Origin of the sequence: Acidovorax sp. NCPPB 3576 (assembly GCF_028473605.1) — a bacterium.
Classification (GTDB): domain Bacteria; phylum Pseudomonadota; class Gammaproteobacteria; order Burkholderiales; family Burkholderiaceae_C; genus Paracidovorax.
Window position 1 is genome coordinate 1,357,258 of sequence record NZ_CP097267.1, and the last position, 54,842, is coordinate 1,412,099.

The window sequence follows — 54,842 nt, forward strand, 5'->3', positions numbered from 1 at the left end:
AGATCCGCATGGCGCCCTTCTTCCACGATCTGCCCCTGGTCCATCACCACGATGCGATCGGCGTTCTGTACCGTGGCCAGCCGGTGGGCGATGACGAGGGTGGTGCGCTGGCCGCTATGGCGCTGCATGGCGGCGTCCAGCGCGGCCTGCACCATGCGTTCGCTCTCTGCATCGAGCGCGCTCGTGGCCTCGTCCAGCAACAGCAGCGGGGGGTTCTTGAGCAGGGCGCGGGCGATCGCGATGCGCTGGCGCTGTCCGCCTGACAGGCGCACGCCACGCTCGCCCAGGAAGGTGCCATAGCCCTCGGGCAGTGCCATGATGAACTCGTGCGCGAAGGCGGCGCGCGCGGCCTCTTGCACTTCCTGCTCGGTGGCGTCCGGACGGCCGTAGCGGATGTTGTCCAGGGCCGAGGCGGAGAAGATCACGGCATCCTGCGGCACGATGCCCACATGGGCGCGCAGATCACCGAGTGCCAAGTGCCGGATGTCCACGCCGTTCAGCGCGATGCCGCCGCCTGCGGCATCCACGTCATAGAAGCGCTGCAGCAGCTGGAACACCGTGGTCTTTCCCGCGCCGCTGGCGCCCACCAGCGCGACGGTTTCGCCGGCGGACAGGTGCAGGTCGAAGCCGCGCAGCGCCGGCGCCTGCGGCCGCGAGGGGTAGTGGAACGCCACCCGGTCGAAATCCACGCGCAGCCCGCCGCCCGTGTCCGGCAGCGCCACGGGCTGTGCGGGGCTGGCGATCGGCGAGCGGCTGGCGAGCAGCTCCATGAGCCGTTCCGTGGCCCCGGCCGCGCGCAGCAGGTCGCCGTACACCTCGCCGAGCACCGCCACGGCGCCCGCGAGGAACATGACGTAGATGACCGTCTGGCCCAGGTGGCCGGCCGACATTTCACCCGCCAGCACGGCTTGGGTGCCCCGGTACAGGCCCCACAGCAGCAGCGCCGCATTCGCGATCACGATGAAGGCCACCAGCGCCGCGCGTGCCCGGCTGCGGCGCACGGCGGTCTGGAAGGCGTTCTCGGTGGACTCGTCGAATCGGCGGGCTTCGCGCGACTCGGCGGTGTAGCTTTGCACGGCGGGCACGGCATTGAGCACCTCGGCCGCGATGGCGCTGGAATCGGCCACCCGGTCCTGGCTGGCCCGGGAGAGGCGGCGCACCCAGCGGCCGATCCACAGCGTGGGCAGCACCACGACCACGATGGCCGCGAACACCACGGACATGATGTACGGGTTGGTCCACACCAGCATCGCCAGCGCCCCCACGCCCATCACCGCGTTGCGCAGGCCCATCGACAGCGACGAGCCGACCACGGTCTGCACGAGCGTGGTGTCCACGGTCAGGCGTGACAGCACTTCGCCGGTCTGCGTGGTTTCGTAGAACTGCGGGCTTTGCTGCAGCACATGCGCATAGACGGCGTTGCGCAGGTCGGCCGTCACGCGCTCGCCCAGCCAGCTCACGGTGTAGAAACGCGCAGCGGAAAACAGCCCCAGCGCCACGGCCACGGCGAACAGCAATCCGAAATGCTCGCGCAGCGCCATGGCTTGCTCGCCGCGCGAAGCGCCCACCAGCCCGCCGTCGATGAGTTCGCGCAGCGCCAGCGGAAACGCGAGCGTGGCCAGCGCCGCCAGCACCAGGAAGACCAGAGCGAGCGCAATGCGCCCGGCGTAAGGCCGAAGAAAAGGCAGCAGGCCGCCGAGCGATCGGGGAGCGCCGGCGGGGGGGGATGTGGTGGAGGAGGGCATGGGCGCCAGTGTAGGAGCCCACGCCCGGATCGGCATGCGCCTTGCCGGGAAGCCCGCCATCGGATGGTATTGCTATTGATTTGATAGCTGTCTTGGCAATGGAATCTAGGGCGTGAAGCGGATTTCATTCAAACCCATGATCGGAAAGGGATGCCTGCCCTGGCCCGTGGCGGTGCACCCCCGGAGGTGGCAGTGCGGGCCGCCGGCCGGGTAGGCGTTTATACATAGGCATTTGTCCCAGTATCTGCGCAGCGGGCGCGCGCCTTAGGATGCGGTGCAACCTAACGCAGGCCAGGGTGCCTCGCTCCCCCGGGCGAAGCGCCCCGCCCAGCACCACAGCACACCACGGAGCGGCCAAGGCGCAATGAGCGACGTCATTCTCGAAACCCACAGCCTGACCAAAGAGTTCAGAGGCTTCACCGCGGTCAGCGATGTCAATCTCGCGGTCCGCCGGGGCTCCATCCATGCGCTGATCGGCCCCAACGGCGCTGGCAAGACCACCTGCTTCAACCTGCTGACCAAGTTCCTGGAGCCGACCTCCGGCGTGATCCGGTTCAACGGCGAGGACATCACGCGCGAGCGGCCCGCGCTGATCGCCCGGCGCGGCGTGATCCGCTCGTTCCAGATCTCCGCCGTGTTCCCGCACCTCACGCTGCTGGAAAACGTGCGCATCGGCCTGCAGCGCAAGCTGGGCACGGCCTTTCACTTCTGGCGCAGCGAACGCAGCCTGCAGCAGCTCGACGGCCGCGCGATGGAACTGCTGGCCGAGGTGGGCCTGCAGGACCTGGCCGACGAGACCACCGTGAACCTGCCCTACGGCCGCAAGCGCGCGCTGGAGATCGCCACCACGCTGGCCATGGAGCCCGAGCTGATGCTGCTGGACGAGCCCACGCAGGGCATGGGCCACGAGGACGTGGACCGCGTCACGCAGCTCATCAAGAAGGTTTCGGCCGGCCGCACCATCCTCATGGTGGAGCACAACATGAAGGTGATCTCCACGATCGCCGACCGCATCACCGTGCTGCAGCGCGGCGCCGTGCTGGCCGAGGGGCCGTACGAGGAGGTCTCGCGCAACCCGCAGGTGATGGAGGCCTACATGGGCACCACCGATGGACAGCTGCAAGGAGCCCACGCATGAGCGCGCCGGCCCTCGAGATCAGCGGCCTGCAGGCCTGGTACGGCGAGTCGCACGTGCTGCATGGCGTGGACATCACGGTACAGCCCGGCGAGGTGGTGACCCTGCTGGGCCGCAACGGCGCGGGCCGCACGTCCACCATGCGCGCCGTGATGGGGCTGACCGGCGCCCGCAAGGGCTCCGTGCGCATCCATGGCAAGGAAACGATCCAGATGCCCACGCACCGCATCGCGCACCTGGGCGTGGGCTATTGCCCGGAAGAGCGTGGCATTTTCGCGAGCCTGTCGTGCGAAGAAAACCTGCTGCTGCCCCCGGTGCTCAAGACCGGCACGCAGGGCATGTCGGTCGATGAGATCTACGCCATGTTCCCCAACCTGGCCGAGCGCCGCCACAGCCAGGGCACGCGGCTGTCGGGCGGCGAGCAGCAGATGCTGGCGGTGGCGCGCATCCTGCGCACCGGGGCCAAGCTGCTGCTGCTCGACGAAATCTCCGAAGGCCTGGCGCCGGTGATCGTGCAGGCCCTGGCCCGCATGATCACCACGCTGCGCCAGAAGGGCTATACCGTGGTGATGGTGGAGCAGAACTTCCACTTCGCCGCGCCGCTGGCCGACCGCTTCTACGTGATGGAGCACGGCCGCATCGTGGAGCAGTTCGGCGCTGCCGAGCTGCAATCCAAGATGCCCGTGCTCAACGAACTGCTGGGCGTCTGAGCCGGCGCGGGCCTGCTTCGACCCGCGTTTTCTGCAGCGCACCCGATCCCCTTTCCATCGAAGACCCAAGGAGACAAAGACATGAAAAAGATGAACCTCAAGGCACTCGCCGTCCTGCTGGGGGCCGCGGGCCTCGCGACGTTCTCCGCGCAGGCGCAGGACAAGGTGAAGATCGGCTTCATCACCGACATGTCCAGCCTGTACGCCGACGTGGAAGGCAAGAACGGTGCGGTGGCGATCCAGATGGCCATCGACGACTTCGGCGGCAAGGTGCTGGGCCAGCCCATCGAGCTGCTGAGCGCGGACCACCAGAACAAGGCCGACATCGCCGCATCGAAGGCGCGCGAATGGATCGACACGCAGGGCCTGACCATGCTGTTCGGCGGCACCAACTCCGGCACGGGCCTGGCGATGGCCAAGGTGGCGCAGGAGAAGAAGCGCGTGTTCATCGTCAACGGTGCGGGCTCCTCGGCGCTCACCAACGAGCAGTGCAGTCCCTACACGGTGCACTACGCTTACGACACCGTGGCGCTGGCCAAGGGCACGGGCGGCGCGATCGTGGGGCAGGGCGGCAAGGACTGGTTCTTCCTCACGGCCGACTATGCGTTCGGCGCCGCGCTGGAGGCCGACACGGCCAAGGTGGTCAAGGAAAAGGGCGGCAAGGTGGTGGGCAGCGTTAAGCACCCGATCAACGCGTCGGACTTCTCGTCCTTCCTGCTGCAGGCGCAGAACTCCAAGGCGCAGATCCTCGGCCTGGCCAATGCCGGCGGCGACACCATCAACGCCATCAAGGCCGCGCGCGAGTTCGGCATCAACAAGACCATGAAGATGGCCGGCCTGCTGGTCTTCGTGACCGACATCCACAGCCTGGGCCTGAAGAACACCGAAGGCCTGCTGCTCACCACCAGCTGGGACTGGAACCTGGACGACAAGACCCGCACCTTCGGCCGCAAGTTCTTCGCCAAGACCAAGCGCATGCCGACCGACATCCAGGCCGCCGACTATTCGGCCACCATGAACTACCTGAAGGCGGTGGAAGCCGCCAAGACGCTCGATGCCGACAAGGTGATGGAAAAGCTCAAGTCCACGCCCATCGACGACTTCTACGCCAAGGGCGTGATCCGCCCTGACGGCCGCTTCGCGCACGACATGTATCTGGTGCAGGTGAAGGCCCCGGCCGAATCCAAGGAGCCCTGGGACTACTACAAGGTCGTGAGCAAACTGCCCGCCGACCAGGTGTGGACCACCAAGGCCGAGAGCAAATGCGCGCTGTGGAAATGAGCTGACGCGCACGATCGAAAAAAACACATCCGAGATCAGGAGACAAAGCCATGAAAAACAGACAACTCACCCGACTGGCCCTGGCGCTGGGCGCCCTGGGCCTGGCCGCATCGGCGGTGCAGGCGCAGGACAAGGTCAAGATCGGCTTCATCACCGACATGTCCAGCCTGTATGCCGACGTGGAAGGCAAGAACGGCGCGGTGGCGATCCAGATGGCCATCGACGACTTCGGCGGCAAGGTGCTGGGCATGCCCATCGAGCTGATGAGCGCCGATCACCAGAACAAGGCCGATATCGCCGCATCGAAGGCGCGCGAATGGATCGACACGCAGGGCCTGACCCTGGTGTTCGGCGGCACCAACTCGGGCACGGCATTGGCCATGGCCAAGGTGGCGCAGGAGAAAAAGCGCGTGTTCATCAACAACGGCGCGGCCACCTCGGCACTCACCAACGAGCAGTGCAGCCCCTACACGGTGCACTACGCCTACGACACCGTGGCGCTGGCCAAGGGCACCGGCGCCACCATCGTCGATGGCGGCGGCAAGAGCTGGTTCTTCCTCACGGCGGACTACGCGTTCGGCCATGCACTGGAGGCCGATGCGAGCACGGTGGTCAAGGCCAAGGGCGGCACGGTGGTGGGCAGCGTCAAGCACCCGCTCAACGCGTCGGATTTCTCGTCCTTCCTGCTGCAGGCGCAGAACTCCAAGGCCCAGGTGCTCGGCCTGGCCAACGCGGGCGGCGACACCATCAACGCCATCAAGGCCGCCAAGGAGTTCGGCATCGGCAAGAGCATGAAGCTCGCCGGCCTGCTGATCTTCTTCAGCGACATCCACAGCCTGGGCCTCAAGACCACCGAAGGCCTGCAGTTCACGACGAGCTGGTACTGGGACCTGAACGACGACACGCGCAAGTTCGCCGACAAGTTCATGGAAAAGACCAAGCGCCGTCCGACCGAGATCCAGGCAGCCGACTACTCGGCCACCATGAACTACCTGAAGGCCGTCGAAGCCGCCAAGAGCACGGATGCCGACAAGGTGATGCAGGCCTGGCGCGGCATGAAGATGAACGACTTCTTCGGCTCCGGCACGCTGCGCCCCGATGGCCGCTACGTGCACGACATGTACCTGATGCAGGTGAAGTCGCCGGCCGAGTCCAAGGGCACCTGGGACTACTACAAGCTCGTCAAGAAGCTGCCCGGCGAGGAAGTGTTCGCCACCCAGGCCGAGAGCAAGTGCGCGGCCTGGAAATGACGCCCATGGCGCGCCGCCCGTTACGCTGACCCTCTTTTTCACCGCTTCACTGCCACTCGCGCCCTCCCATGCAAATCTTCGGTGTCTCACTGCCGGGCCTGTTGAGCCAGCTTCTGCTGGGGCTGGTCAACGGGTCGTTCTACGCCATCCTCAGCCTGGGGCTGGCGGTGATCTTCGGCCTGCTCAACGTGATCAACTTCGCGCACGGCGCGCTGTTCATGCTGGGCGCGATGCTCACCTGGATGGGCATGACCTACCTGGGCATCAACTACTGGGTGATGCTGCTGGCCGCGCCGGTGGTGGTGGGCATCCTGGGGGTGCTGATCGAGCGGCTGCTGCTGCGCTGGATCTACAAGCTCGACCACCTCTACGGCCTGCTGCTGACCCTCGGGCTCACGCTGCTGATCGAGGGGGTGTTCCGCTCCATCTACGGCGTCTCGGGCCTGGGGTACGACACGCCGGAACTGCTGGAAGGCGCGACCAACCTCGGCTTCATGATCCTGCCCAACTACCGCGCCTGGGTGGTGGTGGCCTCGCTCGTGGTGTGCCTGGGCACCTGGTACGTGATCGAAAAGACCAAGCTCGGCGCCTACCTGCGCGCCGGCACCGAGAACCCGCGCCTGGTGGAGGCCTTCGGCGTGAACGTGCCGGTGATGATCACGCTCACCTACGCGTTCGGCGCGGCGCTCGCCGCCTTCGCCGGCGTGCTGGCCGCGCCGGTCTATCAGGTCACGCCGCTCATGGGGCAGAACCTCATCATCGTCGTGTTCGCCGTGGTGGTGATCGGCGGCATGGGCTCGATCATGGGCTCGATCCTCACCGGGCTGGGCCTGGGCGTGATCGAAGGGTTCACCAAGGTGTTCTATCCCGAGGCTTCTTCCACCGTGGTGTTCGTCATCATGGTGATCGTTCTCCTCATCCGCCCCGCCGGCCTGTTCGGCAAAGAGAGATAAGCAGGGGCCGCACGCATGAACTCCCAAAAACTCGCCCCCATCGGCTACGGCCTGCTGCTTGCCGCATTGCTGGCGGCGCCCTTCCTGGGCGCCTACCCGGTTTTCGTGATGAAGCTCATGTGCTTCGCGCTTTTCGCCTCGGCGTTCAACCTGCTGCTGGGCTACACCGGGCTGCTGTCGTTCGGCCATGCGGCCTTCCTGGGCGGCGCGGCCTACGTGGCCGGCCACGCCATCAAGGTCTGGGGCCTCACCCCCGAGCTGGGCCTGCTGGCCGGCACCGCCGGCGGCGCGCTGCTGGGGCTGCTGTTCGGCTGGCTGGCCATCCGGCGCCAGGGCATCTATTTTTCGATGATCACGCTGGCGCTGGCGCAGATGCTGTTCTTCGCCTGCCTGCAGGCGCCGTTCACGGGTGGGGAGGACGGCCTGCAGGGCGTGCCGCGCGGCAAGCTCTTCGGGCTCATCGACCTGTCCAGCGACCTCACCATGTACTACGTGGCGCTGGTGGTGGTGGTGCTGGCCTTCCTGCTCATCGTGCGCACCATCCACTCGCCGTTCGGCCAGGTGCTCAAGAGCATCAAGGAAAACGAGCCGCGCGCCATTTCGCTGGGCTACGACACGCACCGCTTCAAGCTGCTGGCCTTCGTGATCTCGGCCGCGCTCGCCGGGCTGGCCGGCTCGCTCAAGACGCTGGTGCTGGGCTTTGCCACGCTGTCCGACGTGCATTGGACGGCCTCGGGCCAGGTCATCCTGATGACGCTGGTGGGCGGCCTCGGCACGCTGTCGGGCCCGCTGGTCGGGTCGGCCGTGGTCGTGCTGCTGGAAAACAAGATCGGCGAGTTCGGGCACCTGGTCGCCTCGATCACGGGCGTGGAATGGTTCAACACGCTGGGCGAGTCGGTCACCATGGTCACCGGCCTCATCTTCGTGGTGTGCGTGCTGGCGTTTCGCCGCGGGATCATGGGCGAGATCATCGCGCGCCTGCCTCGGCGGGCCGGGCGCAAGGCCTGAGCCGAAGCGGGCGGCGAGATGCGGCCTGGGCCACGCGCCCTCGCTCCCGGCCCCTGCTAAAGCCGCAGCGGCCGGGCGTAGCCGGTCATCTCCAGGTAGCCGCGTCCTGCCACTTTGCCGGCCAGGTCCCGCAACTCGCTGAGTCCCTCCCAGTAGATGGCGCCGGTCGAGGCCTGGCTGTCCAGCTCCTGCGCATCCAGCAGTGCATGCACTTCGAACGATCCGGCCGGCGTATCCACGCGCCACTGCACCGGGTAGCGCGCCTGGCTGGCGGGGCTGGTCCAGTGGCGCTGCGGGGTGAACGCGACGGCCTGCGGCCCGAACACCTGCGTGGTGCCCCCGGCCGCGCGCAGCGAGCCGCCGGCCCAGAGCGCCGAGCCGTCGCCGCGCCGCATGCGAAACGCCGTGAGCGCGCTGCCGTCCTGCAGGTTCATGCCGATCCAGTCCCAGCCCACGGCATCGGGGTGCACCAGCGCATCGCTCCATTCGTGGTCCAGCCAGGCGCGGTTGTCCAGGCTGCCCGGGGCTGTGGCTTCCACAGCCATGCGCCGGCCTGCCAACTGCAGATGCCCGGTCACGGACATTTGCGGCTGGCTGTAGTAGTAGCTGGCCTGCGTGGCGTCCGGCCCCTTGCGCGACAGGCCCTGTGCGCCCTGCAGCAGGACGGGCTGGGTGGTGTCGAACTGCAGGTCCAGCGCGAAGTCGGCCGCTCGAACCTGGGCCGCATAGCGGCTCCCCGCACCGCGGGGAGTGCGAACCAGCGTCCAGTCGCCCAGGCGGATGTCGGTGTCGGCTTCACTGGCCCCGGCGATGCCGAAGCCGGCGCGCGCGATGCGCTGGTCATGGTGCAGCGCGGCGCGGCCCAGGTCGGTCAGCGCGGCATGCGCGAACACCAGTTGTTTGGCGGCGAACGCCGACTGCAGCGGCTGCGCGGCCTCGACCCGCGAGCGAAAGAACGTCACCTGAAACCCCCACAGCCGCCCCGCCGCGCGCGCCTGGCCGGTGATGTACCACCACTCGGTCCGCAGCGCCGGATGGCTGCCATGGTCCTGCGGGAACACCAGCGTGCGGGGGGGGAGGGCGTGGGCGGGTAGCCAGGGCGCGCCGCCAGCCAGGGCCGTGGCCGCCAACCAGGCGCGACGACTCCAGCCAGGCGGCGACAGGGCGAGGGGGGCGAGCGGTTTCATTCCGTCGGTCGAGCGAGGTTGTCCGCTGAAATGGTGCGGTCGCCTGCTGGCGGGGCGGTAAGGTCGGTCAGGCGCATCGGGCCATTGTCACCGCGCGGGGAGAGACGGGTAGCGCGTACCGATCCATGGCACGGGCATGGAGCCGCGTTGGAGGAGCCAAAGACCGAATGGCTGCCGGTTTGCCGCCATGCCGGCACACGTGTTCAGCCCGGCGTCACAGCCCGTAGAACGTGCGATTGGCCTGCATGCGCGCAGCCTCCGATGCGGGAAAGCGCTGGTCGCGCAGCAATTGGCGCAAGGCGTCCCGGCCCTGGTCCTGCGCGCCGGGGGCGTAGAAGGAACTGACGGCCAGTTCGTCCAGCGCGCGCCAGGCGTACACCGCGCCGTCCACGAAAAGGATGTCCGCCGGCTTCGGGATGCGTGCGGCCTGCTGGGCATACAGGTGTGCCAGCGCGAACTCCGAACGCAGGCGGTGGTAGCGTGCCAGCTCGCACAGCGGTTCGGCGCGCTGGGGCCGCTGTGCGTAGGCGGCGAGATAGGCGTCGCGCACCGCGCTGTCGGGCATCTGCAGGCGCTCGGTCAGCACCGCGACCTGGAACAGCGCGTACCACGATTCTTCTTCCCAGCCGCCCATGCCGGCGCGGCGGCGGTACCACTCCAGGCTGTCCTGCAGGCGGCCCGCGTCGCGGTAGCTTTGTGCCAGATAGAACACGTTGCGGGTGTTGTCCGGGTGCTCGCGCAGGTCCTGCTCCAGCACCGCGATGTCGCGCAGGTACGTGTCGGGATCGCGCCCGCGCGCGCCGTCGTGGGCCACCTCGATGACCGGACCCGCCAGCGTCTGCCATGGGCCGTGCGAGGGGGCCGTGAGGTATTCGTGCAGCACGCCTTCCCAGCGCCAGTCCACGCGCGTGGCCACCATGCTGTTGCGCTGGTATTCCCAGCCGTTCATGTCGCACAGGAAGAGGTAGCCGTCGGCATCCAGCGCCGGCCACTGGTAGTGCTCCGGCATGCGCAACTGCTCATCGGCGTCGATGAACAGCAGGTAGCCGGCATGCGGCCGTGCCAGCTCCAGGGCCTCGTTGCGGTTGTGCGCGAAGTTCTTCCACGGGCGTTCGTGCAGGGTTCCGGGAACGTCCTGCAGGAAGCGGCGAACGATGTCCTGCGTGCCGTCCGTGGAACCCGTGTCCACGATGACCCAATGGTCGATGAACGGCCGCACCGAATCGAGGCACCGGGTGATCACCGGTGCCTCGTTCTTCACGATCATGTTGAGGCAGACGCGGGGGCGGATCACTGCGGGTGCCGCGGCACCCGCAGGAACGGAAAGCCGAAGGCGTTCATATCCCGGGATGCCTCACGGAGGGGCGTTACTGGCAATATGCTTCAGCCACCACGTTGGCGACTTCGGTGCAGTTGAACTTGCAGGACCACTGCGTTGCGGACGAGCGATAGGACGATGCGATGACGTTGCGGAAATCGGTTGAATTGCACCCGCCGGACACGACGTTGCCCGCGCTGCAGGTCGCCGTCCGGGTGTCCTCGCCAGTACCGCCGTTGCAATTGGTGGCGGGAGACTGGGACGTGGTCAACGTGCCCACGCTGCCCGTGGCCCCCGTTGCGCCGGTAGCCCCCGTCGTGCCGGTCGGCCCCGTGGCGCCAGTGGTGCCCGTCGCGCCAGTGACTCCGGTGGTGCCCGTCACGCCCTGGATGCCTTGGATACCTTGGGGGCCCGTGGCTCCGGTCGTGCCTGTGGCGCCGGTCACACCCGTTGCTCCGGTGACTCCGGTGGCGCCTGTGGCGCCTGTGGCGCCAGTCACCCCGGTGGCGCCCGTGGCCCCAGTCACCCCCGTCGTACCCGTGGCGCCCGTCGCACCCGCCCCGGTGGCGCCCGTGGCCCCTGTGACGCCGGTCGGGCCCGTCGCGCCAGTGGGGCCCGCGGCTCCGGTCGCACCCGTGGCGCCGGTCGCACCCGTGCCCACGCCCGCCGCGCACTGCGTCAACTGGCCCGTGCCGGCGTCGTAGCAGGTCAGGTTGCTGTTGGTCGGCGAGGCGGACAGGCCAGGCACATAGACCTCGCCCGTGCCTTGCACGCGCAGGCGCTCCTGGCCGCCCTGGCCTTTGATCACGAAGCCGCCGCCTGCGGGCGGCGTCACGGTGATATCGGCAGCCATCACTCCGGCGGCGTGCAGGGCCAGGACGGAACTCAGTGCAGGAGCGACCCAGTAGCGGTGCAGGCGATTCTTGGACATGGCGAAACCCTCTCTTATCTAGCGGTAGTTTGAATTTTCAATGGCGCCTGGCCGGCGCGATGCATCAGCTGAGCCGGCGGGAGTGCGCCGCGAATTCGCGCCGCTTCCAGTACATGGCCATGCCGATCAGCAGCGATAGCAGGATCAGCCCGTACTCGCTGAGCGTCGGAATGGCTGCCACGGTGGTCACGGCGCCGATCTGGACGGTGCCGGTCACGCTGGCAAAGTTGCGCACCACGGTGGCGTTGGGGCCCAGGTTGACCACGGCCGTCGTGCCGCTGGACGACACGAGTTGCACGTTCTGCCCCGGCGCGCCTTGGACGGTGAGCGTGCCCAGCACCGTGATGTTGGTGCCTGCAGGCAGCACGAAGGTGCGGCCGGTGGTGCTGGAGATCGTGAGGTTCTGGAACACGAAATTGCCGCTGATCTGGCTGGTGTTGCCGGGATCGCAGCCATCGCGCAGCACCACGGTGTTGCTACCGGTGCTGACGTTGCCGGTGGAGATGAGATTGCCGCCCACCGAGATGACGCCGTTGCTGCCCGTGACGTTGGAGCCCGAGCCGAAGGTGGCATCGGTGTCCACGGTCACGGTGCCTCCATTGAGGTTCAGCGTGCCTTGCATGTCGAGCGCTGAGCAACCCAGATCCGTCTGGCCCCCCGCAGGCACATCGAGCGACGAGCCCGGCGGGAAGACCCATTGCGCGGCAGCAGGGCTGCACAGGACCACAGTGGCCGCGAACCCGACCAGGAGCCGCCCAAGTGCTTTTTTCATACTGATTTCCTTGATTGATAGGACATGCAAGACGGCCGGTTCACTCCTGTCCGGCCAGCCATGTCCTGGGTCCGCATTGCGGTTTTCTAATTAACTATCGCCGCCGCATCATCGCTAAATAAATACTGGCTTGCAAACAAAATTTAACGCCTGTGACGGCGGTGCATCAATCGGGTAAACGCCCATGGCCACCGGTGCGCTCTTTTTCCGGCCTGCATCGCAGGCCTACCAGTCTTCCTTGACGGCCAGCACCGCCTGCCGTCCCCCTGCCGCGCGCCCCGCCAGCCAGGCGGTCACCGTGCCGGTGGCCAGCACGGCCGCGCAAAGGGCCAGCAGCCGCCACCAGGGCACGCGCAGGTCCATGGTCCAGTGAAAGCTCTGCGGATTGACCACGTGCACCAGCACCACCGACACGGCCAGCCCCAGCAGCGTGCCCGCCACCGCCCCGATGGCCGTCCATGCGGCCCCTTCGCCCGCCACCACCGCCAGCACCTGCCGGCGCGTGAGGCCCAGGTGCGCGAGCAGTCCGAATTCCTTGCGCCGCGCCAGCACCTGGGCGCTGAAGCTGGCGGCCACGCCAAACAGGCCGATGCCGATCGCCACCGCCTGCAGCCAGTAGGTGACGGCAAAGCTGCGGTCGAAGATGCGCAGCGAGCGTTCGCGGATGCCCGCCGCCGACGCGAATTCCAGCGCCCCGCCATTCACCGTGCCCGCGCTGTCCATGGCCTCGCCGGACAGGGTTTTGGCCAGCCCCTCGATCGACTGGCGCAGCGCGGCCTCGTCAACGCCCGGTTGCGGCCACAGCGCCAGGTCGTTCGTGCGCGTGTCGCCGGTCAGGCGCACGAAGTCCGCACGGTCCAGCGTCACCGCACCGAACTGGCGCACATAGTCGCGCCACACGCCCGCTATGAAAAACGGAGCAACCTGCCGGGAGCTTTCTTGCGCCAGCGGCCGAAAAGACTGCGAAAGCGCCGGCCAGTCCATGCCGGGCCGCACGCCGTACAGGTCGAGCACGGCCTCGCTCACGTACACGCCGATGCGCCCCGGTGGTACGGGCAGCGGCGTGCCCACCAGCGGCAGCACCTGGGCCGGTTCGCCGTCCAGCGGCCGGGCCAGCACAGCGATGGCGGGGCGGGCAGGGTCCAGCAACAGGCTGCTGGTGCGCAGGGCCTGCACGCGCGCCACCCCGGGCAGCCGGGCCACCGCCGTGTCGAATCCGGGGGGAAAGGCTGCGATGTCGTCCGCCCCCGCTGAACCCGTCGCGCTGGCCAGGCGCAGGTAGAGCGGAGCGGGCAGCACCGCGTCCAGCCACTGCCCGACCGATCCGCGAAAGCTGCTCACCATCACCGTGAGCGCCACGGCCAGGCTCAGGCTGGCCACCACGCCGCCCACCGCCACGGCGGCGGTGCCGCGCGTGCGGCGTGCGCGCTCCAGGGCCAGCATCGGCAGCAGGTGCCGGCCGGCCAGCGGAGCCAGCCCGCGCAACAGCCCGCCCACGGCCCAGGGCAGCAGGGCGATGCCGCCCACCAGCAGCAGGCCCACCGAGACATAGGCGGCCAGCGGAATGCCGAATACGGGCGGTGCGCCCGCGAGCAGGGCGCCGGCCACGACCAGCAGCAGCGCCAGCCCGCCCTTTTGCGATCCGCCCAGCGCTGCACCCAGGCCCTTGAGTGTCTGCGCGGGCGGCAACTGCTGGGCCGCGCGGGCCGGCCACCAGCCGCCCACGAGCGCCGCGGCCAGGCCCAGCAGGCCATACAGCAGCGCGGCTGGCGCGCTCCATTGCAGTGCCGGCTGCACCCCCGCGAAATAGCCACCGCCCAGATCCCCGCCCAGCCAGCGCAGCGCCAGGGCCGCCAGCGCCGTGCCCAGCGCGATGCCGGCCGCACTGCCCGCCGCGCCCAGCGCCGCCGACTCGGCCAGCACCAGGGCCAAGCGCTGGCGGGGCGTGGCGCCCAGCACGGCCAGCAGGGCGAACTGCGGCGCCCGCTGGGCCACGCTCAGGGCCAGCACCGAGAACACGAGGAACGCGCCGGTGAACAGCGCCACCAGCGCCAGCACGGTCAGGTTGACGCGGTAGGCGCGGGACAGGTTGCTGGTGCGCGCGGTGGCGTCCCCGGGCTGCAGCACCGCCACGCCGGCCGATGCACCGGGCAGGGACTGCAGCGCCTGGCGGAAGGCGTCGGCACTGGCGCCCGGGCGCAGTTGCACGTCGATGCGGCTCAGTTGCCCGCCGCGCTGGAACAGGTCCTGCGCCGCGCCGATGTCCATCACGGCCAGCGGCGCACCGCCCGCGGCCACCGTGCCTGCCACGCGCACCGTGTGCACCTGCAGGCCCACCCGAAGCTGCAACGCCGGCACCACGGCATCGCCGCGCAGCCCGAGCGCCTGCAGGGCCGCGCCGTTCAGGAACACCGTGGCCGGTGCCAGCAGCGCCAACGGGTCGGCGCCTTCGAAGGCACGGGGCATCAAGGCCGGCGCCATCGTCGGCAGCAGCAGCGCATCGGCCCCCACCACGCGCAAGGCCACCGGGGCGGGATCGGGCGCGCCGGGCACGCTGGCCTGGGCGGACACCTCCAGCACCGGACCGGCCCGCGCCACCAGTGGGTGCGTGGCGACCGGGCCGTACAGCGCTTCCGGCAGGCTGCCTTGCGCCGCGCGCAGTTCCAGGTCGGGCTGGCCGTTGACGCTGCGCACGGCCTGCGCGAATTCCGACAGGGCCGACGCATTGATCACATGCACCGCGAAGGCCAGCGCCACGCCCAGCATGACGGCGGCCACTGCGGCTGCGGCGCGCCAGGGGTGGTGGCGCAGTTCCTGCCAGGAGAAGGTGCGCAGCAGGCGGAGCATGGGGGGCGTCCGGTGCCGTTCAGGTCGCAGGTGGTGCGACCGGGCCGGGCTGGCCCGCGGAAGGCGCCATGCCGCCGGCCGTGAGGCGCAGCCGCCGGTCCGCCCGGGCCGCTGCGGCGTCCGAATGGGTGACCAGCACCAGCGCGGCGCCGTGTTCGCGCGTTTGCGCCAGCAGCAGGTCCATCACGCGGGCGGCGGTGGAGGGGTCGAGATTGCCCGTGGGCTCGTCGGCCAGCAGCAGGGCGGGGCGGTGCACCAGCGCGCGGGCGATGGCCACGCGCTGCAGTTGCCCGCCGCTCAGTTGCTGGGGCAGGCGATCGCCCAATCCGTCGAGGCCCACGGCGGCCAGCATGTGCGCCACCCGCCCCGGATCGGTGCGGCCCAGCAGCATGAGCGGCAGGGCCACGTTCTGCGCCACGTCCAGGTGCGGCAGCACATGGAAAGCCTGGAACACGAAGCCCACGTGCGTGCGCCGCCAAAGGGCGCGCTGCGTGTCGTCCAGCGTGGACAGGTCGGTGCCGCCGTGCACGATGCGGCCCGTGTCCCAGGTATCGAGGCCCGCCAGGCAGTTGAGCAGCGTGGACTTGCCTACGCCCGATTCGCCCACGATGGCCACGAACTCGCCCGGGTGCACGGCCAGGTCCACCTGCGCGAACACGTCGGCCTCGCCGTAGCGCTTGCCCAGTCGTTCGACGCGCAGCATGGCGGTGCCGGGCGGTGCTTCGCTCATGCCGCAGCCTGGCCGGCCAGCCGCCGGTGCACGGCCTGCACCATCCGCTCGGTGGCGCCGGGCGCATCGCAGGGGATGGCGTGGCGTGCCGGCATGCTGCGCAGCCAGGTCACCTGGCGCTTGGCCAGTTGCCGGGTGGCGGCCATGCCACGCTCGCGCAGGCCGGCGAGGTCCAGCGTGCCGGTGGCGGCCTCGCCGTCGAGCACCTCCCACGCTTGGCGGTAGCCTACGCAGCGCATGGAAGGCAGGTCCGGATGCAGGTCGCCGCGCGCGCGCAGGCGCCGCACTTCATCGACGAAACCGGCGTCCAGCATGGCGTCGAAGCGCTGGGCGATGCGGCCATGCAGCCAGGCGCGGTCTTCGGGCTCCAGAGTGAAAAGGGCATCCACCGCAGTATTGGCGCCGTCCTCTGCTCCCTTTTTGATGGTGTGAAAGCTCGACAGCGGCTGCCCTGCGATGCGCCACACCTCCAGCGCGCGCTGGATGCGCTGGCTGTCCGCCGGTGCCAGGCGCGCGGCGGTGGCCGGGTCCACGCGGGCCAGCTCGGCGTGCATGCCGGGCCAGCCGATGGCGGCGGCGCGCGCTTCCAGTTCGGCACGCACGGCGGGGTCGGCGGGCGGCATGTCGTCGATGCCGTCCAGCAGCGCCTTGAAGTACAGCATGGTGCCGCCCACCAGCAGCGGCAGCGCGCCGCGGGCGCGGATCTGCGCGATGAGCCGGGTCGCGTCGGCCACGAATTCGGCCGCGCTGTAGGCGTGCAGCGGGTCGCGGATGTCGATCAGGTGGTGCGGCACCGCGGCCAGTTCGTCGGGCGTCGGCTTGGCCGTGCCGATGTCCATGCCGCGGTACACCAGCGCCGAATCGACGCTCACGATCTCCACCGGGCAATGCGGCGCCAGCGATGCGGCCAGCGCCAGGGCGCCCGCCGTCTTGCCCGAGGCCGTGGGGCCGGCCAGCGCGATGCAAGGCAGCGTTTCAGGCAGGCGCATGGGGCTCTCCGTGTCGTTGCACCAGCGTCCAGGCGGTCAGGGCCAGCGCGGCCGAGCAGGCCCACACGCCGTGCACCAGCGGCCACACGGTGCCGTCCAGCCGCGCGCCGACCCATCGGCCCACGGCGAAGGCCACCAGCATCATCATGAAACCATTCAGGGCCGAGGCCACGCCGGCCGCCTGCGGAAACGGCCCCACCGCACCGCTTTGCCCGCAGGGCTGGTGGATGCCATGCGCCACCATGAACAGGCACATCGGCAGCAGCAGCGCCAGCGGCGCATGCCAGCCGGCGTAGGCCGCCGCGGCCATCAGCGTGCCGCCGAGCAGGCTGACGGCGCCGGCCACCGCCACGGTGCGCCGCACGCCCAGGCGCGCGAGCAGTTGCCGGCACAGCACCGTGCCCACCAGGTACGCCAGCGCGGTGGACAGCAGCACGGCGCCGTATTGCGGGCGCGAAAGCCCCAGGGCCTCGATGAAGACGAACGACGACGCGGCAAGGAACGTGAACAGCCCGCCGTAGCTGGCCGTGGTCAGCAGCGAATAGGCCCAGAACGTGCGGTGCCGCAGCACCGTGGCCCAGGTGCGCGCCAGCGTGGCCGGCCGCAGGGCGTGCGGATTGCGCCGCGCCAGCGTCTCGGGCAGGCCCAGTGCGACCACGGCCAGCGTGGCCACGCCGTAGGCGGTGAGGGCCGAGAGCGCCGCGCGCCAGCCCAGCCACTCCGTCAGCAGCCCGCCCACCGGCGCGCACAGGCTGGCCGCGATGCCCAGCCCGGTGAGGGCCCGCGACATGGCCCGCGCGCCCAGCGCCGGCGTGTACAGGTCGCGCACGATGGCGCGGGCGCACATCACCACCGCGCCCATGGCCGCGCCCTGCGCCACGCGCCAGCCGATCAGCCATTCCATCGACGGGGCGAGCACGCTGGCGACCGAGGCCAGGGTGTAGGTGGAAAGACCGGCCAGCAGCACCGGCCGGCGGCCGAAGCGGTCCGACAGCGGCCCCCAGACGAGTTGCGAGCACCCGAAGGCCAGCAACAGCGCGCTGAGGGTGAGCTGGGCCGACGCCACGGGAGCGTCCAGGCTGCGCGTGAGCGACGGTAGCGCAGGCAGGTAGAGATCGGTGGTGACGGGCTGCAGGCTCAGCAGCAGCGCGAGCACGGTGATGGCCAGACCCGGCGCGACGGCCACGGCCGGCGGCTCCTGGCCCGCCGCGGCGAAAGGGGGGACGGACATGCGGGCGAGCCTACCAGATGGATGCGGCCGCAAGCACCGGGCAGCCGCCTCGGGCCCGACCGGCTCAATACACGTGGAACAGGTCCGCCAGCGCGGCGCGGTACTGCGGCTCGCCCACCGTGTTGGTGCTGTGGTGCGTGCCGCCTTCCACCAGCACGAAGCGCTTGGGTTCCTGCGCGGCCTCGTAGAGCTTGCGGCCGAGCGTCGGCGGGATCAGGCTGTCGTCGCTGCCGTGCACCACCAGCAGCGGCGAGCCGATGTGCGCCACCTTGCGCGCCGACTCGAAGCGCTGCGTGATGAGGGCCGACACCGGCAGCCAGCCCCATTTGAACGTGGCCACCACCTCGGGGATGTTGGTGAAGGTGCCTTCCACGATGGTGCCCTGCTCGTCGTTCACCATCGCGGCCAGGTCGATGGCGATGGCGCCGCCGAGCGAGTGGCCGAAGATGTAGCGCGGCTGCTGTGGGGCACGCTGCGCCAGCCAGTCCCACGCGGCGCGGGCGTCCTCCAGAGCCGTCGTCTCCGACGGCAGGGCCGCGCTGCTGCGCCCGAAGCCGCGGTAATCGACCGCCAGCACCGAGAACCCCATGCTCTGCATGCGCCGCATGCGGCCCGCGGATCCCGACACGTTCCAGCGCGCGCCGTGCAAGTAAAGCAGCACGGGTGCGTCGGCCCGCGCGGCCGGCAGCCACAGGCCGTGCAGCTTCTCGGCCTTGCCGGTGGCTTGCGAGTCGAATGCGATCCAGACGTCTTCCATGTCGTCCGTGGCCTGGGCACCGCCCCAGGCGCGGTCGCTGGGCTGGAAGATCCACTCGCGCTGCTTGGCGTCGAGGGTGGCGCAACCCGCCGTGATGGCCATGGCCAGGGCGATGGATGAAATGAGGAGCCAGCGTTTCATGGGTAGGACTGAGTGCCGCGGCGGCGGGAAAGTTCTGTGGCAGTGTTTCAGCGGGTATGCCGGCGTTTTGATTGCCTGGAGCGCTCACTTTTTAATAGCAAATCGGGAAATCCCCGGCTTTTCCGCCTTTTGCAAGAAACGCGCCCGCCGATGCGCTTTGTTACATCGGGATGGTGCTGGAGAGATGGCTTGATTTCGGCACCGCTGGCCAGGACAAAAGCCCGGGCAAGCGCCGATTGACGCTGCAGCGCAGCATCGATAGGCCGTGACGGCCGGATGGTGTGGCCCGTAGGATGCGCACTCCGGGTGGCAGGGTGGGGCAACAACGCACAACAACGGTGCAACCGGCGCAGCGATACCGATGCCGCGGCAAAGTTCCCCAAGTCACCGTCCTGTCATGTGGCGCCTCCACAGTGGCGCACTTCAACGATCAACGAGGTAGAGCAATGCACCTGTCTGGTTTCAAAGGGGCCGCGCTGGCCCTGGCCGCCGCTGCCGCCCTGGCCGCCTGTGGCGGCAACGACGATGATTTCCCCACGCTGAATGGCGCCAAGCCCCTGGTGATCGGCCATCGCGGTGCCGCCGGCTACCTGCCGGACCACACGCTGGAAGGCTACAAGAAGGGCATCGAGCTGGGCGCGGACTTCATCGAACCGGACCTCGTGGCCACCAAGGACGGCGTGCTGATCGCTCGGCACGAACCCAACATCACCGGCACCACCGACGTCTCGCAGCGCCCGGAGTTCGCCAGCCGCAAGACCAGGAAGATGGTCGATGGCGTGGAGGAAGAGGGCTGGTTCGCCTCCGACTTCACCCTGGCCGAGATCAAGACCCTGCGCGCCATCCAGCCCCTGGCCGAGCGCGACCAGTCGTTCAACGGCAAGTACCAGATCCCGACGCTGGCCGAAGTGCTGGACCTCGCCCGGTCCGAGGGCACGCGCGTGGGCCGCACCGTGGGCGTGTACATCGAAACCAAGCACCCCACCTACCACGCCAACCTGAACCTCAAGCTCGAAGACCGGCTGCTCGGCACGCTCTCGCAATACGGCTACACCACGGCGACGTCGCCCGTCATCCTGCAGTCGTTCGAGGTGTCCAACCTCAAGTACCTGCGCACCAAGACCCAGGTGCGCCTGGTGCAACTGGTGGATGCCAACGACATCAAGGCCGACGGCAGCATGGACCTGACCGCGCCCTACGACAAGCCGTACGACTTCGCCGTGGCCCGCGACCAGCGCACCTTCGCCAGCCTGCTGACGCCCGCGGGCTTGAAGGAGGTCAAGACCTATGCGGACGGCATCGGTCCCTGGAAGCCCTATCTGATCTCCTCGAAGCTGGTGGACGACAACAAGGACGGCCAGCCCGACGACCTGAACGGCGACGGCAAGATCGACGAGCGCGACCGCGTGATGATGCCCGCGACCTCCGTCGTGTCCGACGCGCATGCGGCCGGCCTGTTCGTGCATCCGTACACGTTCCGCAGCGAGGCGCGCCGCCTGGCGTCCGACTTCAAGGGCGACCCGAAGGCCGAATACCGCCTGTTCTATCGCCTGGGCGTGGACGGCGTGTTCGCGGACTTTCCCGACCACGCCAAGGCGGCGCGGGACGACTGATCGATCGCTCGATGGCCGGTGGACCACTCATCCGCCGGCTGGGCGGCCGAATGGATGCGCGCCTGCTGGTTCGCGATGCAGTGCAGGTGCGGCGGACCTGCGCGCCGGGGCGCTGTCGAGTGCGGTCTAGAAGCTGCGTTTGACTCCGATGCTCAGCAGGGTCTTGCCCTGCCGCCGGCCGATGACGCCATCCAGTTGCCAGCCCGGCGTCCATTCCCACAGCGCGCCGGTCTGGTACGTGGGCGACCCGCCGCGCTGTCCGAACGCTTCGACATGGGCGGTGACCGTGCCCCAGGTGGATTCGACCGCGGCACCCCAGGTGGGCAGCCAGCGGTGGTCGGGCGTGTGCAGCGTGCCTGCGTTGGCATGCACGGCCCCCCAGCTGGCAATGCAGGTGCCCAGCAGGTTGAGGGCCCGCGTGCTGCGGGGTTCGCGGTGGGTGTGCCACAGGCCCACGCTGCTGGCCGCATGGCAGCCTTGCTCGGGCGGCGGCGTCCATTGCCATTTGGCCACCACGCTTTGCACTGTTGCGTGGCCGTCCAGATCGCGCGCCAGCAAGGCGCCCAGCTCCAGGCCTGGCAGCGCCAGTGGCGCGTAGGCCGGTGCCACATAGAAAGCACCGCGATCATGGTGCACGCCCTCCCACCACAGTTCCACATGCCCTTCGCCCGGGGCGTTCACCCCTGCGTCGTCCACCGTCAGGGGCCGCCCCGCATGGGCCGGCAGCGTGATGGCGGCGATGGCCGCCAGGGCCGCCACGCCATAGCCCTGGCAGGCAGCACGAAGGTGGGACGGATTTCGGCGGCGCAGGGGCATGGTGGTTTACCTCGGTGGCCGGGGCCGCAAAATCTCAGCGCCCGCGCAGGAAGAGGGCGTCCAGCTCGCGCATGGACAGTTGCCGCCAGGTGGGGCGGCCGTGGTTGCACTGGTCGGATCGGTCGGTGACTTCCATCTGGCGCAGCAGGGCGTTCATTTCATCGAGGGTGAGGCGGCGGTTGGCACGCACCGCACCGTGGCAGGCCATCGTACCCAGGATTTCATTGCGTGCGCGCTGCACCACGGTGCTGGCGTCGTGCGCCGCCAACTCGGCGAGCACGCTGCGTGCCAGCTCCACGGCGTTGCCCTGCGCCAGCGAGGTGGGCACGGCGCGCACGGCCAGCGTCTTGGGGGAGAAAGGAACGATCTCCAGTCCCAGCATCGCCAGCGTGTCGGCCTGCGCCTCGGCGGTGGCCACCTCGTGCGGCGTGGCGGCGAAGGTCGCGGGGATCAGCAGCGGCTGGCTGGCGATGCGCTCGCTGCTGTCCACCTGCGCCTTGAGCCGCTCGTACACGATGCGTTCGTGCGCGGCATGCATGTCCACGATCACCAGGCCGTGCGCGTTCTCCGCAAGGATGTACACGCCCTGGATCTGCGCCACTGCACGGCCCAGGGGCCAGGCGGGGGCGTCTTCGCCGTGCGCAGTCGGGGCTGTGCTTGCCGGTGGCGAAGGCTGCAGGTTCTGAGGCGATGGGGGCGGGGCCCATGCGCCAGGGCGGGCCGTCGCGGGGCCGGCCGCGCTGGGGTGGCCCCAGCCGGCCTGCGGCTCCTGCACACCGGCCACGGAATAAACGCCTTGCCCTGCATCGCCGGGTGCCTTGGGCGATCCCCACAATGCCTGCAGGTCGGTCACCCGATGGCCGGCCACGGGCTCATCGAACCGAATGGCTGCTTGCGCCTTCCATCCGGACCCCATCATCGGCGAGGGGGCCGAGGCGGCCCCGACGGCCTCGATTGCCCCGTCGGTGGCCGGAGTTTCGGCAGCGCCGCTCGCGGCGAGCGCCTGGGCGCGGGGCACGGCCAATGCGTTTTCCACCGCATGGCGCACGGCCTGGTGGACCTCGCGGCTGTCGCGAAAGCGCACCTCGATCTTGGTGGGGTGCACGTTCACATCCACCCGCAACGGGTCGATGGACACATACAGCGCATACACGGGCTGCTTTTGCCCGTGCAGCACGTCCTCGTAGGCGGCGCGCGCGGCGTGCGTGAGCACCTTGTCGCGCACGAAGCGGCCGTTCACGTAGCAAAACTGCTGGTCGGCGCGCGAGCGGGCCGCATCCGGCAGGCCCGCGCGGCCGGTTACCGTGATGGCGCCATGGCGGTGGCGCACAGCGACCGATTCCGCGAGGAAATCGTCTCCCAGCACATCGGCCAGCCGCCGGTCCAGCGCCTGTTGCAGCGCGCCATCGGAATCGTCGCCGGCGGCCAGGGTGGCGCGCCACTGCTCGACCAGCTTGCCTTCGTGCCAGATGGCAAAGCCCACATCGGGCCGGGCGAGCGCGTGGCGGCGCACGGCCTCGACACAGTGGGCCAGCTCGGTCGCATCGGTCTTGAGGAACTTGCGCCGCGCCGGCGTGGCGAAGAACAGCTCTTTCACCTCCACCGTCGTGCCCTGGCTGCGCGCGGCAGGCCGAAGCTCGCCGCTGCGCGCGTCCAGCAGGAAAGCGCTGGCCTGCTCCGCGGTGCGCGACAGCAAGGCCATTTCCGACACCGAGGCGATGGCGGCGAGCGCCTCGCCGCGAAAGCCCATGGTGGCCACGGATTCGAGGTCGTGCAGGTTGGTGATCTTGCTCGTGGCGTGGCGCCGAAGGGCGATCGGCAGTTCTTCCTGGGGGATGCCGCTGCCGTCGTCTTCTACCGAAATCAGGCGCACGCCGCCGGCCAGCAGGCGCACGGCGATATGGGTGGCGCCGGAGTCGAGCGCGTTGTCCACCAGTTCGCGCACGGCCGAGGCGGGCCGTTCGACCACCTCGCCGGCCGCGATCTGGCTGATGAGTTCGTCGGGCAGGTCGCGGATCGGTCGGCGCAGGGTGGGCTCTGTGGTCATTGCCCGGCATTCTAGGCAGTGCGGTTAGAGTACGCGCCGCATTGGCAATCCCGCCATCCCACTTTCCTCAGAAGGTCCGCCCTTGGAAATCATCCAGTTCCTGATCGACTTCATCCTGCACGTGGACAAGCACCTGGCGGCCTTCGTCAGCGCCTACGGCCCGTGGGTGTATGCGCTGCTGTTCCTCATCGTCTTCGTCGAGACGGGGGTGGTGGTGATGCCGTTCCTGCCCGGCGATTCGCTGCTGTTCATCGTCGGTGCGCTGTGCGGTGCGGGGCTCATGAACTTTCCGCTGGCCTGCGCCGTGCTGATCGCGGCGGCCATCCTCGGGGACCAGTGCAACTACACCATCGGGCGCTATTTCGGGCCCAAGGTGTTCCAGTGGCCCGATTCGCGCTGGTTCAACCGGCGCGCGTTCCAGCAGGCGCACGACTTCTACGAACGCTACGGCGGCGTCACCATCGTGCTGGCGCGCTTCATGCCTTTCATCCGCACTTTCGCGCCCTTCGTGGCCGGCGTGGCCGAAATGGGCCGGGCGAAGTTCACGGCGTTCAACGTGGGCGGTGCGCTGCTGTGGGTGCTGGGCATCTGCACAGCGGGCTACTTCTTCGGCAACTTCCCATGGGTGCAGGCCAATCTGGACAAGATCATCTGGGCGCTGATCCTGGTGCCGGGGCTGATCGCGCTCTACGGCGGCTGGCGCGCCGGCCGGCAGAAGCCGGCCTGAGCAGGGAGCCGGGGGCGCCGCGCCCCCGTCCCGTCATCAGGCGGGTCGAGCGAAAGCGCTGTCAGCGCATCGTGCGGTCCAGCCACTGCAGCAGCTGGCGGGTGACGAACTCCGGGTTGTCCAGGTTCGAGATGTGGCCGGCCTCGGGGATGACCACGGCATCGCAGCCGATCACCTCGGCCATGCCGTGCATCTCGTGCGGCGGGCGAGGAATGTCCTCATCGCCGCACATGAGCAGAGTGGCCTGCGGGCGGAGCGCGGCCAGCCGGTCCATCGCATCGGCGCGGCCGAAGATGATGCGGCCCAGCGGCACCACCGATTGGCGCAGTTGATCGGGCGCCATCGCCGCCAGGCTGCGGCCAAACGCGGCGGGGCGGGGGCTCGAGGGATCGGTGCCGGGCCGAAAGAAGATCGGCACGATGGCATCCACCAGCGGCTGGGTGATTTGCCCGCCGGCCTCGATCGCATCGAGCAGGCCGAAATAGCGCTGGCGCGTTGCCTCGGGCTCGGCTCCGAGGTAGGTATCCATCATCACCAGGCTGCGAACGCGCTCGGGCGCCTTGAGCGCAAGCTCCGCTCCCCACATGCCGCCCACCGAAAGGCCGACCACGGCGCATTCGCGAATGTGCAGGGCATCGAGCAATTCCAGCATCTGCGAGGCAAGTCCTTTCAGATCCTGGGTGTCGGCGGGCAGCGGCCCCGACGCGCCGTGGCCCCACAGGTCGGGCGCGATCACACGGTAGTGGCGCGACAACGCCTGGATCTGGGGCGCCCACATCGAAGAATCCCACAGGTAGCTGTGCCCGAGCAGCACGGCCGGGCCCCGGCCACGATCCTGGTAGTGCAGGTGGCAGCCTTGCGATGTGGTGAACCGTGTCTTGGCAGCAGCGCCCACCGCGTTCCCTGTGTTGCTCGCCAGGACGCTGCCCGACGCCATGGCGGCCGGTATGGCCATCAGTTGCAGGGCGGCACGGCGGCGGTTCAGCGCAGGCTCGAGTGGAGGATTTTCGGTGGCGGGTGCCAGGGACGATGGATGCATGAATTGCATTCTGCAGAGTGGAACAAGCGAAGAATGTTAGCCGCACTCATGCGCTTTAAATGTACTAAACCGTATCGGTTAGTGGGCGAGGCGCTTTTCTCGTTTTTTCATCACGCTCCCTGCCCATGCTCCGCTTGGCAGCAACGCAAAAACGCCTGCAAGGCACGGAGGCCCTGCAGGCGTTTTGTGATCGAAAGGATGGGGTTAAACCATCCCCGTCCGATCAGCGGCGGCGTTGGTCGCGGTCTTCGCCGAGTTCATGGCCGACCAGCGCACCGGCGCCGGCACCGATCACGGTCGCGGTCGTGCCACCGACGGCACTGCCCAACACGCCGCCGGCCACGGCGCCTACGCCGGTACCGATCTGTGCATTGGTGGGGTTGGAAGAGCAGCCGACGAGGCCGAGTGCGGCTGCGACAGCGGCGGCGGAAACGAGATGGCGGTAGTTCATGACTTGGCTCCTGGTATCTGTGAGGGCATGGGATCCGGACAGGACAGCGATCCGTTCAAACCGCTGCATTTGCCTGTCCCAACCCATGCCTGCACTATCGCCCCGGCGGCGCGCCTGCGGTGTAGGCAGGCGAGGCCGCCTGCTGTAGGAGGTGCCCCACCTGACCGCGGCTTGCGGATCAGCCCGGAGCCAGGCAGATGGTCACGAGAAGCGATGCGTCGCTCACCGCACGCAGCGAATGCGCGGCGCGGGGCTGCAGGTGCACGAAGTCGCCAGGGCGCAGCAGGCGCGCCCCGCTGGCGGTGTGGAACTCCGCCTCGCCCTCCAGGCATTGCACGGTGATCTCGCCCGGCGTGTCGTGCTGGCGCAAATCCTTGCCGGCCGGCAGCACGACGCGGATCACCTCCAGCTGGGCGGCCTTGATGATGGCCGTGGTGGCGGCGCCCGCCAACTTGTCGCCCAAGGGGCTCAGGCTGACGACCTCTCCGGAACGTGCGTGGTGCAGGGCCATGGGATTCTCCTCGTGGTTTTGGATCACGCTCTCAGGCCCGCTGCGCCGTCACACGGACCGGCTGCGCGCCAATGGCGGGTTTTTGGCAAAGTATCGCGTGATGCCGCGCATCAGCGCGTCGGCCAATTGCTGCTGGTAGGCGGCGGTGCGCAGCTTGGCTTCTTCCTCGGGGTTGCTGATGAAAGCGGTCTCCACCAGCACGCTCGGAATGTCCGGCGCCTTGAGCACGGCAAAGCCGGCCTGCTCCACGCGCGGCTTGTGCAGTTTGGCCATGCTGCCGATCTCGCCGAGCAGCACGCTGCCGAGCTTCAGGCTGTCGTTGATCTGCGCCGTGGTGCTCATGTCGAGCAAGGCGCTTTGTACGTGGCGGTCCTGCACGCGCACGTTGAGGCCGCCCACGAGGTCGGACTGGTTCTCCTTGTTGGCCAGCCAGCGGGCGGCCGAGCTGGAGGCTCCTCCCTGGCTCAGCGCGAACACGCTGGCCCCGCGCGCGGCAGGCGTGGTGAAGGCGTCGGCGTGGATGCTCACGAACAGGTCGGCCTGCACGCGGCGGGCCTTGTCCACGCGCACCCCCAGGGGCACGAAATAGTCGGCGTCGCGGGTGAGGAAGGCCCGCATGGGGTTGCCGCCGACCGTGGTGGCGTTGATGCGGTCGCGCAGCAGGTGCGCCACCTTCAGCACGACGTCTTTCTCGCGCGTGCCGCCGGGGCCGGTGGCGCCGGGGTCTTCGCCGCCGTGGCCCGGGTCCAGCGCCACGATGATGAGCCGGTCGGTCGCCTTCGCGATGGCGGGGGCGGCCGGTGCGGGCGACGGCGCATGCGGCGGTGTCGGGGCGGCGGCCGCCGCTGCCACCGCCGGTGGCGGTGCAGTGGGGGCGGCCGGGGCGGCCGGTGTGGGCAGGCCCGCCGGCGTGGGCGGGGCGCCGGGGCGCTGGATCTGCTGGGCGATCAAATCACCCAGCGGATCGCCCGCCGTGCCGGGCCTGCCTGCGGCGATGTTGGGCATGGGCGCGGTCGGCGGCGCTTCGCGCAGGCGCTCTGCGATGAGCGCCTCCAGCGGGTCTTCGGGCTCGGCCGGGTACAGGTCGAACACCAGCCGGTGCTGGTAGGCCGCGATCGGCGGCAGCGTGAACACCTGCGGCAGCGCGGGCCGTTTGAGGTCCAGCACCAGCCGCACCACGTTGGGCGCGTTCTGGCCCACGCGGATGCCGGCGATGTTGGGATCGTCCGCCTTCACCTTGGCGACCAGTTCTCGCAGTTCGGGGTTCAGGTCGATGCCTTCGATGTCTACCGCCAGGCGGGGCGGCGTGGTCACGAAGAATTGCTTGGCCACCAGTTGGCGGTCGGATTCGATGGTGACGCGGGAATAGTCCTGCGCGGGCCAGACGCGCACGGCCAGGATGCTGGCGCCGCGCGCGATCTGCTGCGTGCCCAGCAGCAGCACCAGCGTGCCTGCCTGCAGCAGCGAACGCCGATTGCGTTGATGGGGAGGTGGCGCTTCGCTCATGCCTTCGATCCTTGTGCAAGGGTGCGGCCCGGCGCGGTGCGGGCCTGCAGGGTGACGTGCCGCTCGCCATCATCCCCTGCTTCAATGTGTATAGCAAGGTCTTCAATGGGGATAAGCGCGGCGGCCTTTTCGGGCCACTCCGCGATCTTGAGTCCCGGCCCCGCGAAGATGTCGCGAAAGCCCGCATCCTCCCACTCGCGCGGGTCGTTGAAGCGATAGAAGTCGAAGTGCCAGATCGCCAGCCCCGGTGCCTCGTGCGGCTCCACCACGGCATAGGTCGGGCTCTTGATGCGGCCCTGCACGCCGAGCGCGCGCAGCAGGTGGCGCACCAGCGTCGTCTTGCCGGCGCCCAGGTCGCCGTGCAGGGTGATGAAGGCGTTGGCGATCGGTGCCTGTGCCGCCAGCCGGGCGGCGAAGGCGGCGGTGTCTTCCTCGCTATCCCAGCGCAGCGCGACGGGCGTGTCCGAGGGGGGGCTTTCTACAATCCGGGGGTGATGTTCAGCAGCAGTCAACTCGTTCCTCAAATGCAAGGCTGGGCCCGCGAATTGGGATTCTCCCAAATCGGCGTGGCCGGTGTGGATTTGTCGTCCGCAGAACCGGGGTTGATGCAGTGGCTGGCGCAAGGGTTCCATGGCGAGATGCATTACATGCAAACCCACGGCCTGCGCCGCGCCCGGCCTGCCGAACTGGTGCCCGGCACCGTGAGCGTGATCACCGCGCGCATGGACTACCTGCCCCGCGACACGCCCGTGCACGGCGCACCGGGCGCCGGGCCCGGCTGGCAGGCCGTGGAGTTCGCCCGGCTGGAGCGCCCGTCCGAAGGCATCGTGTCGGTGTATGCCCGGGGGCGCGACTACCACAAGGTGCTGCGCCAGCGGCTGCAGAAGCTGGCCGACCGCATCGGCGAGGCCGTGGGGCCGGTCGGGCACCGGGTGTTCACCGATTCGGCGCCCGTGCTGGAGGCGGAGCTGGCCAGCCGCAGCGGGCAGGGCTGGCGTGGCAAGCACACGCTGGTGCTCAACCGCGAGGCGGGCTCCATGTTCTTTCTGGGCGAAATCTATGTGGACATGCCGCTCGAGCCCAGCGAGCCCGTCACCGCGCATTGCGGCAGCTGCCAGGCCTGCATCGACGTGTGCCCCACGCAGGCCATCGTCGCGCCGCACCGGGTGGACGCCCGGCGTTGCATCTCTTACCTCACCATCGAACATGCGGGTCCCATTCCCGCCGAGCTGCGCCCCCTGATGGGCAACCGCATCTACGGCTGCGACGATTGCCAGCTCATCTGCCCCTGGAACAAGTTCGCCCAGGCCAGCGGGCTGCCCGACTTCGATGCGAGGCCCGGTCTGGCGGGGCAGCAGCTCGCGCACCTGTTTGCCTGGGACGAGCCCACCTTCCTGCGCATGACGGAAGGCGGCCCCATCCGCCGCATCGGCCATGAGCGGTGGCTGCGCAACGTGGCAGTGGCGCTGGGCAACGCGCTGCGTGCCACGGGCGATGCCGGCATCGAAGCGTCACTGCAGTCCCGTGCCGCCGACGCCAGTGCCCTGGTGCGGGAGCATGTCGCCTGGGGTTTAAGCCAAAAAGGCCTCCAGCGCAATAAAGACTAGGGCATTGTGCTATCAAATATGTAGCGTTCGAAATAGCGTTTGCCTGCGGCAAAACGCCCGATCGCGGGTGTGCTTCGGCTGGCCGACAATAACGGCCTGCCCATGATCCACGCCCTGTGCCTTCTCATCGCCTTCCAGTTGCTCGGGGAGGCCTCGGTGCGCCTGACGGGCTGGCCGATGCCCGGTGCCCTGGTCGGCATGCTCTGGCTGCTGGCCTGGCTCGCCTGGCGGCGGCGCGTGCCCGAGGCGCTGGCCACTACCGCATCCACCCTGCTGCAGCACATGATGCTGCTGTTCATCCCCACCGTCACCGGCGTGATGGTGCATTTCGGCCGGGTGGCGGACGAGTGGAAGCCTTTTCTCATCGCCTGCGTCGTGGGTGCGGCGGTGACGATGGCCGTGACGGCGCTCACCCTGCATTGGCTGCTGGCACGCGGCCGGCGCGCGGGCCCTGCGGCATGAAGGCGCCCGCATGACGGACGCCATCACCGGCTTGGCCGCCCTGGGCACGCTGGAGCGGTCCCCTCTGACCTGGCTGACCCTCACGCTGCTGGCCTACCTCGCCGCGCTGTGGCTGTACCGCCGCAGCGGCCACAACCCGTTCCTGCTGCCCGTGCTCACCGCCGTGATTGGCATCGTGTGCGTTCTGCTGGCGCTCGGCGTGCCGTATCCGGTGTACTTCGAGGGCGTGCAGCTGATCCATTTCTTCATCGGCCCGGCCACGGTGGCCTTGGCGGTGCCGCTGTACGGGCAACTGGGCAAGATCCGGCAGATCTGGCGGCCGGTGGCGGTCGCGCTGCTGGCCGGATCGGTGGCGGCCATCGGCTCGGCCGTGCTGGTGGCTTGGGCGCTGGGCGGGTCGATGCAGACGCTGATGTCGCTTGCGCCCAAGTCGGCCACCATTCCTATCGCGACGGCCGTGGCCGAGCGGCTGGGCGGCATCGCATCGCTGGCGGCGGTGGCCGTGGCGGTCACTGGCATCGCCGGCGCGGTGATGGCCGGCCCGCTGCTGCGCGTGCTGGGGCTCGATGGCGACCCGGTGGTTCGCGGCTTCGCCGTGGGGCTGACGGCGCATGCCATCGGCACGGCGCGCGAGTTGCAGACCAACGCCACCGCGGGCTCGTTCGCCGCGCTGGCCATGGCGCTCAATGGCATCGCCACGGCGCTGCTCATGCCGGTGATGGCGGCGTTCCTGCACTGGGCCGGCGTGTGGTGACCGGCCCGCAGGCCGCGCGGCTTTTCTAGCGCAGCACGGCGAGCGCGAAGGGCAGGCTGACCACCCCCAGCACGGTGGACAGCGTCACCAGACCGGCCACGTACGGACCGTTGTAGCCCATGCGGGCGGCCAGCACGTAGCAGGTGGACGCGGTCGGCAGGGCGGAGAACGCCATCAGCACCGTGGTCTGCACCGCGTCCAGCCGCAGCAGCCGCGCCATGCCGAAGGCGATGAGGGGCTGCACCAGATGCCGGATGGTCAGCACCGACGCCGACAGCAGCTTGCCGCGCGTGAGCAGCCCGAATTGCATGCCAGCACCCGCCGCCATGAGCCCGAGCGCGAGCGACGCCGCGCTGATTCGGCTCACCGTGGGCTCCATCCACACGGGGATGTGAAAGCCCAGCAGGTTGGCAGCAAGGCCCGACGCGGTGGCCACGATGAGCGGGTTGCGCAGCAGTTCCTTGAAAAACCCGTGCTGCCCCGTGCGCGCCATGGGCCACACGGCGGCCACGTTGAACAGCGGCACGCACACGCCGATCAGCACGGCGATGAGCAGCAGCCCCTGCGCGCCCGCCAGCCGCTCCGCCAGCGCCAGGCCCATGAAGGAGTTGAAGCGGAACGCCACCTGGGCGCTGGCGGCGTGGTCGCGCGGGTCGATGCGGCCACGCAGGCCGGGCAGCCGTGGCAGGCTGTAGGCCAGCGCGATGCCGGCGAAACCCGTCGCCACACCGGCCAGGATCAGCCCCGAGGCCTCGCCGATCTGGATGGGGCTTTTGACGATCGACTGGAACAGCAGGACGGGAAAGAGCAGGTAGTACACCAGGCTCTCCACCGGCTGCCACACGGCGCGGTTCAGCGCGGTGTAGCGGCAGACCAGGTAGCCGCACAGGATGAGGGCAAAGTCGGGAAGGAGGAGCTGCGCGTAATTCACGGCGTGCAGGATACCGCGCGGCCCGCCCCGGATTCAGTCCGGGACGAGCGCGGGTGGCGCCTCAGGGACTTGACCGCATCGCCGCCTTGCCGCCTTCCACGATGGCCTCGATCACCTTCTGCAGCCCCCGGTTCATGGGCTTGTCATGGCGGGTGATGAGGGCCTGGGTGCGAAACAGCGGCGGGTCCAGCGGCCGCAGGTCGAGGTCTTCGTGGCGGCGGCTGTGGCCCGACAAGGCCATGCGCGGCAGGATGCCGCAGCCCAGGCCCGCTGCCACCATCGCCTTGATGGCCTCCACGCTGTCGAACTCCATGACGGGGGCTGGCGTGGGCAGGCTGCCGCCGGCGCTCAGCCAGTCGTCCACGATGCCGCGCGTGCTGCTGCCGGTCTCGAACTTCACCAGGGGCTGCTGGCTCAGCATTTCCGCCGTGACCGCCCTCGGCCAATGGCCGGTGCCGCGGCGGCAGATGGCCATCAGCTCGTCATCCAGGATCGGCACGACGGCGACCGCGCGCGAGACGATGGGCAGCGTCACGATGGCCGCGTCGATCGAGTTGTCCTCGATGCGGCGCACGTAATCCTCCGTGTTGCCCGTGCTCACGATGATGCTCAGCGAAGGAAAGCGCTTGCGCAGGTCCTGCAGGATCGGCGGCAGCAGGTACAGGCACGAGGTCAGGCCGGTGCCCAGGCGCACGCGCCCCGTCACCCCGGCCGAATGGAAGGTGGCCGCGCTCACGGCGTTGGCCACCGCGGCCGTGACGTGCGGCACATGGGCGAGCAGATCCGCACCGGCGGAAGTGGGTCCCACCCGGCGGCCGACCCGCTCGATGAGGCGCACCGACAAGCGGCGCTCCAGATTTCTCACCTGCAGGCTCACCGCGGGCTGGGTGACGCCCAGCCGCTGCGCCGCAGCAGAAAAACTCCCCAGTTCCAGCACCAGCGCGAAGGTCCGTAATTGATCGAGATCCAAGGTACGTTCCATAGGCTTAGCTTATGTTTTGTATAAGACGGCAAATCTTCACTTATGGATTGAATGCCGTCAATATTCAACCCATGCAAAAAACTCCAGAGACTTGATAAAAGCCGGGAGGGGAGGAGCCAAGCTGCTATCGGTGCGCACTGGCGCACCGATAGCGCCTTGTGTTTGTGTATTTGTCAGCTGCAACGACTGATGGCGCATGGCCGCAAAAAACCTGATATCCATCGAAGATCTTTCGCGCAGCGAAATCGAAACGTTGTTTACCGACGTCGATAACATCCGGCGGTTTCCTGGGGAATTTGGAAATGCGCTGGCCGGGAAAATCGTTTTCACCCTGTTTTGCCAACCCAGCACGCGCACGCGGCTGAGCTTCGAATCCGCGGCCTACCGCCTCGGCGCGCGCGTGCTGAGCGTTTGCGACATGCACAGCACCCGCCAACCCCTGGGCGAGAGCCTGCTCGACACCACCCGCATGGCCGGCTACTACTCCGATGCGCTGGTCGCGCGGCACGCCGACCACGGCGTGATGGAGCAGATCAAAGGCACCCTCGACGTGCCGCTGATCAACGCCGGAGAAGGGCTCGCACGGCACCCCACCCAGACCCTGATCGACCTGTACACCGCCCGCGAGCATTTCGATACCCTCGACGGCCTGCGCGTGGGTTTCGTCGGCGGGCTGCGCTACTCGCGTGCCGTGAAATCGCTGATGGTGGGCCTGGGGCAGTTTCGCGACGTCGAGTTGCATGCCGTCGATGCCGCCAGCGAGGCCGACGAAGGCAGCCCGCTGCCGGCCGATCTTGCCGCGGCGGCGCGCCGCCCCATCCATCTGCACGATTCGGTGCAGGCCATGCTGGGCCATGTCGATCTGCTGTATGTCGTGCGCGTGCAGCGCGAGATGTTCAGCGATGCCGCTCTGTACCAGCGGCAACTGGACAAATGCCGCGTGCACCGCGCACTGCTGGCCAAGGCGCCGCCGTGGCTGGCGGTCATGCACTGCCTGCCCCGCACGGACGAACTGGACACCGATGTGGACCCCACGCCGCAAAACAAATACTTCCTGCAGGCCGCGTACGGCGTGCCGCTGCGCATGGCCGTGCTGCGGCGCTACATGACGCAGCCGCAGGGCACAGGAGGAGGCGCAGGCGTCGGCAGCGGTGGCATCCAGGGGATGGTGACGGATGCGTTGTCGCGCCGTGCCATCGACGTGTTGAGCAACGACGAGTTGTCCCTCGCATGGTGATGCTCTGCGCAATGGCGCTGATGGGGCTCGTTGTGGGTGGCGTGGCGGTGACGGTCGGGGGGGGCGTCACGATCGGTGTGCCGTTGCTGCTGCTCATGGGGCACTCTGCCGCTGCGTCCATCGCCACCGTGAAGTTCGCGCTCGTGGGTTCGTTCTTCACCGGCACGCTCGCCCACCGGCGCGCCGTGAACGCCCCGGTGCGCATTCCCTGGGTGCTGTGGCCGCTGGCGGTGGCCGGCTCCATCATGGGTTCGCTGATCGTCACGGGGGTCGATGACCGGGTGCTGCGGATCATCGTCGCCGCCATGATGGCCGTGGTGCTCTGGATCACCTACCGCACCGATTTCTCTGCCCGCACGGCGGGGCCGCAAGCGTCCGCGCGGCTGCCGCTGGCCGGGATCGCTACCGTGTTCGCACTGTGCGTGTATTCGGGATTTTTCGGCGCGGGCTTCGGCACCTTTCTCATCTTTGCGCTGATGCATTTTTTCGGCCTGTCGTTTTCCGACAGCGCCTCGGTGATGACGCGGCTCAACCTGCTCGTGGTGGGCTCGTCGGTGACGACCTTCATCACCCACGGGGTGGTCGATTTTCAATGGGGCATTCCGCTTTTCATCGGTTGTGCGCTGGGCGGCGTGATGGGCGCCTGGGTGGCCCGCGTCCTGTCGCCTGAGCGAATGAAAACCGTGTTCCTGGCGGGCACGATGCTGGTCGGCGTCAAGCTGCTTTGGGATGCGATGGTGTGATGCCCGATCTTTTTGAACCACCGGGCCGTTCGGCCCTTCGCCCTGCCATGCAAGGAGCCACGCTGCACCCGTAAAGACGGCAATGAACCCCCTCCTGCGACCGGGACCCGCCCTTGCGCGTGCGGGAAACCCCTCACTGTGGACTGCCATGCGGACCACGATCGGCGTGCGCCAGCGATTAGGATGCACACCATCGTTTTCATCGTGTTCAAGCAGTACAAGGAGACTTCTATGCAACGCCGAAACTGGCTGGGTCTGGCTGTCCTCATGGCGACGGGCAGTGTCATGGCCCAGAGCTATCCCAACAAACCCATCCGGCTGGTGGTGCCCTTTGCTCCGGGCGGTACGACCGACATCATTGCCCGCGTGATCTCCGATCCGCTGTCGCGCGCGCTGGGCCAGCCCGTGATCGTGGACAACCGGGCGGGTGGCGGTGGCGTGGTCGGTGCGGCCGAGACGGCCAAGGCCACGCCGGACGGCTACGCGCTGGGCATTGCCACCGTGTCCACCACGGCGGCCAACCCGGCGATCAACCCCAAGACGCCCTACAACCCGCTGACCGACTTCACGCCGATCATCAACATCGCCGCGACGCCCAACATCATCGCGGTGAACCCCAGCTTCCCGGCCAAGGACTACAAGAGCTTCGCCGCCGAGATCAAGAAGGTGCCCGGCAAGTATTCGTACTCGTCGTCCGGCACGGGCGGCATCGGCCATCTGCAGATGGAGCTGTACAAGAGCCTGACCGACACCTTCGTCACGCACATTCCCTACCGCGGCGCCGGCCCGGCCTTGAACGACACGGTGGCCGGCCAGGTTCCGATGATCTTCGACAACCTGCCTTCGGCGCTGGCCTTCATCAAGGACGGCCGCCTGGTGCCCATCGTGGTCGCCGCGCCCCAGCGCGTGGCCGCGCTGCCCAATGTGCCTACCTTCAAGGAAGTGGGCCTGGAGCCGGTGAACCGCATGGCCTACTACGGCATTCTCGGCCCCAAGAACCTGCCCAAGGATGTGGTGGACAAGATCAACGCCGGCGTGCGCAAGGCGCTGGAAGATCCGGCCGTGCGCAAGCGCATCGAGGACACCGGATCGATCATCATCGGCAATACGCCCGAACAGTTCGCCGAGCAGATCAAGGCCGAGTTCGAGGTCTACAAGACCGTGGTGCAAAAGCAGAAGCTGTCGCTCGACTGATCGTCGCGCACCTTCCGCAGACCAGGCCCGCCGGCACCGCCCGCGGGCTTTTTTGATCATGCTATGGTTTTGCCATGTTGCCGCCCGATAGCCAGACCTCCATCGACACATTCATCGACGCGCTGTGGCTGGAGGATGGCCTCTCGCGCAACACCCTGGCGGCCTACCGGCGCGACATGACGCTCTATGCCCAGTGGCTGGCCGAGCAGCCGCCTGCATTGGCCATCGACGGCACGCAGGAGCACCACCTGCAGGCCTACTTCGCGGCGCGCCATGCACAGACCCGAGCCACGTCGGCCAATCGGCGCCTGACCGTGCTGCGCCGTTATTTCCACTGGGCGCTGCGCGAGCGGCGCATCACGGCCGACCCCACCGTTCGGCTGCAGGCCGCGCGCCAGCCGCTGCGCGTGCCCAAAACGCTGTCGCAGGCCCAGGTGGAGGCCTTGCTGCATGCGCCGGACACGGGTCATCCGCTGGGCCTGCGGGATCGCGCCATGCTGGAGTTGATGTACGCCAGCGGTCTGCGCGTGACCGAGCTGGTGACGCTCAAGACCTTCCAGCTGGGCCTGCGCGAAGGCGTGCTGCGCGTGATGGGCAAGGGCGGAAAGGAGCGGTTGGTGCCCTTTGGTGATGAAGCCGCTGCGTGGCTGGAACGCTACCTTGGCGAGGCCCGCGCGGCCATCCTGGGCGGACAGCAGACCGATGATCTTTTCGTGACGCAGCGTGGCGCCGGCATGACCCGGGCGATGTTCTGGGTCATCGTGAAAAAGCAGGCGCATGTGGCGGGCATCACCGTGCCGCTGTCGCCGCACACGCTGCGCCATGCCTTCGCAACGCACCTGCTCAACCACGGAGCCGACCTGCGCGTGGTGCAGCTGCTGCTGGGGCATGCAGACATCTCCACCACGACCATCTACACCCACGTGGCGCGAGAGCGGCTCAAGGCGCTGCACGCGCAGCACCATCCCCGCGGGTAGATCGGCGGCTTTCGCCGATCGATGCGGGAGCTTGCGGGCGCGGACAATCACGTTTTTCTTTTGCGCACCCTGGAGTCTTTCATGACCGATCGTTTCCGCCGGCAACTGATGCTGGCCGCCAGCTCTTCATGGCTGGCCACGCTGCCGTTCGCTGCTTCCGCTCAACCGTCGCCCACCTGGCCGTCCCGTCCCATCCGCATCGTCGTGGCCTATCCGGCCGGTGGCGTGAGCGATGTGGTCGCACGCGCGTTGGGCGACAAGCTGTCGGCCCAATTGGGCACTTCGGTGGTGGTGGACAACAAGGCCGGGGCGGGCGGCTCCATCGGCATGGACGCCGTGGCCAAGGCGGCGCCGGACGGCTATACGCTGGGCTTTTCGTCCATCAGCCCGCTGGTGCTGAACCCGCACCTGGGCAAATCGCCGTTCGATCCGGCCAAGGACATCGTGCCGGTGGCCAGCGTGATGGTCTCGCCCGTGCTGCTGCTGGGCACGCCCGCCAGCCAGGCCAAGGATTTTCGCCAACTGCTGGCCAGCGCGAAGGCTCGGCCGGGCGAAGTCCGCTGGGCCACTTCGGGGCTGGCCTCGCTCGGGCACATCATGCTGGAGCAGATCATGCAGTCCACCCAGGTGCAGATCACGCACGTGCCCTACAAGGGCGGGGGCCAGCAGCTCAACGATGCGCTCAGCGGGCAGTTCGAAGTGCTGTCCACCAATGCCGGGCCCGCGGTGATGCAGCACATCCAGGCCGGCAAGCTGCGCGCGCTGGCCGTGGGCGCGCCTGCCAGGCTCGACTCCTTGCCCGATGTGCCCACCCTGGCCGAGTTGGGCATTCCTGCCGCCAACGTGAGTTCGCTCTTCGGAGTATTTGCGCCGGCGCGCACACCGGCGCCGATCTTGGAACGGCTGAACGCCGAGATCAACAGTGCCCTGGCCCTGCCGGACTTCCGTGCCCGGCTCGAAGCCACCGACAACGTGCCCCAGGGAGGCAAGGCCACCGATTTCGCCAAGCAGATCGCGGAGGAATCGCAGAACAACGCCCGCATCATCCGCGCGGCGGGCATTCAGATGAATTGAGGCGGGAGGCCGTCGCCAGGTGCCGGCAACGCACCACGCTCACCCTGCGGTGCGGCCGCACATTGCTTCAGGTGCGGCCGTGTCGGTCGCGCGCCGTCAACACCCAAGCGGCGCTGGCTGAATTCGGGATCAATGCCCCCAGAACAGGTCTTCTTGCGCCTGGTCGCTGGAGAACAGGCGGACCTCGACGATCCTGCCTCCCTCAATGCGGATGAGATCGACACCCGGTTGATTCATCGTGATGCCGTTGGCTTCACCGGCGAACTCCAGTGTGACGGCGACCCAATCGCCATTGGCCATGTAGTGGCTGGCATGGGTGATCGCGAAGGTTCCTTTGGAGACTTCCATCATCTTGCCCAGCATCGGGCCGACTTCTGCCATTCCCCGATGGATTCCGGAGAACTGATTTTTACCCGGCTGGTGCCAGACCACATCGGGAGAAATCAGTTGGCCCAATGCCGCCTGATCGCCCGTCTGGACCGCGTGAATATAGGCCTTGGAGATGTCGATGCCAGTCATGAAAAGTTCCGTTTCAAGAAAATATGAATGGTCATTGTTGGACAAATGGAGGCCAATTACCCGGTTATATTTCGACAATAAATGGTATTTTCTGGACATTCATGCGGAGTGCAAGGCAAGTGATGTCGAAGATGGCAAGGCCCCGGCAAGGGGCGATGAATGCGGATATCCAGCGGCTGAAGTACGACCCCACGGCGCCCTACCGGCTCGATCTGGAGGTCTATCCGGCGGGCGACCTGTGGCGTCGCGGCGGCAAGGAGAAAGTGCAAACCACCCACCGCTACGACTTTTTCATGCTGGTGTGTATCACCCAAGGAGAGTGCGTTCAATGGGTGGATTTCCAGCCGTTTGCCTGCGCACAGGGAACATTCCTGATCCTTCGGCCAGGGCAGGCCCATAACCTCGGGAGCGATGAAGACTGGGAGGGCTGGATCGTCCTTTTCCGCGCGGAGTTTGCGATGCCTTTATCCGCTGCATCCGGCGACCTCGCGCTCATGTCGGATCGGGCTGGGCTGCCAGAAAAGGTGCTTCTGGACCGGGATCAATTGCGAACGGTGAGCCGCTCGATTCAGCAGATGTACGAGGACGCGCATCTCGAAGCTCCCCTCGATCACGTGCACGCTCTGCTGCGACATCAACTTCACGCCCTGCTGGCAAGGCTGAGCATTTTGCAAGGACGGCAGCAATTGAAGGAGCCGCCGGTTTCCGCCGCGTCACAGCGCTTCAAACGGTTTCAGGCGCTGGTTGAAGAACGCTTTGCGAATTGGCATCAGGTGGCCGATTACGCCAGCCACCTCGGCTATACAGAAAAGAGTTTGGGCCGTTCCCTGGCCGCCGCCACGGGGATGACGGCCAAAGGTTGGATCGCGGCAAGGATCAATCTCGAAGCCAAGCGGCTTCTGGTGCACACGGAATTGCCCATCGGCGCCATTGCCGACCGGCTGGGCTTTGACGAGGCGACCCACTTCACCAAATTCTTCAAGCGGGAAGTGCGCTGTTCTCCCGCGGAGTTTCGGCGAAGACAACGGGGTGACAGCCCACCGTCACACGCTGGTTAGGGCCTGGAGCCAGTCCCCGCCCGGCTTGGGCCGACCGGGCCTTGCCGTTCATTCGCCCAGGCTTTCCGCCCAGGTCAGGGCCTGCAAGTGGGCCCAGTTCACCTGCCGGTTGGACAGGTGCAGCGCATCGGCCGCGCGGGCGAACGCCACCTCGTCGCCGCTTTCGCAGGCCTTGGTAAGTTCCAGGAACGGCGCAAACACGCCGGTGTTGTGCAGCAGCGCATCGATGACGGGCTGGGGCAGGGCGACGGAGTCGAGCGCCTTTTCCAGCGGAACGCCCAGCATGGTGTCCAGTAGCGAGAACACGCCGACCACGAAGGCGTTGTCGCACTCCTCGGGCGGCAGCAGTTCGGCGGCGAGCAGTTCCATGAGGCGGCCGCGCACCACGGCGGTCTGGCCCACGGCGGGCGGAGAACCGCCGGCGCGCGAGGTGGTCATGAGCAGCGCCGCCCAGCGGAAGAGCTTCTTGAGCCCCAGGATCATGACGGCATGCCGGAACGAGGTGACCTCGCACGACAGCCCGAAGCCCGACGAGTTGATGAAGCGCAGCAGGTTGAACGACAGCGTGGGGTCCTTCTTGAGCAACTCCTCGATTTCGGCTGTGCTGGCCTGTTTGCGCACCAGGTTGATGAGCTGGATGATCGTCGCCTGCGAAGGCCGGATGGTCTGTGCCTTCACCAGCGCTGGCTGGGCGAACCAGTAGCCCTGGAACAGCTTGACGCCCAGAGCCGACATGCGCTCGTGTTGCTCGGCGGTCTCCACCTTTTCAGCAACCAAAATTGCCTTGGAGTTGGCGCGGGCGAACTTCACCAGGGGCTCGGCCAGTTCGGCCCGGAACGCCTGCATGTCCAGCTTGACGAAGGCCGCCAGCGGCAACCAGCTGGCGTAGGTGCGGCGCAGCACGTTCTGGTTGAAGGCCAGGCGAAAGCCCCGCGTGCGCAGGCCTTCCAGCGTGGAGACGCGCCCTTCGATCTCTTCGGCCGTTGCGCCTTCGGGCAAGGGCGGCACTTCCAAAACTACCTTTTCGGGGTGGATCAGTTCGAGGTGGCCGCCGGCCAGGCTTTCGTGCGTGCAATTGATGAACACCGTCTTCTTGCCCACCAGGGCTTCGGTGCCTGCATACGACAGGGCATTGAAGAGCAGGGCGGCATCGCTGGCAGCGGTGTGGGCATCGGAGGCGGTGGAACGGTCGAACAGTTCGTAGCCAAAAACGGCACGCTGCTCATCCACGATGGCCTGGCGCGCGATGATTGCCAGGTTGCTCGAGTCCTCGTCTTCCCCTTGGGGGGCGGTGTTCTCGAAAGCCGGTACGTTTTCGGAGTTGCTCGACATGGGGGTCTGCGTCAGTGAATTGGATTGATTCGGTGACCTTACCACCAGAGCCGCGGGATGTCGCCCACTCTGGGGCTCATTCCGTCAACTGATCTGCCCAGGCCAAGGCCTGCAAATGGGCCATGTTGATCTGCTGGCTGGACAATTGCAGCGAACTGGCGGCCTGGTCGAAGGCGGCGTCGTCGCTGGATTCGCAGGCCTCGGCCAGCCGCAGCATGTCGCCCAGCATGCCGGTGCGGTGCAGCAGGGCCTCCGACACGGCGGCCGGCACGTGCAGCAGCCCCACGGCGGATTCCATCGTCATGCTCAGCATGCGGTCGAGCATCGAGAAGATGCCCACCACGAAGGCCTGGTCGGCGTCTTCCTGCGACATCGTCTCCAGGGCCAGCAGCTCCATCAGTCGCCCGCGCACCACGGCCGTATGGCCCACGGCGGCGGAGATTCCGCCAGCGCGCGAGGCGGTGAGCAGCAGCGCCGCCCAGCGGAACAGTTTTTTGAGCCCCATGAGCATCACGGCCTGCCGGAACGAGGTGATCTCGCGGGTGAGCCCGAAGCCCGACGAATTGATGAGCCGCATGAGGTTGAACGCCAGGCCCGCGTCCTTCTTCAGCACTTCTTCGATCTCGTCCGTGCTGGCCTGTTGGCGCACGAGGTTGATGAGCTGGATGATGCTGGTCTGCGCCGGGGTGAGCAGCTTGGCCTCCACCAGCGAAGGGCGGGAGAACCAGTACCCCTGGAACAACTGCACGCCCTTGCTGGATGCCATGTCGTACTGCTTGGCGGTCTCCACCTTTTCGGCGATCAGCTCGGCCTTGGAATGCCGCCCGGCGTATTTGATGAGCACGGCCAGCTGGTCCGGCGCCAGCACCGACAGGTCGAGCTTGATGTAGTCGGCCAGCGGCAGCCAGGGCGCATAGGCCGACTCCAGCACGGTGTGGTTGAAGGCCAGGTGGAAGCCCCGTTCACGCAGGCCCGACAGGATCGGCAGCCGCGTGCTGACCTCTTCGGCGGCCGCATGGCCCAGGGGCGGGATCTCCAGCACCACCTTGTCGGGATCGACCAGCTCCAGGTGGCCGCCGGACAGGCTCTCGTGCGTGCAATTGACGAAGATGAGCTTCTTGCCCACCAGTTCTTCGCTGCCGGCGTGCGACAGCGCGGTGAATACCAGGAACACGTCCGTGGCCGCGGTGTGCCCGTGGCCGGAGCGGGACCGGTTGAAGAGTTCGTAGCCCACCACGGCCTGCTGCCCGTTCATGATCGCCTGCCGGGCGATCATGGCGCCTGCAGGGCTGCTCTCGGGGGCAATGGACGGGGAGTTGCCGGCGACAGGCGTTTGGGGCATGGAAGGCGAACTGAAAGCGATCGGTCTAGGGCCGCATCCCTTCGGCAGGGAAGCTGCGGGGCTTGGGCGCATTGTAGGAAAGAACGGCCGTCCACGCGGTGGGGTCAGCCATGCTGCAACCACTCCATTTCGGCGTCGCTGAACCCCGCCGCACGGCGGGCATCGGCATTGAATGGCGGTTTGAGGCGCGGTGCCTCATAGCGCTTCACCAGGAAGCCGTAATGCGTGAGCGGATCCAGGCCCTCTCGATCGCACAGAAAGCGATACCAATGGTTACCAATCGCCACATGCCCGATCTCCTCGCGCAAGATGATGTCCAGGATATCCACGGCCGCCAGGGCATCTGGCGTACCCACCTGCCGCAGCTTGCGCTGGATGAGCGGGGTGGCGTCCAGGCCCCGGGCCTCCAGCGTGCGCGGCACGAGGGCCATGCGCGCGACGATGTCGCCCGCGGTCTTCTCGCACATGGTCCACAGGCCCTGGTGCGCAGGAAAATCGCCGTAGTCGTGCCCCATGCCTTGCAAGTGGCCGCGCAGCAGGCCAAAGTGCTTGGCCTCTTCGGCAGCCACCCGCAGCCAGTCGAGGTAGAACGCAGGCGCCATGCCATCGAAGCGCCAGACGGCATCGAGGGCGAGGTTGATGGCATTGAATTCGATGTGCGCGATGGCGTGCATCAGCACCGCGCGGCCTTCGTGCGTGGCCGGCGAGCGGCGCGCCACCTCGGTGTGGCGCAAAAGCGTGGGCCGCTCCGGGCGGCCGGGGAGGGTGGCGGAATCGGCGGGGCCGTTCGGGCCCAGGGTTGCGACGGGATGGTCTGCCGCACACGCATGCAACGCCTGCGTGGCGGCTGCTTTGGCCTGGGGGTCTGTCAGGCACAGGGCCTCGAGGGCACGTTGGCGAAGGTCCATCCCTACAATTCTAGGATTCGGCCCGCGGGCAAAAAAATAGGAGACCTGGATGGCGCTTTACGAACTCGATGGCATTTCCCCCCGCACGGCGCCGTCGTCGTGGGTGGCGGACAGTGCCGAAGTCATCGGTCACGTCGTGCTGGGCGAGTCGGCCAGCATCTGGTTCGGGGCCGTGCTGCGCGGCGACAACGAACCGATCACCATCGGCGCCGGCACCAATGTGCAGGACGGCAGCGTGCTGCACTCCGACCCCGGCCAGCCGCTGGTACTGGGCGAGCGCGTGACGATCGGCCACAAGGTCACGCTGCATGGCTGCACGGTGGGCGACGAATCGCTCATCGGCATTGGCGCCGTGGTGCTCAACGGTGCGAAGATCGGCAGGCATTGCCTGGTCGGCGCCGGCGCGCTGGTGACGGAGGGCAAGGAGTTTCCCGATGGCTCCATGATCATCGGCAGTCCCGCGAAGGCGGTGCGCCAGCTCTCGCCCGAGCAGATCGAGGGCCTGCGCAAAAATGCGCAGACCTACATCGACAACGCCCAGCGCTTTCGCGCCGGGCTGCGCAAGCTGGCTTGAGCGGCGCCAACATTTTCAGGAAAACCAGGGTGTCTGAACTCCACAAGTTTCTCTTCGATGGCCTGCCGGTGCGCGGCATGATCGTGCGCCTGACCGACGCCTGGACCCAGATCCTCGCGCGGCGCGCCGGCAACACCACCTCCGGCGCCTACCCGCCGCCTGTGCGCGAACTGCTGGGCGAGATGGCCGCGGCCGGCGTGCTGATGCAGTCCAACATCAAGTTCAACGGCGCACTCGTGCTGCAGGTCTTCGGCGACGGGCCCGTCAAGCTGGCGGTGGCCGAGGTGCAATCGGACCTCAGCCTGCGCGCCACGGCCTCGGTGAACGGCGAGGTGCCGGACGGGGCCCGCCTGAGCGACATGGTGAACGTGGGCGGCGGAGGGCGCTGCGCCATCACGCTCGACCCCAAAGACCGCCTGCCGGGCCAGCAGCCCTACCAGGGCGTTGTGCCGCTGCACGGCGACCACCACGAGAAGATCGAAAAGCTCAGCGACGTGCTGCAGCACTACATGCTGCAGTCCGAACAGCTGGACACCATCCTGGTGCTGGCGGCCGACGACCAGGTCGCCGCCGGCCTGCTCATCCAGCGCATGCCGATCAAGGGCGAGGGCAACCTGGCTGGCGAGCTGACCCACCGCGAGAACGAGGACCAGATCGGCCACAACGAGGACTACAACCGCATCGCCACCCTGGCCGCGAGCCTGACGCGCGACGAGTTGCTGGGCCTGGATGTGGACACCATCCTGCGCCGCCTGTTCTGGGAAGAGAAACTGCTGCGCTTCGTCCCCCACCAGGGCGTGGACGGGCCGCGGTTCGCCTGCACCTGCAGCCGAGAGCGCGTCAGCAACATGCTGCGCAGCCTGGGAGTGGAAGAGGCCGAGAGCATCCTTGCCGAGCGCGGCGACATCGAAGTGGCCTGCGAGTTCTGCGGCCAGCAGTACCGCTACGACGCGGTGGATGCGGCGCAGATCTTCACCGAGCCCGGCAAGCAATTGCCGGGGCCGTCCAGCGTTCAGTAGCCGCCGGCGGCAAGGCCAGCCGGCCGGCCCCGCATCAGCCACGCAGCGCCGTGAACAGCTTGTGTTCGCACTCGGGGTCGCTGCACTTCTCGCACGACCACGCGCGAAGGCGGGCAGGTCGTGGCTGCTTTTCGGGGTCAAAAGGCGTGCCTGCCAGCGGATTACATGCCTTGGATGCTATTTTTTTAATAGCATCCAGGGTGGCCCGCAGCCGCTCGTCCCCGCTGCCGTACAGCACGCGATAGGCCACGCCGGCCTCGGAGAGGGCCTCGCGCAGGCAGGCATCGAACCGCTCCTGTCCTGAAGGCTGCAGTGTCTGGCCCGAGGCTTTCGACGAAGCCCCGCCATCCAGTCCGCAGAGCAGCGTCGCATGGCACGTCACCGCATGGGTCGCCGCCAGCGCCGCCAGCGCCTGCCGTGCCTCTTCTTTTTCTCGCGATGGACCCACCGGCGCCTCCAGGCAGCGCGACACGGCCGCATGCAGCGCCGGGCAGGCATCGACCATGGCATGCCCCGGGTCCAGGTGCCGTGCCACCGCGCGAGTCAAAGCCTCCAGCCCGGTGCCGGGTGCGCCCAGCAGGGCGATGCGGACCGGATCGGAGGCCAAGGGAATCGGCGGGGGTGTGGGAATGAACGCTGCGGCGACCGGCCCCGCGCTCAGCGGTGGGTCACCTGCACGTAGATCTCGTTGGGCTTGACCATGCCCAGTTCGTTGCGCGCCTTTTCCTCGACCATGTCCAGGCCTTCGCGGAGGTCATGTACTTCGGAGGTGAGGCGTTCGTTGGCCTGGCGCGCCTCGGCATTGGCCTGCTTTTGCGCGGCGATCTTTTCCTTCATCTCCTGCACGTGGTGGACGCTGCCGCGGCCGGACCACAGCTGCGCCTGCACCCCCACGAGGAGGAGCAGCAGCACCAGCGGAACGATGCGGGGACTCATGTCGGCAGATCAGGTAGCAAGGAAAACATCGGGGCGCCGCTTGCGGCACATCCCTCCGTGACGGAAGGCGGTGCCACAGGTGGCAGGTTTCAGGTCAGCGCAGGTTGTAGAACGCAGCGCGGCCGGGGTAGTGGGCGATGTCGCCCAGGTCTTCCTCGATGCGCAGCAACTGGTTGTATTTGGCGATGCGGTCCGAGCGCGACAGCGAACCCGTCTTGATCTGGCCCGCGTTGGTGCCCACGGCGATGTCGGCGATGGTGCTGTCCTCGGTTTCGCCCGAGCGGTGCGAGATCACGGCCGTGTAACCGGCGCGCTTGGCCATCTCGATGGCGGCGAAGGTTTCGGTCAGCGTGCCGATCTGGTTGATCTTGATGAGGATCGAGTTGGCGATGCCCTTGTCGATGCCTTCCTTCAGGATCTTGGTGTTGGTGACGAACAGGTCGTCGCCCACCAGCTGCACCTTCTCGCCCAGGCGTTCGGTCAGGTGCTTCCAGCCGTCCCAGTCGCCTTCGGCCATGCCGTCCTCGATGGAGATGATGGGGTACTTGTCCACCCACGCGGCGAGCATGTCGGTCCATTGCTGGGCCGTCAGGCGGATGCCGCCTTCGCCTTCCAGCACGTAATGGCCGTCCTTGTAGAACTCGCTGGCCGCGCAGTCCAGGGCCAGGGCGATCTGTTCGCCAGCGGTGTAGCCGGCAGCGTCGATGGCCTGCAGGATGAGCTGGATCGCGGCTTCGTGGTTCTCGACGCTGGGGGCGAAGCCGCCTTCGTCGCCCACGGCGGTGCTCATGCCGCGGTCGTTGATGATCTTCTTGAGCGCGTGGAACACCTCGGCGCCCCAGCGCACGGCTTCGCGGAAGCTCGGCGCACCCACGGGGACGATCATGAATTCCTGCAGATCGAGGCTGTTGTTGGCATGCGCGCCGCCGTTGATCACGTTCATCATCGGCACGGGCAGCTGAATGCCGCCCATGCCGCCCAGGTAGCGGTACAGGGGCAGGCCGGACTCTTCGGCGGCGGCGCGGGCCACGGCCATGGAAACCGCCAGCATGGCGTTGGCGCCCAGGCGGCTCTTGTTGTCGGTGCCGTCCAGGTCGATCAGCATCTTGTCCAGGAAGGCCTGCTCGGAGGCATCCAGGCCCAGCACGGCCTCGGAAATCTCGGTGTTGATGTGCTCCACGGCCTTGAGCACGCCTTTGCCCAGGTAGCGGCCTTTGTCGCCGTCGCGCAGCTCGATGGCCTCGCGGCTGCCGGTGGAGGCGCCCGAGGGCACGGCCGCGCGGCCCATCACGCCCGATTCCAGCAGCACGTCGCATTCGACGGTGGGGTTGCCGCGACTGTCCAGCACTTCGCGACCTACGATATCAACGATGGCACTCATTCAGGATTCTCCGGTTGATGATTAATTCTGGTTCAAAGCGCTGCCCCAACAGCATTGGAGGCGTGCTTCTCATATGGATGGCGTTATCTTCAAAGCGATGCAACGGAGCTTAGCAGGTAGGCGGCCGTCAGAATGACTGCGGGCAGACCCAGTACTAAATCTACAGTGATAACCAAAGCCTGGGGCCAAGTATTCACTCTTTGAATCAATGCAGAAGGGCGAATGGCCAGCAACGGAATTGAAACAATGGTGCAGACTAGAAAAAGCGTGGAAAACAATCCAACGCGCTCTGAAGTGGTCAGCAGTGTGAAGTTGGAGACAAAGAATAAAAACAAAAATACCAGCAGCCAGCTAGTCAATTCGATCGCATGGCGGATATTGATTGATTCGGTAGCAGTATTTTTTTTAAAAAAGCGAAAAAGCAAAAAAGAGAGGCTCAGTGCCAGTGGTGGCAGTGCAATCAATGAAAATGCTGCGGAAAAACCGCTGAGACTCCCAATGGCGATGTAAGCCACCGGAGTCAGCAGAAGACCGAGAATAAGGCAGGCACAAGCAAAAGCCGATACCTTATTGTTTTTGAATAAATTATTCGGCAGCGATTTCATATTCTTTGACGGTGGCAGCGCGGGTCACCAACGGGAAATAGCCGAACTGATGCTGAAGCTGCCACCAAGCCGTAATGCCGACCGACGCCGGCGAAGCGATGATCGAATCTGAAGCCGCTCCATATTCCCTGAGATCATCGTCGTCCAGGCCGAAGATGTCGTAGAAAACGAAATTCAGGGTCAGCCAGTATTTCTTGGCATTGCTGTCGTAATGGTAGTGGGTCGCGATGACATAAACGTACTGCACCCCGTTGATCATCAATCCCAGTCCGTTATTGAAATCCCGGGTCGAAAAGACCTTGCTTCCCAAGTTCAAGGCGGGAACGCCCAGGTTGGTCGGCATGTGGAGCTTTTTGATGTCCCACTGCGCGTTCTTCAGCGATTGATGAAGGCGTAGTTGGCCGGTGGTCCTGTTGGGTGAGTTGGGTGCGGAAACGACTGCATTGCAGAACGAATTGATATTGGGGTGGTTGCCCACTGCCGTATTGAGTCGCTCGTCATCGAAGTACTCCACAGCGGTCCTGCGGGTGTTCAGGAAATCATCAAACAGACGCCTGGCCATGCCCGTCTTGTCGCCGGCCGCAAAGATACCGAGCAATTTCAGCATCTTGGGGGCCAGTTCGCTGGGACTGTCTCCCACGCTATGGCCTCTGGGGGCGCGGAAGCGGCAGCCAGAGGTGATGTCCTGACCATACCGTGGCGGGCTCATCGCCGGAATGTAGGTGTTGTCAGCAAAAGCGTGCTGAGGCGTCAGGTAATTGTCTTTCGCGATAGCGACCACCATGGGTGGATGAAGCGCGACCTTCAATTCACACGCCCTCTACGCACACCATGCGCATGACGGCCGCGCCTTCGCGGGCCGCCTTGGCCTTCTGGTACTCGGGCGTGTCGTAGAACGCGCGGGCCGCCTCGAAGCTCGGGAACTTCAGCAGCACGGTGCGGCCGGGGTTCCAATCGCCTTCGAGCACCTCGACCTTGCCGCCGCGGATGCAGACCTCTGCGCCATGCACCTGCATGGCGTGGGTGCTCCACTTCTTGTACTCCTCGTACTGCTCGGGGTTGGTGACGGTGACGGATGCGATGACGTAACCACTGCTCATGGCTCAGGCTCCAAAGTTGTTTTCGAGGAATCCGTTGCGCTTGGTGATGGTGTCCAGCGCCACCAGCGTTTCCAGCAGCGCCTTCATGTGCTTGAGCGGCACGGCGTTGGGGCCGTCCGACAGGGCCTTGGCCGGGTCGGGGTGCGTTTCCATGAAGAGGCCCGCCACGCCCACGGCGACGGCGGCGCGGGCCAGCACCGGGACCATCTCGCGCTGGCCGCCACTGCTGGTGCCTTGGCCGCCCGGCAGTTGCACCGAGTGGGTGGCGTCGAACACGACCGGCGCCCCGGTCTCGCGCATGATGGCCAGGCCGCGCATATCGGAGACGAGGTTGTTGTAGCCGAAGCTCGCTCCCCGCTCGCAGGCCATGAAGCTGTCCTCGGGCAGGCCGGCTTGCCTGGCGGCGGCGCGGGCCTTGTCGATCACGTTCTTCATGTCGTGCGGCGCGAGGAACTGGCCCTTCTTGATGTTCACCGGCTTGCCCGACTGGGCCACCGCGCGGATGAAGTCGGTCTGGCGGCACAGGAAGGCGGGCGTCTGCAGCACGTCCACCACCTTGGCGGCCTCGGTGATGTCGTCCTCGGTGTGCACGTCGGTCAGCACGGGCACATTCAAATCGCGCTTGATCTTGGCCAGGATCTCCAGGCCCTTCTCACGGCCGGGGCCGCGAAAACTGGTGCCCGAAGACCGATTGGCCTTGTCGAAGCTGCTCTTGAAGATGAACGGAATGCCCAGCGCCGCCGCCGTCTCCTTGAGCTGGCCGGCCACGTCCATCTGCAATTGCTCGGACTCGATCACGCAGGGGCCTGCGATGAGGAAGAAGCGGTGTTCCAGGCCGACGTCGAAGCCGCAGAGTTTCATGGCAGGGGTTCTTTCTTTTCTCGTCGTTGCTTCAGAAGGCTTTCAGGCCGCCGCGAGGGCTGGCTGCTGGCTCTTTTGGCGCTCCACGGCCGCCTTGATGAAGGCGTTGAAGAGCGGGTGGCCGTCCCACGGGGTCGATTTGAACTCGGGATGGAACTGCACGCCGATGTACCAGGGGTGCACGCTCTTGGGCAGCTCGACGATCTCGGTGAGCTGCTCGCGCTGCGTGAGCGCCGAGATCACCAGGCCCGCCTTGCGCAACTGGTCCAGATAGTTCACGTTGGCCTCGTAGCGGTGGCGATGGCGCTCGGTGACGATGTTGCCGTAGATCTCGTGCGCCAGCGTGCCGGCCGCGACGTCCGAACTCTGCGCGCCCAGGCGCATGGTGCCGCCCAGGTCGGAGTTCTCGTTGCGCGTCTTGATCGTGCCGTCGGCGTCCTTCCACTCGGTGATCAGGGCGATCACGGGGTGGGGCGTGGCGGGCTCGAACTCGGTGCTGTTGGCATCCTTGAGGCCGGCCACGTGGCGCGCGTATTCGATGGTGGCGACCTGCATCCCCAGGCAGATGCCCAGGTAGGGCACCTGGTGCTCGCGGGCGTAGCGGGCCGTGCTGATCTTGCCTTCCACGCCGCGCGCGCCGAAGCCGCCTGGCACCAGGATGGCGTCGTACTTGGCGAGTTTTTCGGCCGCGTCGGCGGCGCCGATGGTCTCGGAATCGATGTGCTCGATCTTCACGCGCACATGGTTCTTCATGCCGGCGTGGCGCAGCGCTTCGTTCACCGACTTGTAGCTGTCCGACAGATCGACGTACTTGCCCACCATGGCGATGGTGACCTCGCCCTGTGGATGCTCGGTCTCATAGACCAACTGATCCCAGCGCTTGAGGGTGGTGGGAGGCGTGTTCAGGCGCAGCTTGTCGCAGATCAGGCCATCCAGGCCCTGCTCGTGCAGCATGCGCGGCACCTTGTAGATCGTGTCCACGTCCCACATGCTGATCACGCCCCACTCGGGCACGTTGGTGAACAGCGAGATCTTGTCGCGCTCTTCCTCGGGAATGCGGCGGTCGGCGCGGCACAGCAGCGCGTCGGGCTGGATGCCGATCTTGCGCAGCTCCTGCACCGTGTGCTGGGTGGGCTTGGTCTTCAACTCGCCCGCGGCGGCGATCCACGGCAGGTAGGTCAGATGCACGAAGGCGGCGTTGTTGGGGCCGAGCTTGAGGCTCAGCTGGCGCACCGCTTCGAGGAAGGGCAGGGACTCGATGTCGCCCACCGTGCCGCCGATTTCGACAATGGCCACGTCCACCGCGTCGCCCGTGCCCACGCCGGCGCCGCGCTTGATGTATTCCTGGATTTCGTTGGTGACGTGCGGAATGACCTGCACGGTCTTGCCGAGGTAGTCGCCGCGCCGTTCCTTCTCCAGCACGCTCTGGTAGATGCGGCCCGTGGTGAAGTTGTTGGTCTTTTTCATGCGCGTTTCGATGAAACGCTCATAGTGGCCGAGATCGAGGTCGGTTTCGGCGCCGTCGTCGGTGACGAAGACCTCGCCGTGCTGGAACGGGGACATGGTGCCCGGGTCCACGTTGATGTACGGGTCGAGCTTGATGAGGGTGACTTTGAGGCCCCGCGATTCGAGAATCGCGGCAAGGGAGGCTGAGGCGATTCCCTTGCCCAGGGAAGACACCACACCGCCGGTGACGAAGACAAATTTGGTCATGTCTTTTTAGGTGGTGGGAAATTGGGATTATAGAGGCCGGCCACCAAGGCCCCGGCCGGCGCTTTGCAAGCCCGCAGGCCCCGTCTGCTAAATTGCGCGCCATGAACGAGCTCGCCGGCAAACACATTCTCCTGGGACTTTCCGGCGGCATCGCCTGCTACAAATCGGCCGAATTCGCCCGCCTGCTCATCAAGGCCGGGGCCACCGTGCAGGTCGTGATGACCGAGGCGGCCGCGCAGTTCATGACCCCCGTCACGATGCAGGCGCTGACCGGGCGCACGGTGTACCACTCGCAGTGGGACGCGCGCGAGCCCAACAACATGCCGCACATCAACCTGGGCCGCGAGGCCCATACCATCGTCATCGCGCCGTGCAGCGCGGACTTCATCGCGCGCCTGGCGCAGGGGCGCTCCGACGAACTGCTGAGCCTGACCTGCCTGGCCCGGCCCATCGACCGCGTGCCGCTGTTGCTCGCACCCGCCATGAACCGCGAGATGTGGGCGCACCCGGCCACGCAGCGCAATCTGGCTCAGGTGGCGCGCGACGGCGCCGTGGTGCTGGCAGTCGGCAATGGCGACCAGGCCTGCGGCGAAACCGGCGACGGCCGCATGCTGGAGCCAGCCGAACTGCTGGAGGAGCTGACGGCGTTCTTCACGCCCAAGATGCTGGCCGGCCAGCACCTGCTGGTGACGGCGGGCCCCACGTTCGAAGCCATCGACCCGGTGCGCGGCATCACCAATCTCTCCAGCGGCAAGATGGGCTTTGCCATCGCCCGCGCCGCGCGCGAGGCCGGCGCGCAGGTCACGCTGGTGGCGGGGCCAGTGCACCTGTCCACGCCGCGCGGCGTGCGCCGCGTGGACGTGCAATCGGCACAAAACATGCTCGACGCCGTAGTGGAACATGCCTCGGATGCTACTGTTTTTGTAGCAACCGCTGCCGTTGCCGACTGGCGCCCGGCGCAGGCGGCCCGCCACAAGATCAAGAAGGACGGCTCCGGCGAGGTGCCTGCGCTGGCGTTCGTGGAGAACACGGACATCCTGGCCCAGGTGGCGAAATCCGAGCGCGCCCGCTCGGGGCAACTGTTTTGCGTCGGCTTTGCGGCCGAGAGCGAAGACCTGCTGCGCCACGCCAGCGCCAAGCGCGAGCGCAAGGGCGTGCCGCTGCTGGTGGGCAACATCGGCCCGGCCACCTTCGGGCAGGACGACAACGCGCTGCTGCTGATCGATGCCGAAGGCCACCGGGAACTGCCACGCGCCTCCAAGCGTGAACTGGCCCGCGAGTTGGTGTCCGAGATCGCCCGGCGTCTGTCCAGTGCCACCTGATTTTTCGCAAGTGGCTGCTCCCGTGCAACATCCGCACCGGCCCGAATGGGACACACCGCCCGACGGCGATTTCGCAAGCTATGTCGAGCGGCTCAGCCGCCTGCAGCATCCAGCCCCGCCAGCGCCTGGTGTGGAGATGGGCCGATCCAGGGATCGATCCCATGCCCCTGGCACGGCGGCCAAGGTTCCCAACCGCGATGCAAAGCGTCAGCCGGCGGGTGCAGCCATGCAGGGCGCAAGCGCTTCGACGTGGCTGTACGTGGCGCGGGCGGTGCTGCTCTTGCTGGTGTTGGCAAAGGCAGTGGCGTGGCTCGTTTTCGGCTGGGGCTCGCTGTTCGGTATCGTCTTGCTCGGCATGCTGTGGTGGGGCCTCGGCGCGGCCGGTCGGCGCCTGCTGCCTGCCCACTTGCCACCGGCTGGCACCGACCGCACCGCGGCCCTGAAAACCGTGCTGGAGGCGCTGCGCAACGCGGCGCGCCAAACTCCGAATTCCCGTTTCCCCAAGAAGTGAATTGAACCTGTGAAGATCGACGTCAAGATTCTCGACCCCCGCATGGCAGAGCAACTGCCTTCCTATGCCACCCCGGGCAGCGCCGGCCTCGATCTGCGCGCCTGCCTGGACGAGCCGCTCACGCTGCAGCCCAACGCTTGGCAGCTGGTGCCTACGGGCATTGCCATCTATCTCAAAGACCCCGGGTATGCCGCCCTGATCCTTCCGCGCTCGGGCTTGGGGCACAAGCACGGCATCGTGCTGGGCAATCTGGTGGGGCTGATCGACAGCGACTACCAGGGCCAGCTCATGGTAAGCGCCTGGAATCGCAGCAGCACGGCGTTCACCCTGGAGCCCATGGAGCGGCTTGCCCAACTGGTCATCGTGCCGGTGGTGCAGGCGCAGTTCAACGTGGTCAGCGACTTTCCCGCCACGCAGCGCGGCGAAGGCGGCTACGGCTCGACGGGGCAATCCTGATCGGGCGGTCCAACCCTCCCGTTGCGGTTTTTGTAGGCCGGCGCCGACATGGCTGCCGGTATTTGTCTTGCCTGCCTGGCCGCGATTGCCCGGCGGGTGCCGAGGCGGAGTGCATGGTGCAATCCGCTTCACGTTAAAGGCCTTGAAGGCCTGCGCATCGCTCTGAAGGAGAACTTTCATGTCCCGTTTCATCCGCTCCGCCACCCTGGCAGGTTCCGTCGCCCTGGTGACCCTGCTCTCCGCCTGCGCCCAACAGCCGCGCTACTCCAACAACTACCCCGCTCAGCCCCAGCCGGGCTACTCCTCCTACCCCGCCGCACAGAACCAAAACCAGAACGGTACGGAGTTCGGCGTGGTTTCCAACATCGAAACCCTGCACGCGCGCAACCGCGGCACCAGCGGTGCCGGTGCCGTGTTGGGCGCGGTGGCCGGCGGCGTGCTGGGCAATCAGGTCGGCAAGGGCAGCGGCCGTGCCGCAGCCACCGTGCTGGGTGCCGTGGGCGGCGGTGTGGTGGGTAACCAGATCGAAGGCCGCACCGGCAACAACAACGACGGCCAGGCCGAGGGCTACCGCCTGACCATCCAACTGGACCAGGGCGGCCAGCGCGTCTATGACGTGACCACGCCAGGCGACCTGCGCACCGGCGACCGCGTGCGCCTGTATGGCGGCCAGATCTCGCGCATCTGACCTCCCATGCTCTCATCGCCTGCCGCGCACGCGTGGCAGGCACCCCATGCAAAACGGGCCCCTCGGGGCCCGTTTTGCATGGGTCAATGAATCGGTCAGTGAAGGGTGGGTGCGTCCGCCGCGGGCGGCTGGATGCGGAAGAAGCCGGTTCCGGCCGAACCGCGGCCGATCTCTTCCTCGGTGGCTTCGCGCACGCTCTGCACCGTGAGATGCAAGCGCAGCGCAATGCCGGCCAGCGGGTGGTTGCCATCCAGCACGATGTGCTCCGGGTAGATCTGGGCCACGGTGTAGAGCACATCACGGGGTGCTGCCGGGTTGGTGCCCTCGGGCAGCGCACTGCCTTCGACCGTCATGCCTTCTTCCAGATCCGCCGGAAAGAGGTGGCGCGGTTCGAGGAACAGCAACTGGTCCTGGTAGTCGCCGAAGGCTTCCTCGGGCTCCAGGTGCAGCGACAGCGAAGTGCCTGCGGCGTGGCCTTGCAGGGCCTCCTCGATGCGCGCGAGCAGATCGTCGCCGCCAACGAGAAAATCCACCGGCTCATCGAGCACGTCCAGTTCCTCGCCGAGGGTGTCTTTCAAGATCCAGGTCAAAGCGACCACACATTGTTGGTTGATTTCCATAGGAGAATTGTCGCAGTTCGACCCTCGGCCGCGAACGCGGCAATCATTTCCCCATGGATATTCAACAACCTCTGGCGCTGCTGGGCGACCTCACGCCGGCGCAGTTCATGCGCCGCCACTGGCAGAAAAAGCCTTTGCTGGTTCGCCAGGCCATCCCCGCGTTCGACCCGCCGGTGCACCGCGCCGAGCTGTTCGCGCTCGCTGCGCAAGAGACCGTCGAATCGCGCCTCGTGCAGCACAA

Annotated in this window: 57 protein-coding genes (2 of these 57 only partly in view); 24 read left to right on the forward strand and 33 right to left on the reverse strand. The window is 67.3% G+C overall.

Translation table 11 applies throughout. The annotated features are described in order from the left end of the window. A protein-coding gene (locus tag M5C98_RS06340; RefSeq protein ID WP_272551664.1) for an ABC transporter transmembrane domain-containing protein crosses the window boundary here: on the reverse strand, window positions 1-1,745 show its 5' portion. Its footprint begins 55 nt before the window's first position; 1,745 of the gene's 1,800 nt are visible here — the first part of the coding sequence; it begins with the start codon at window positions 1,743-1,745; its stop codon lies beyond the left edge, outside the window. A 364-nt stretch (window positions 1,746-2,109) separates the two neighbouring features. On the opposite strand from M5C98_RS06340, the gene M5C98_RS06345 reads away from it, so the two are divergent. From M5C98_RS06345 to M5C98_RS06370, 6 genes are all read left to right on the forward strand, one after another. After that, entirely contained in the window at window positions 2,110-2,883 is a 774-nt protein-coding gene (locus M5C98_RS06345; protein WP_272551665.1) for an ABC transporter ATP-binding protein, read from the forward strand. Continuing rightward, window positions 2,880-3,590 carry an ABC transporter ATP-binding protein gene (locus tag M5C98_RS06350; protein ID WP_272551666.1) on the forward strand — a complete coding sequence of 237 codons (711 nt, stop codon included), beginning with the start codon at window positions 2,880-2,882 and terminating at the stop codon, window positions 3,588-3,590. The genes M5C98_RS06345 and M5C98_RS06350 overlap by 4 nt, the downstream gene beginning before the upstream one ends. Before the next feature lie 81 nt (window positions 3,591-3,671). Further along, window positions 3,672-4,871: an ABC transporter substrate-binding protein gene (locus M5C98_RS06355; protein ID WP_272551667.1), complete on the forward strand. Its 1,200-nt coding sequence runs from the start codon at window positions 3,672-3,674 to the stop codon at window positions 4,869-4,871. A 50-nt stretch (window positions 4,872-4,921) separates the two neighbouring features. Beyond that, entirely contained in the window at window positions 4,922-6,121 is a 1,200-nt protein-coding gene (locus tag M5C98_RS06360) for an ABC transporter substrate-binding protein (protein ID WP_272551669.1), read from the forward strand. Window positions 6,122-6,189: 68 nt separating this feature from the next. Next, the gene (locus tag M5C98_RS06365; protein ID WP_272551670.1) at window positions 6,190-7,074 is read left to right on the forward strand and encodes a branched-chain amino acid ABC transporter permease; all 885 of its coding nucleotides are present in this window, start codon (window positions 6,190-6,192) and stop codon (window positions 7,072-7,074) included. A gap of 15 nt (window positions 7,075-7,089) precedes the next feature. After that, window positions 7,090-8,082 carry a branched-chain amino acid ABC transporter permease gene (locus tag M5C98_RS06370; RefSeq protein WP_272551671.1) on the forward strand — a complete coding sequence of 331 codons (993 nt, stop codon included), beginning with the start codon at window positions 7,090-7,092 and terminating at the stop codon, window positions 8,080-8,082. Window positions 8,083-8,138: 56 nt separating this feature from the next. Here M5C98_RS06370 and M5C98_RS06375 read toward each other — a convergent pair whose 3' ends face one another. From M5C98_RS06375 to M5C98_RS06415, 9 genes are all read right to left on the reverse strand, one after another. After that, window positions 8,139-9,269 (reverse strand): lipocalin-like domain-containing protein, encoded by a 1,131-nt coding sequence (locus M5C98_RS06375; RefSeq protein WP_272551674.1) that lies wholly within the window; start codon window positions 9,267-9,269, stop codon window positions 8,139-8,141. 214 nt (window positions 9,270-9,483) lie between these two features. Beyond that, window positions 9,484-10,536: a tetratricopeptide repeat-containing glycosyltransferase gene (locus M5C98_RS06380; RefSeq protein WP_272553184.1), complete on the reverse strand. Its 1,053-nt coding sequence runs from the start codon at window positions 10,534-10,536 to the stop codon at window positions 9,484-9,486. A gap of 100 nt (window positions 10,537-10,636) precedes the next feature. Then, on the reverse strand, window positions 10,637-11,518 hold the full coding sequence (locus M5C98_RS06385; protein ID WP_272551676.1) for a collagen-like protein: 882 nt from the start codon (window positions 11,516-11,518) through the stop codon (window positions 10,637-10,639). A gap of 64 nt (window positions 11,519-11,582) precedes the next feature. Continuing rightward, window positions 11,583-12,290, reverse strand: coding sequence for an IPTL-CTERM sorting domain-containing protein (locus M5C98_RS06390; RefSeq protein WP_272551678.1), 708 nt, complete (start codon window positions 12,288-12,290; stop codon window positions 11,583-11,585). Between the two features lie 225 nt (window positions 12,291-12,515). Beyond that, window positions 12,516-15,137 carry an ABC transporter permease gene (locus M5C98_RS06395; RefSeq protein ID WP_272551680.1) on the reverse strand — a complete coding sequence of 874 codons (2,622 nt, stop codon included), beginning with the start codon at window positions 15,135-15,137 and terminating at the stop codon, window positions 12,516-12,518. Window positions 15,138-15,156: 19 nt separating this feature from the next. Continuing rightward, window positions 15,157-15,867, reverse strand: coding sequence for an ABC transporter ATP-binding protein (locus M5C98_RS06400; RefSeq protein WP_272551682.1), 711 nt, complete (start codon window positions 15,865-15,867; stop codon window positions 15,157-15,159). Further along, the gene (gene miaA / locus M5C98_RS06405) at window positions 15,864-16,856 is read right to left on the reverse strand and encodes a tRNA (adenosine(37)-N6)-dimethylallyltransferase MiaA (protein WP_272551684.1); all 993 of its coding nucleotides are present in this window, start codon (window positions 16,854-16,856) and stop codon (window positions 15,864-15,866) included. The genes M5C98_RS06400 and miaA overlap by 4 nt, the downstream gene beginning before the upstream one ends. After that, a complete protein-coding gene (locus M5C98_RS06410; RefSeq protein WP_272551685.1) occupies window positions 16,843-18,087 on the reverse strand; it encodes a multidrug effflux MFS transporter in 1,245 nt (414 codons plus the stop codon). The genes miaA and M5C98_RS06410 overlap by 14 nt, the downstream gene beginning before the upstream one ends. A gap of 64 nt (window positions 18,088-18,151) precedes the next feature. Next, complete coding sequence (locus tag M5C98_RS06415) at window positions 18,152-18,985, reverse strand: alpha/beta hydrolase (RefSeq protein ID WP_272551686.1); 834 nt, start codon at window positions 18,983-18,985, stop codon at window positions 18,152-18,154. Window positions 18,986-19,431: 446 nt separating this feature from the next. Between M5C98_RS06415 and M5C98_RS06420 the strand changes: the two genes are divergently transcribed. Then, a complete protein-coding gene (locus tag M5C98_RS06420) occupies window positions 19,432-20,598 on the forward strand; it encodes a glycerophosphodiester phosphodiesterase (protein ID WP_272551688.1) in 1,167 nt (388 codons plus the stop codon). Window positions 20,599-20,724: 126 nt separating this feature from the next. On the opposite strand, the gene M5C98_RS06425 is transcribed toward M5C98_RS06420, so the two are convergent. Continuing rightward, window positions 20,725-21,414 (reverse strand): hypothetical protein, encoded by a 690-nt coding sequence (locus M5C98_RS06425; protein WP_272551690.1) that lies wholly within the window; start codon window positions 21,412-21,414, stop codon window positions 20,725-20,727. A gap of 34 nt (window positions 21,415-21,448) precedes the next feature. Then, on the reverse strand, window positions 21,449-23,461 hold the full coding sequence (mutL, locus tag M5C98_RS06430) for a DNA mismatch repair endonuclease MutL (RefSeq protein ID WP_272551691.1): 2,013 nt from the start codon (window positions 23,459-23,461) through the stop codon (window positions 21,449-21,451). Window positions 23,462-23,543: 82 nt separating this feature from the next. Here mutL and M5C98_RS06435 point away from each other — a divergent pair, with 82 nt between their 5' ends. After that, entirely contained in the window at window positions 23,544-24,188 is a 645-nt protein-coding gene (locus M5C98_RS06435) for a DedA family protein (RefSeq protein ID WP_272551692.1), read from the forward strand. A 61-nt stretch (window positions 24,189-24,249) separates the two neighbouring features. Here M5C98_RS06435 and M5C98_RS06440 read toward each other — a convergent pair whose 3' ends face one another. The 5 genes from M5C98_RS06440 to tsaE all read right to left on the reverse strand — a co-directional run bounded on the left by M5C98_RS06440 (window position 24,250) and on the right by tsaE (window position 28,207). Then, entirely contained in the window at window positions 24,250-25,227 is a 978-nt protein-coding gene (locus M5C98_RS06440; protein WP_272551694.1) for an alpha/beta fold hydrolase, read from the reverse strand. Between the two features lie 223 nt (window positions 25,228-25,450). Next, window positions 25,451-25,678, reverse strand: a complete 228-nt coding sequence (locus M5C98_RS06445; protein ID WP_272551696.1) for a glycine zipper domain-containing protein — start codon at window positions 25,676-25,678, stop codon at window positions 25,451-25,453. A gap of 178 nt (window positions 25,679-25,856) precedes the next feature. Further along, a complete protein-coding gene (locus tag M5C98_RS06450; protein WP_272551697.1) occupies window positions 25,857-26,189 on the reverse strand; it encodes a cupin domain-containing protein in 333 nt (110 codons plus the stop codon). Between the two features lie 48 nt (window positions 26,190-26,237). Continuing rightward, entirely contained in the window at window positions 26,238-27,695 is a 1,458-nt protein-coding gene (locus M5C98_RS06455) for an N-acetylmuramoyl-L-alanine amidase (RefSeq protein ID WP_272551699.1), read from the reverse strand. Continuing rightward, window positions 27,692-28,207, reverse strand: a complete 516-nt coding sequence (gene tsaE / locus M5C98_RS06460) for a tRNA (adenosine(37)-N6)-threonylcarbamoyltransferase complex ATPase subunit type 1 TsaE (protein ID WP_272551701.1) — start codon at window positions 28,205-28,207, stop codon at window positions 27,692-27,694. Before tsaE ends, M5C98_RS06455 begins: the two co-directional genes overlap by 4 nt. 12 nt (window positions 28,208-28,219) lie before the next feature. Between tsaE and queG the strand changes: the two genes are divergently transcribed. The 3 genes from queG to M5C98_RS06475 all read left to right on the forward strand — a co-directional run bounded on the left by queG (window position 28,220) and on the right by M5C98_RS06475 (window position 30,518). After that, entirely contained in the window at window positions 28,220-29,302 is a 1,083-nt protein-coding gene (queG, locus tag M5C98_RS06465) for a tRNA epoxyqueuosine(34) reductase QueG (RefSeq protein WP_272551702.1), read from the forward strand. 102 nt (window positions 29,303-29,404) lie between these two features. Further along, window positions 29,405-29,764 carry a CidA/LrgA family protein gene (locus tag M5C98_RS06470; RefSeq protein WP_272551704.1) on the forward strand — a complete coding sequence of 120 codons (360 nt, stop codon included), beginning with the start codon at window positions 29,405-29,407 and terminating at the stop codon, window positions 29,762-29,764. A 10-nt stretch (window positions 29,765-29,774) separates the two neighbouring features. Next, complete coding sequence (locus M5C98_RS06475; protein ID WP_272551706.1) at window positions 29,775-30,518, forward strand: LrgB family protein; 744 nt, start codon at window positions 29,775-29,777, stop codon at window positions 30,516-30,518. Window positions 30,519-30,543: 25 nt separating this feature from the next. On the opposite strand, the gene M5C98_RS06480 is transcribed toward M5C98_RS06475, so the two are convergent. From M5C98_RS06480 to M5C98_RS06490, 3 genes are all read right to left on the reverse strand, one after another. Then, on the reverse strand, window positions 30,544-31,449 hold the full coding sequence (locus M5C98_RS06480; protein ID WP_272551708.1) for an AEC family transporter: 906 nt from the start codon (window positions 31,447-31,449) through the stop codon (window positions 30,544-30,546). Between the two features lie 61 nt (window positions 31,450-31,510). After that, on the reverse strand, window positions 31,511-32,431 hold the full coding sequence (locus M5C98_RS06485) for a LysR family transcriptional regulator (protein ID WP_272551710.1): 921 nt from the start codon (window positions 32,429-32,431) through the stop codon (window positions 31,511-31,513). A gap of 57 nt (window positions 32,432-32,488) precedes the next feature. Then, window positions 32,489-32,761: a hypothetical protein gene (locus M5C98_RS06490; RefSeq protein ID WP_272553414.1), complete on the reverse strand. Its 273-nt coding sequence runs from the start codon at window positions 32,759-32,761 to the stop codon at window positions 32,489-32,491. On the opposite strand from M5C98_RS06490, the gene M5C98_RS06495 reads away from it, so the two are divergent. The 5 genes from M5C98_RS06495 to M5C98_RS06515 all read left to right on the forward strand — a co-directional run bounded on the left by M5C98_RS06495 (window position 32,685) and on the right by M5C98_RS06515 (window position 37,656). Then, entirely contained in the window at window positions 32,685-33,668 is a 984-nt protein-coding gene (locus tag M5C98_RS06495; protein ID WP_272553185.1) for an aspartate/ornithine carbamoyltransferase family protein, read from the forward strand. The two genes, M5C98_RS06490 and M5C98_RS06495, sit on opposite strands and share 77 nt — an antisense overlap. Then, a complete protein-coding gene (locus tag M5C98_RS06500) occupies window positions 33,662-34,411 on the forward strand; it encodes a sulfite exporter TauE/SafE family protein (protein WP_272551711.1) in 750 nt (249 codons plus the stop codon). Before M5C98_RS06495 ends, M5C98_RS06500 begins: the two co-directional genes overlap by 7 nt. 231 nt (window positions 34,412-34,642) lie before the next feature. Beyond that, entirely contained in the window at window positions 34,643-35,605 is a 963-nt protein-coding gene (locus M5C98_RS06505) for a tripartite tricarboxylate transporter substrate binding protein BugE (protein ID WP_272551712.1), read from the forward strand. A 74-nt stretch (window positions 35,606-35,679) separates the two neighbouring features. After that, complete coding sequence (gene xerD / locus M5C98_RS06510; protein WP_272551713.1) at window positions 35,680-36,582, forward strand: site-specific tyrosine recombinase XerD; 903 nt, start codon at window positions 35,680-35,682, stop codon at window positions 36,580-36,582. Between the two features lie 81 nt (window positions 36,583-36,663). Continuing rightward, window positions 36,664-37,656: a Bug family tripartite tricarboxylate transporter substrate binding protein gene (locus M5C98_RS06515; protein ID WP_272551715.1), complete on the forward strand. Its 993-nt coding sequence runs from the start codon at window positions 36,664-36,666 to the stop codon at window positions 37,654-37,656. A gap of 129 nt (window positions 37,657-37,785) precedes the next feature. On the opposite strand, the gene M5C98_RS06520 is transcribed toward M5C98_RS06515, so the two are convergent. Continuing rightward, on the reverse strand, window positions 37,786-38,175 hold the full coding sequence (locus tag M5C98_RS06520; RefSeq protein WP_272551717.1) for a nuclear transport factor 2 family protein: 390 nt from the start codon (window positions 38,173-38,175) through the stop codon (window positions 37,786-37,788). Window positions 38,176-38,330: 155 nt separating this feature from the next. Here M5C98_RS06520 and M5C98_RS06525 point away from each other — a divergent pair, with 155 nt between their 5' ends. Next, window positions 38,331-39,233 carry a helix-turn-helix domain-containing protein gene (locus tag M5C98_RS06525; protein ID WP_272551718.1) on the forward strand — a complete coding sequence of 301 codons (903 nt, stop codon included), beginning with the start codon at window positions 38,331-38,333 and terminating at the stop codon, window positions 39,231-39,233. A gap of 48 nt (window positions 39,234-39,281) precedes the next feature. Here the strand turns inward: M5C98_RS06525 and M5C98_RS06530 are convergent, their stop codons facing one another. From M5C98_RS06530 to M5C98_RS06540, 3 genes are all read right to left on the reverse strand, one after another. Continuing rightward, window positions 39,282-40,565 (reverse strand): EAL and HDOD domain-containing protein, encoded by a 1,284-nt coding sequence (locus M5C98_RS06530; RefSeq protein ID WP_272551719.1) that lies wholly within the window; start codon window positions 40,563-40,565, stop codon window positions 39,282-39,284. 76 nt (window positions 40,566-40,641) lie between these two features. Next, window positions 40,642-41,907 (reverse strand): EAL and HDOD domain-containing protein, encoded by a 1,266-nt coding sequence (locus M5C98_RS06535; RefSeq protein WP_272551720.1) that lies wholly within the window; start codon window positions 41,905-41,907, stop codon window positions 40,642-40,644. Window positions 41,908-42,011: 104 nt separating this feature from the next. After that, complete coding sequence (locus M5C98_RS06540) at window positions 42,012-42,815, reverse strand: ferritin-like domain-containing protein (protein WP_272551721.1); 804 nt, start codon at window positions 42,813-42,815, stop codon at window positions 42,012-42,014. A 49-nt stretch (window positions 42,816-42,864) separates the two neighbouring features. Here M5C98_RS06540 and M5C98_RS06545 point away from each other — a divergent pair, with 49 nt between their 5' ends. Together M5C98_RS06545 and hslO are read left to right on the forward strand one after the other, a co-directional pair. Continuing rightward, complete coding sequence (locus M5C98_RS06545) at window positions 42,865-43,389, forward strand: gamma carbonic anhydrase family protein (RefSeq protein ID WP_272551722.1); 525 nt, start codon at window positions 42,865-42,867, stop codon at window positions 43,387-43,389. Window positions 43,390-43,418: 29 nt separating this feature from the next. Then, window positions 43,419-44,408, forward strand: a complete 990-nt coding sequence (gene hslO / locus M5C98_RS06550) for an Hsp33 family molecular chaperone HslO (protein ID WP_272551724.1) — start codon at window positions 43,419-43,421, stop codon at window positions 44,406-44,408. 34 nt (window positions 44,409-44,442) lie between these two features. Here hslO and M5C98_RS06555 read toward each other — a convergent pair whose 3' ends face one another. The 8 genes from M5C98_RS06555 to M5C98_RS06590 all read right to left on the reverse strand — a co-directional run bounded on the left by M5C98_RS06555 (window position 44,443) and on the right by M5C98_RS06590 (window position 51,004). Continuing rightward, a complete protein-coding gene (locus tag M5C98_RS06555) occupies window positions 44,443-45,015 on the reverse strand; it encodes a hypothetical protein (RefSeq protein WP_272551725.1) in 573 nt (190 codons plus the stop codon). 50 nt (window positions 45,016-45,065) lie between these two features. Further along, window positions 45,066-45,344, reverse strand: coding sequence for a septum formation initiator family protein (locus M5C98_RS06560; protein WP_272551727.1), 279 nt, complete (start codon window positions 45,342-45,344; stop codon window positions 45,066-45,068). A 94-nt stretch (window positions 45,345-45,438) separates the two neighbouring features. Beyond that, on the reverse strand, window positions 45,439-46,725 hold the full coding sequence (gene eno, locus M5C98_RS06565; protein WP_272551728.1) for a phosphopyruvate hydratase: 1,287 nt from the start codon (window positions 46,723-46,725) through the stop codon (window positions 45,439-45,441). Window positions 46,726-46,814: 89 nt separating this feature from the next. After that, a complete protein-coding gene (locus M5C98_RS06570) occupies window positions 46,815-47,330 on the reverse strand; it encodes a hypothetical protein (RefSeq protein ID WP_272551730.1) in 516 nt (171 codons plus the stop codon). Next, window positions 47,311-48,114: a hypothetical protein gene (locus M5C98_RS06575; protein WP_272551732.1), complete on the reverse strand. Its 804-nt coding sequence runs from the start codon at window positions 48,112-48,114 to the stop codon at window positions 47,311-47,313. The genes M5C98_RS06570 and M5C98_RS06575 overlap by 20 nt, the downstream gene beginning before the upstream one ends. A gap of 25 nt (window positions 48,115-48,139) precedes the next feature. Beyond that, window positions 48,140-48,430, reverse strand: coding sequence for a DUF1330 domain-containing protein (locus M5C98_RS06580; RefSeq protein WP_092744373.1), 291 nt, complete (start codon window positions 48,428-48,430; stop codon window positions 48,140-48,142). Window positions 48,431-48,433: 3 nt separating this feature from the next. Then, a complete protein-coding gene (kdsA, locus tag M5C98_RS06585; RefSeq protein WP_272551734.1) occupies window positions 48,434-49,291 on the reverse strand; it encodes a 3-deoxy-8-phosphooctulonate synthase in 858 nt (285 codons plus the stop codon). Window positions 49,292-49,333: 42 nt separating this feature from the next. Then, entirely contained in the window at window positions 49,334-51,004 is a 1,671-nt protein-coding gene (locus tag M5C98_RS06590; RefSeq protein ID WP_272551735.1) for a CTP synthase, read from the reverse strand. 101 nt (window positions 51,005-51,105) lie between these two features. On the opposite strand from M5C98_RS06590, the gene coaBC reads away from it, so the two are divergent. From coaBC to M5C98_RS06610, 4 genes are all read left to right on the forward strand, one after another. Continuing rightward, window positions 51,106-52,326 carry a bifunctional phosphopantothenoylcysteine decarboxylase/phosphopantothenate--cysteine ligase CoaBC gene (gene coaBC / locus M5C98_RS06595; RefSeq protein ID WP_272551737.1) on the forward strand — a complete coding sequence of 407 codons (1,221 nt, stop codon included), beginning with the start codon at window positions 51,106-51,108 and terminating at the stop codon, window positions 52,324-52,326. 22 nt (window positions 52,327-52,348) lie between these two features. Then, complete coding sequence (locus M5C98_RS06600) at window positions 52,349-52,837, forward strand: hypothetical protein (RefSeq protein ID WP_272551739.1); 489 nt, start codon at window positions 52,349-52,351, stop codon at window positions 52,835-52,837. A gap of 9 nt (window positions 52,838-52,846) precedes the next feature. Continuing rightward, a complete protein-coding gene (dut, locus tag M5C98_RS06605; protein WP_272551740.1) occupies window positions 52,847-53,293 on the forward strand; it encodes a dUTP diphosphatase in 447 nt (148 codons plus the stop codon). A gap of 178 nt (window positions 53,294-53,471) precedes the next feature. After that, window positions 53,472-53,981, forward strand: a complete 510-nt coding sequence (locus tag M5C98_RS06610; protein WP_272551741.1) for a glycine zipper 2TM domain-containing protein — start codon at window positions 53,472-53,474, stop codon at window positions 53,979-53,981. A 95-nt stretch (window positions 53,982-54,076) separates the two neighbouring features. On the opposite strand, the gene M5C98_RS06615 is transcribed toward M5C98_RS06610, so the two are convergent. Next, window positions 54,077-54,601, reverse strand: a complete 525-nt coding sequence (locus M5C98_RS06615; RefSeq protein ID WP_272551742.1) for an FKBP-type peptidyl-prolyl cis-trans isomerase — start codon at window positions 54,599-54,601, stop codon at window positions 54,077-54,079. Between the two features lie 53 nt (window positions 54,602-54,654). Here M5C98_RS06615 and M5C98_RS06620 point away from each other — a divergent pair, with 53 nt between their 5' ends. Further along, window positions 54,655-54,842, forward strand: the start of a protein-coding gene (locus M5C98_RS06620; RefSeq protein WP_272551744.1) for a cupin domain-containing protein. Its footprint extends 946 nt past the window's final position; only the first 188 of its 1,134 coding nucleotides appear in the window; the start codon lies at window positions 54,655-54,657; its stop codon lies off the right edge, out of view.

Excerpts from the sequence above, each read along its gene's own strand:
- M5C98_RS06345 (WP_272551665.1), top strand. The coding sequence starts at position 2,110 with ATGAGCGACGTCATTCTCGAAACCCACAGCCTGACCAAAGAGTTCAGA.
- M5C98_RS06350 (WP_272551666.1), top strand. The coding sequence starts at position 2,880 with ATGAGCGCGCCGGCCCTCGAGATCAGCGGCCTGCAGGCCTGGTACGGC.
- M5C98_RS06355 (WP_272551667.1), top strand. The coding sequence starts at position 3,672 with ATGAAAAAGATGAACCTCAAGGCACTCGCCGTCCTGCTGGGGGCCGCG.
- M5C98_RS06360 (WP_272551669.1), top strand. The coding sequence starts at position 4,922 with ATGAAAAACAGACAACTCACCCGACTGGCCCTGGCGCTGGGCGCCCTG.
- M5C98_RS06365 (WP_272551670.1), top strand. The coding sequence starts at position 6,190 with ATGCAAATCTTCGGTGTCTCACTGCCGGGCCTGTTGAGCCAGCTTCTG.
- M5C98_RS06370 (WP_272551671.1), top strand. The coding sequence starts at position 7,090 with ATGAACTCCCAAAAACTCGCCCCCATCGGCTACGGCCTGCTGCTTGCC.
- M5C98_RS06375 (WP_272551674.1), bottom strand. The coding sequence starts at position 9,269 with ATGAAACCGCTCGCCCCCCTCGCCCTGTCGCCGCCTGGCTGGAGTCGT.
- M5C98_RS06380 (WP_272553184.1), bottom strand. The coding sequence starts at position 10,536 with ATGATCGTGAAGAACGAGGCACCGGTGATCACCCGGTGCCTCGATTCG.
- M5C98_RS06385 (WP_272551676.1), bottom strand. The coding sequence starts at position 11,518 with ATGTCCAAGAATCGCCTGCACCGCTACTGGGTCGCTCCTGCACTGAGT.
- M5C98_RS06390 (WP_272551678.1), bottom strand. The coding sequence starts at position 12,290 with ATGAAAAAAGCACTTGGGCGGCTCCTGGTCGGGTTCGCGGCCACTGTG.
- M5C98_RS06395 (WP_272551680.1), bottom strand. The coding sequence starts at position 15,137 with ATGCTCCGCCTGCTGCGCACCTTCTCCTGGCAGGAACTGCGCCACCAC.
- M5C98_RS06400 (WP_272551682.1), bottom strand. The coding sequence starts at position 15,867 with ATGAGCGAAGCACCGCCCGGCACCGCCATGCTGCGCGTCGAACGACTG.
- miaA (WP_272551684.1), bottom strand. The coding sequence starts at position 16,856 with ATGCGCCTGCCTGAAACGCTGCCTTGCATCGCGCTGGCCGGCCCCACG.
- M5C98_RS06410 (WP_272551685.1), bottom strand. The coding sequence starts at position 18,087 with ATGTCCGTCCCCCCTTTCGCCGCGGCGGGCCAGGAGCCGCCGGCCGTG.
- M5C98_RS06415 (WP_272551686.1), bottom strand. The coding sequence starts at position 18,985 with ATGAAACGCTGGCTCCTCATTTCATCCATCGCCCTGGCCATGGCCATC.
- M5C98_RS06420 (WP_272551688.1), top strand. The coding sequence starts at position 19,432 with ATGCACCTGTCTGGTTTCAAAGGGGCCGCGCTGGCCCTGGCCGCCGCT.
- M5C98_RS06425 (WP_272551690.1), bottom strand. The coding sequence starts at position 21,414 with ATGCCCCTGCGCCGCCGAAATCCGTCCCACCTTCGTGCTGCCTGCCAG.
- mutL (WP_272551691.1), bottom strand. The coding sequence starts at position 23,461 with ATGACCACAGAGCCCACCCTGCGCCGACCGATCCGCGACCTGCCCGAC.
- M5C98_RS06440 (WP_272551694.1), bottom strand. The coding sequence starts at position 25,227 with ATGCATCCATCGTCCCTGGCACCCGCCACCGAAAATCCTCCACTCGAG.
- M5C98_RS06445 (WP_272551696.1), bottom strand. The coding sequence starts at position 25,678 with ATGAACTACCGCCATCTCGTTTCCGCCGCCGCTGTCGCAGCCGCACTC.
- M5C98_RS06450 (WP_272551697.1), bottom strand. The coding sequence starts at position 26,189 with ATGGCCCTGCACCACGCACGTTCCGGAGAGGTCGTCAGCCTGAGCCCC.
- M5C98_RS06455 (WP_272551699.1), bottom strand. The coding sequence starts at position 27,695 with ATGAGCGAAGCGCCACCTCCCCATCAACGCAATCGGCGTTCGCTGCTG.
- queG (WP_272551702.1), top strand. The coding sequence starts at position 28,220 with ATGCAAGGCTGGGCCCGCGAATTGGGATTCTCCCAAATCGGCGTGGCC.
- M5C98_RS06470 (WP_272551704.1), top strand. The coding sequence starts at position 29,405 with ATGATCCACGCCCTGTGCCTTCTCATCGCCTTCCAGTTGCTCGGGGAG.
- M5C98_RS06475 (WP_272551706.1), top strand. The coding sequence starts at position 29,775 with ATGACGGACGCCATCACCGGCTTGGCCGCCCTGGGCACGCTGGAGCGG.
- M5C98_RS06485 (WP_272551710.1), bottom strand. The coding sequence starts at position 32,431 with ATGGAACGTACCTTGGATCTCGATCAATTACGGACCTTCGCGCTGGTG.
- M5C98_RS06500 (WP_272551711.1), top strand. The coding sequence starts at position 33,662 with ATGGTGATGCTCTGCGCAATGGCGCTGATGGGGCTCGTTGTGGGTGGC.
- M5C98_RS06505 (WP_272551712.1), top strand. The coding sequence starts at position 34,643 with ATGCAACGCCGAAACTGGCTGGGTCTGGCTGTCCTCATGGCGACGGGC.
- xerD (WP_272551713.1), top strand. The coding sequence starts at position 35,680 with ATGTTGCCGCCCGATAGCCAGACCTCCATCGACACATTCATCGACGCG.
- M5C98_RS06515 (WP_272551715.1), top strand. The coding sequence starts at position 36,664 with ATGACCGATCGTTTCCGCCGGCAACTGATGCTGGCCGCCAGCTCTTCA.
- M5C98_RS06520 (WP_272551717.1), bottom strand. The coding sequence starts at position 38,175 with ATGACTGGCATCGACATCTCCAAGGCCTATATTCACGCGGTCCAGACG.
- M5C98_RS06525 (WP_272551718.1), top strand. The coding sequence starts at position 38,331 with ATGAATGCGGATATCCAGCGGCTGAAGTACGACCCCACGGCGCCCTAC.
- M5C98_RS06530 (WP_272551719.1), bottom strand. The coding sequence starts at position 40,565 with ATGTCGAGCAACTCCGAAAACGTACCGGCTTTCGAGAACACCGCCCCC.
- M5C98_RS06535 (WP_272551720.1), bottom strand. The coding sequence starts at position 41,907 with ATGCCCCAAACGCCTGTCGCCGGCAACTCCCCGTCCATTGCCCCCGAG.
- M5C98_RS06540 (WP_272551721.1), bottom strand. The coding sequence starts at position 42,815 with ATGGACCTTCGCCAACGTGCCCTCGAGGCCCTGTGCCTGACAGACCCC.
- M5C98_RS06545 (WP_272551722.1), top strand. The coding sequence starts at position 42,865 with ATGGCGCTTTACGAACTCGATGGCATTTCCCCCCGCACGGCGCCGTCG.
- M5C98_RS06560 (WP_272551727.1), bottom strand. The coding sequence starts at position 45,344 with ATGAGTCCCCGCATCGTTCCGCTGGTGCTGCTGCTCCTCCTCGTGGGG.
- eno (WP_272551728.1), bottom strand. The coding sequence starts at position 46,725 with ATGAGTGCCATCGTTGATATCGTAGGTCGCGAAGTGCTGGACAGTCGC.
- M5C98_RS06570 (WP_272551730.1), bottom strand. The coding sequence starts at position 47,330 with ATGAAATCGCTGCCGAATAATTTATTCAAAAACAATAAGGTATCGGCT.
- M5C98_RS06575 (WP_272551732.1), bottom strand. The coding sequence starts at position 48,114 with ATGGTGGTCGCTATCGCGAAAGACAATTACCTGACGCCTCAGCACGCT.
- M5C98_RS06580 (WP_092744373.1), bottom strand. The coding sequence starts at position 48,430 with ATGAGCAGTGGTTACGTCATCGCATCCGTCACCGTCACCAACCCCGAG.
- kdsA (WP_272551734.1), bottom strand. The coding sequence starts at position 49,291 with ATGAAACTCTGCGGCTTCGACGTCGGCCTGGAACACCGCTTCTTCCTC.
- M5C98_RS06590 (WP_272551735.1), bottom strand. The coding sequence starts at position 51,004 with ATGACCAAATTTGTCTTCGTCACCGGCGGTGTGGTGTCTTCCCTGGGC.
- coaBC (WP_272551737.1), top strand. The coding sequence starts at position 51,106 with ATGAACGAGCTCGCCGGCAAACACATTCTCCTGGGACTTTCCGGCGGC.
- M5C98_RS06610 (WP_272551741.1), top strand. The coding sequence starts at position 53,472 with ATGTCCCGTTTCATCCGCTCCGCCACCCTGGCAGGTTCCGTCGCCCTG.
- M5C98_RS06615 (WP_272551742.1), bottom strand. The coding sequence starts at position 54,601 with ATGGAAATCAACCAACAATGTGTGGTCGCTTTGACCTGGATCTTGAAA.